Source organism: Parabacteroides acidifaciens (assembly GCF_003363715.1).
GTDB lineage: Bacteria > Bacteroidota > Bacteroidia > Bacteroidales > Tannerellaceae > Parabacteroides > Parabacteroides acidifaciens.
Genome location: NZ_QREV01000023.1, coordinates 1 through 57,671 on the forward strand (window position 1 = coordinate 1; position 57,671 = coordinate 57,671).

General features: G+C 46.1%; 33 protein-coding genes and 2 riboswitches (1 of these 35 running past the window's edge). Of the genes, 9 read left to right on the forward strand and 24 right to left on the reverse strand.

All coding sequences use genetic code 11. The annotated features are described in order from the left end of the window. Positions 1-315: 315 nt before the first annotated feature. Positions 316-2,754: a TonB-dependent receptor gene (locus DWU89_RS10905; protein WP_115499680.1), complete on the reverse strand. Its 2,439-nt coding sequence runs from the start codon at positions 2,752-2,754 to the stop codon at positions 316-318. Positions 2,755-2,970: 216 nt separating this feature from the next. Next, complete coding sequence (locus DWU89_RS10910) at positions 2,971-3,324, reverse strand: hypothetical protein (protein ID WP_115499681.1); 354 nt, start codon at positions 3,322-3,324, stop codon at positions 2,971-2,973. 154 nt (positions 3,325-3,478) lie between these two features. Beyond that, positions 3,479-3,682, forward strand: a riboswitch (cobalamin riboswitch). 126 nt (positions 3,683-3,808) lie between these two features. Between DWU89_RS10910 and DWU89_RS10915 the strand changes: the two genes are divergently transcribed. After that, positions 3,809-6,166 (forward strand): TonB-dependent receptor, encoded by a 2,358-nt coding sequence (locus tag DWU89_RS10915; protein WP_115499682.1) that lies wholly within the window; start codon positions 3,809-3,811, stop codon positions 6,164-6,166. A gap of 25 nt (positions 6,167-6,191) precedes the next feature. Then, positions 6,192-7,733 (forward strand): Ig-like domain-containing protein, encoded by a 1,542-nt coding sequence (locus DWU89_RS10920; RefSeq protein ID WP_115499683.1) that lies wholly within the window; start codon positions 6,192-6,194, stop codon positions 7,731-7,733. A gap of 5 nt (positions 7,734-7,738) precedes the next feature. Here DWU89_RS10920 and DWU89_RS10925 read toward each other — a convergent pair whose 3' ends face one another. After that, positions 7,739-8,518 (reverse strand): inositol monophosphatase family protein, encoded by a 780-nt coding sequence (locus DWU89_RS10925; protein WP_115499684.1) that lies wholly within the window; start codon positions 8,516-8,518, stop codon positions 7,739-7,741. A 140-nt stretch (positions 8,519-8,658) separates the two neighbouring features. On the opposite strand from DWU89_RS10925, the gene DWU89_RS10930 reads away from it, so the two are divergent. From DWU89_RS10930 to DWU89_RS10955, 6 genes are all read left to right on the forward strand, one after another. Then, entirely contained in the window at positions 8,659-13,272 is a 4,614-nt protein-coding gene (locus DWU89_RS10930; RefSeq protein ID WP_115499685.1) for a translocation/assembly module TamB domain-containing protein, read from the forward strand. 423 nt (positions 13,273-13,695) lie between these two features. Then, the gene (gene tnpA / locus DWU89_RS21275; RefSeq protein ID WP_115499686.1) at positions 13,696-14,145 is read left to right on the forward strand and encodes an IS200/IS605 family transposase; all 450 of its coding nucleotides are present in this window, start codon (positions 13,696-13,698) and stop codon (positions 14,143-14,145) included. A 115-nt stretch (positions 14,146-14,260) separates the two neighbouring features. Continuing rightward, on the forward strand, positions 14,261-16,543 hold the full coding sequence (gene tamL, locus DWU89_RS10940; protein WP_115499687.1) for a translocation and assembly module lipoprotein TamL: 2,283 nt from the start codon (positions 14,261-14,263) through the stop codon (positions 16,541-16,543). A 657-nt stretch (positions 16,544-17,200) separates the two neighbouring features. Further along, a riboswitch (cobalamin riboswitch) is annotated at positions 17,201-17,403 on the forward strand. 37 nt (positions 17,404-17,440) lie between these two features. Then, on the forward strand, positions 17,441-19,441 hold the full coding sequence (locus DWU89_RS10945) for a TonB-dependent receptor plug domain-containing protein (RefSeq protein WP_115499688.1): 2,001 nt from the start codon (positions 17,441-17,443) through the stop codon (positions 19,439-19,441). A 20-nt stretch (positions 19,442-19,461) separates the two neighbouring features. Beyond that, complete coding sequence (locus tag DWU89_RS10950) at positions 19,462-20,553, forward strand: YncE family protein (RefSeq protein ID WP_147292113.1); 1,092 nt, start codon at positions 19,462-19,464, stop codon at positions 20,551-20,553. An 11-nt stretch (positions 20,554-20,564) separates the two neighbouring features. Further along, positions 20,565-21,686 carry an ABC transporter substrate-binding protein gene (locus tag DWU89_RS10955; protein ID WP_115499690.1) on the forward strand — a complete coding sequence of 374 codons (1,122 nt, stop codon included), beginning with the start codon at positions 20,565-20,567 and terminating at the stop codon, positions 21,684-21,686. 10 nt (positions 21,687-21,696) lie between these two features. Here DWU89_RS10955 and DWU89_RS10960 read toward each other — a convergent pair whose 3' ends face one another. From DWU89_RS10960 to carB, 4 genes are all read right to left on the reverse strand, one after another. Continuing rightward, a complete protein-coding gene (locus DWU89_RS10960) occupies positions 21,697-23,655 on the reverse strand; it encodes an ATP-binding protein (protein WP_115499691.1) in 1,959 nt (652 codons plus the stop codon). Between the two features lie 283 nt (positions 23,656-23,938). Continuing rightward, a complete protein-coding gene (locus DWU89_RS10965; RefSeq protein WP_115499692.1) occupies positions 23,939-25,315 on the reverse strand; it encodes an NAD(P)/FAD-dependent oxidoreductase in 1,377 nt (458 codons plus the stop codon). 196 nt (positions 25,316-25,511) lie between these two features. Beyond that, positions 25,512-27,569, reverse strand: a complete 2,058-nt coding sequence (locus DWU89_RS10970) for a triple tyrosine motif-containing protein (RefSeq protein ID WP_115499693.1) — start codon at positions 27,567-27,569, stop codon at positions 25,512-25,514. Between the two features lie 110 nt (positions 27,570-27,679). Then, entirely contained in the window at positions 27,680-30,898 is a 3,219-nt protein-coding gene (carB, locus tag DWU89_RS10975; RefSeq protein ID WP_115499694.1) for a carbamoyl-phosphate synthase (glutamine-hydrolyzing) large subunit, read from the reverse strand. A 486-nt stretch (positions 30,899-31,384) separates the two neighbouring features. Between carB and DWU89_RS10985 the strand changes: the two genes are divergently transcribed. After that, positions 31,385-33,214 carry a heparinase II/III domain-containing protein gene (locus tag DWU89_RS10985; protein WP_115499696.1) on the forward strand — a complete coding sequence of 610 codons (1,830 nt, stop codon included), beginning with the start codon at positions 31,385-31,387 and terminating at the stop codon, positions 33,212-33,214. On the opposite strand, the gene DWU89_RS10990 is transcribed toward DWU89_RS10985, so the two are convergent. The 17 genes from DWU89_RS10990 to DWU89_RS11075 all read right to left on the reverse strand — a co-directional run. Further along, positions 33,204-35,033: an O-antigen ligase family protein gene (locus tag DWU89_RS10990; protein WP_115499697.1), complete on the reverse strand. Its 1,830-nt coding sequence runs from the start codon at positions 35,031-35,033 to the stop codon at positions 33,204-33,206. The genes DWU89_RS10985 and DWU89_RS10990 overlap by 11 nt on opposite strands. 316 nt (positions 35,034-35,349) lie before the next feature. Further along, positions 35,350-38,607, reverse strand: a complete 3,258-nt coding sequence (locus DWU89_RS11000) for an efflux RND transporter permease subunit (RefSeq protein ID WP_115499699.1) — start codon at positions 38,605-38,607, stop codon at positions 35,350-35,352. 13 nt (positions 38,608-38,620) lie between these two features. Next, the gene (locus DWU89_RS11005) at positions 38,621-40,114 is read right to left on the reverse strand and encodes a TolC family protein (protein ID WP_115499700.1); all 1,494 of its coding nucleotides are present in this window, start codon (positions 40,112-40,114) and stop codon (positions 38,621-38,623) included. Positions 40,115-40,133: 19 nt separating this feature from the next. After that, on the reverse strand, positions 40,134-43,214 hold the full coding sequence (locus DWU89_RS11010; RefSeq protein ID WP_115499701.1) for an efflux RND transporter permease subunit: 3,081 nt from the start codon (positions 43,212-43,214) through the stop codon (positions 40,134-40,136). 68 nt (positions 43,215-43,282) lie between these two features. Beyond that, a complete protein-coding gene (locus DWU89_RS11015; RefSeq protein WP_115499721.1) occupies positions 43,283-44,347 on the reverse strand; it encodes an efflux RND transporter periplasmic adaptor subunit in 1,065 nt (354 codons plus the stop codon). Between the two features lie 73 nt (positions 44,348-44,420). Next, the gene (locus tag DWU89_RS11020) at positions 44,421-46,250 is read right to left on the reverse strand and encodes an O-antigen ligase family protein (RefSeq protein ID WP_115499702.1); all 1,830 of its coding nucleotides are present in this window, start codon (positions 46,248-46,250) and stop codon (positions 44,421-44,423) included. A 13-nt stretch (positions 46,251-46,263) separates the two neighbouring features. Next, complete coding sequence (lepB, locus tag DWU89_RS11025) at positions 46,264-47,136, reverse strand: signal peptidase I (RefSeq protein WP_115499703.1); 873 nt, start codon at positions 47,134-47,136, stop codon at positions 46,264-46,266. A 25-nt stretch (positions 47,137-47,161) separates the two neighbouring features. Next, entirely contained in the window at positions 47,162-49,195 is a 2,034-nt protein-coding gene (locus DWU89_RS11030) for a discoidin domain-containing protein (protein ID WP_115499704.1), read from the reverse strand. Positions 49,196-49,202: 7 nt separating this feature from the next. Next, a complete protein-coding gene (locus tag DWU89_RS11035; RefSeq protein WP_115499705.1) occupies positions 49,203-50,207 on the reverse strand; it encodes a 6-bladed beta-propeller in 1,005 nt (334 codons plus the stop codon). A 132-nt stretch (positions 50,208-50,339) separates the two neighbouring features. Further along, positions 50,340-52,376 carry a hypothetical protein gene (locus DWU89_RS11040; RefSeq protein WP_115499706.1) on the reverse strand — a complete coding sequence of 679 codons (2,037 nt, stop codon included), beginning with the start codon at positions 52,374-52,376 and terminating at the stop codon, positions 50,340-50,342. Positions 52,377-52,515: 139 nt separating this feature from the next. Next, complete coding sequence (locus tag DWU89_RS11045; RefSeq protein WP_115499707.1) at positions 52,516-53,571, reverse strand: BF3164 family lipoprotein; 1,056 nt, start codon at positions 53,569-53,571, stop codon at positions 52,516-52,518. Then, on the reverse strand, positions 53,568-54,152 hold the full coding sequence (locus DWU89_RS11050; protein WP_115499708.1) for a hypothetical protein: 585 nt from the start codon (positions 54,150-54,152) through the stop codon (positions 53,568-53,570). The genes DWU89_RS11045 and DWU89_RS11050 overlap by 4 nt, the downstream gene beginning before the upstream one ends. A 63-nt stretch (positions 54,153-54,215) precedes the next feature. Further along, positions 54,216-54,458: an NVEALA domain-containing protein gene (locus tag DWU89_RS21075; protein WP_115499709.1), complete on the reverse strand. Its 243-nt coding sequence runs from the start codon at positions 54,456-54,458 to the stop codon at positions 54,216-54,218. A gap of 312 nt (positions 54,459-54,770) precedes the next feature. Further along, on the reverse strand, positions 54,771-55,928 hold the full coding sequence (locus DWU89_RS11060; RefSeq protein WP_115499710.1) for a 6-bladed beta-propeller: 1,158 nt from the start codon (positions 55,926-55,928) through the stop codon (positions 54,771-54,773). A gap of 106 nt (positions 55,929-56,034) precedes the next feature. After that, positions 56,035-56,271: an NVEALA domain-containing protein gene (locus DWU89_RS11065; protein WP_115499711.1), complete on the reverse strand. Its 237-nt coding sequence runs from the start codon at positions 56,269-56,271 to the stop codon at positions 56,035-56,037. Positions 56,272-56,494: 223 nt separating this feature from the next. Beyond that, a complete protein-coding gene (locus DWU89_RS11070) occupies positions 56,495-57,364 on the reverse strand; it encodes a DUF1573 domain-containing protein (RefSeq protein ID WP_115499712.1) in 870 nt (289 codons plus the stop codon). 6 nt (positions 57,365-57,370) lie between these two features. Further along, on the reverse strand, positions 57,371-57,671 hold the final stretch of the coding sequence (locus tag DWU89_RS11075) for a BF3164 family lipoprotein (RefSeq protein WP_115499713.1). 755 nt of this gene lie beyond the right edge of the window; 301 of the gene's 1,056 nt are visible here — the last part of the coding sequence; the start codon falls outside the window, past its right edge — the gene reads right to left on this strand; its stop codon occupies positions 57,371-57,373.

Sequence of the window (57,671 nt, forward strand, 5' to 3'; positions counted from 1 at the left end):
TTAATCTTTGTTATGTAAATTGAGTTTAGTTATAATTGTTTAATCTGTAAACTGATTTCAGGAAAGGTCAGTTACGGTTGTATTCTTTCCATCTCACAACTGTCTTCCTTCTATGTTACAGTTGGATTTCTTTTGTTTCACGGCTGTGACATGAATAGCGGGTAGGTACGGAGGGGGCACACATCCCGCATTGTTCATTCTATCTGCCGGGTTATTCATTCCTTTACGGCACTATAGCTTCATGAAGTACTGCACTTGTTGACACGGAGGGCGGTTCGCGAACCGCCCCTACGAGGTCTGTTTGTTTCGTATCTGTCAAAAACTGAATCGGGCACCGGCATAGTAAGTACGCGGACTTCCCGGGCCGTAAATATAGCCGGAATCACGTGTCGCTCCCCTGTCGAAATCGCTTTGATAGGAATTGAACATATTCTGTACGCCGGCATTTAACTGTAAGGTCATGTTAGCGGTCAGTTTGAAGTCGTAACTCAGTTTAGCTCCCAATTCAAAGAAATCCGGACTCTTTACCAAAACATCTGCCTTCCCGTCTACCTGCGACAACAGGTGGGGCACATACATCCGTCCGGTGTAATTCCCGTTCAGGGCAATCGTAAAGGGTTTTACCGGTGTATAGGAAGCTGTAAAATAACCATACAAATTGGGGGTACGCAGGATCTTGTCACTGTTGCGTTCGGCATCCGTCAGATGCGCTTTGTCGGCGCTCCACTCTTCCGGGTTGTCGTACAGGCTGCGTTGAACCGTGATACCGGCTTGTAGCTGTGCCTTGTTCCGGTAAGCGATCTTACCTTCCAGAGTCCCTCCATAGACTTTGGCGCCCGAACCGTTAGTGCGGGTCTGCACCAGTGATCCGTTGTCTGCCTCCACCGGGGCGGAAAGGACAAAAGGATCATTCAGTTTGGTGTAAAAGCCTTCAAATAAAAGGTTCAACTGGAAGTCCCCGAAGAAGTGATACCAATCCACCGAGCCGTTCACACTCCGCGAACGCTCTTCCTTCAGGTCCGGGGAGCGGACAATGGAAACGCGGTCGCCCCCGACGTTGCTGATATGCAGGTCTTCATCGAAAGCCTGCGGGGCGCGGAATCCTTCGGCATAGCTCAACCGCAGGTTTATGTCGTGTGTCGGATTATAACGCACATTGGCGCGCGGGCTGAAGATGGCTTTATCCATGATGCTGTTCTTATCGATACGTCCTCCGATCAGGAAACTCCACTTTTCGTTCTTCCATTCGTTCTGTGCATACGCACTCCAGATATTGATGATCTGGTGCAAGGGTACCGGCGTGTATTTATCGATCAGTTCCTGCAGGTGCTGTCCCGTTGCCGTCGGGTCTTCAGCCAGAGCGGCATCACGGTATTTCTGCATATCGGTCGCACGGTCGTCCAGATCGTCATGGCTGAACTCGATACCCCCGGTCAGATCGGCCGGCATGAACAGGCATTTGTCGGAGCTATAGATATATTGAGCCCCCAACACTCCGGTGAAATCCGTTGTCCGGCCATAGGCACTGTAATAGCTGTCGCGGTGGATGTGTTGCCCGGAAGCGTATAGGCTGATGTTGTGTTTCTGGTTCGGAGTGAAGATGTTATACTTCAAGCTTTCCGTATTGATGGAATGTTGCAGTTGTTCGACAAGGCCGGCTTCACCTGTCCCGTTCAGGCCGGCATCTTCAGCGATGTGCGGCGGCAAATCCATACCGCTGCCGCCCCGGCGGAATTCTTCCATGTGATGATATTCCAGATTGAGCTTGGAATAGGCGCTGGTTTTATAGAAACCGTTGAACCCGATTGTCTGGTTCTTCAACTTAGGCAGTTCGGAGAAGCCGTCCCCATTCGAATCCCAAGCCGAACGATAGCGGTTTTGCCCGTATATGTAAGCACCCATTTTGTTGTCGGAAGAGACCCACGACAAGTTGAGCGTCGTGTTATTGTCATAAGCCCCGGAACCGTCCATATTGGAGATCGTATGTCCGAAGGTGCCGGAGTTGCGGATCGGTTCCTTTGTGATAATATTGATCGTACCGGCAATGGCGGATGAGCCGAACAAGGCAGAACCGCCTCCACGTATCACTTCGACGCGCTCGATCATATTCGCTGGAATCTGTTCCAGCCCGTACACGCCTGCCAAAGCGGAAAAGATCGGACGGGAGTCGATCAGTATCTGTGTGTACTTCCCTTCCATACCGTTGATGCGAACCTGCGAGTAACCGCAATTTTGGCAATCGTTTTCAACACGTACGCCCGGTTGGAAGACCAGCCCTTGTGCTAATGTCGTGGAGTTCGTCTTCTCGAACATGGTCGGGCTGAGCACCTTGACCAAGGTGGGGGCGAGGCGGCGTTTCGTCTCGTTTCTGTTTGCCGAAACGACTACGCCTTCCAGCGAGATCAGGTCCTCTTCGAGTTCGAAGTTCAATTCCTGTGTTTTGCCTTTTTGTGTCTTCACTTTCTTCGTTACCGTCTTGAAGCCGATAAAGGAAACCTCGACTGTAAATTCGCCTTCCGGCAGGTTCTTCAACATATAATGTCCGGAATCATCGGTCGCCGTGCCGATGGTCGTTCCTTTCAATATGATCGTGATTCCCGGCATATGTTCACCGGTCGACTTATCGACCACATGCCCGAAAATATTGGCATCTGTCGGGTTCATCACTTCTTTATCAATCGCATAGCTGTTGTTTGGCATCACTGCCGAAACGGCACAGCAAAGGCATAAGAAAAGTATAATAATCTTATTCATTGAGTTGTCTTTTAAAATGATTTGTAGTAATAATAGAAAAGGATAAATGCAGATTTATCGGTAAGACGCTACGTTTGTATTACCGGACGCAGATTTCGCAGACGACGCAGAGGAACGCAGATCATTAATTGTTTTAAAAGAAAATAAATCTGCGTTCCTCTGCGTAATCTGCGCCCGTCTGCGTCCGGTAAATACGAGCAAACCACCGCTAAATCATCAAAAGACAAAAGGCGGCGCCCTCAACGAAACCCTCCCTAAGACAGGGCGGAGGTGAGCCGGATAGACCGGACGGTTGGTAAGAATACAATAGGCGGTCGGAAGTGCCGCAATCAGCACGTGGGCAAAGGCTGCCCCGCTGATCTGAATAGTCGAAAGCTGGTGCAATAACTGGAACTCGGCATAATTATGTTCTTCCTTGGGAGTTCCGTCGTCATTTTTCTGATAGGGATGGGAATGGACAATCGTTACCCCGTTCACAATATGGACGTGGGTAAAAGCGATCAGACACCCCAAGTACGAAATGAAAAGTACCGGAAGCGCAATCCTCAAATATGTCCTTAATTTATCCATGTATCGCCAACTATACGATATAACAACTATTCAGGTTGCAAAGTTCGTATATTAAGCGATGATATACAATCCCTATTTGTAGGTATATTATACTTCATTCTTACAACATATTTCCGTTTTAATCCCGCCTTCTTGCAAGAACAGACTTTTTTCGTACCTTTGCCGCAGTTTTGGTTTCACAGCTCCCAACTGTTACGGGAGCGTGATGAAAAGGGAATCAGGTGCAAATCCTGAACAGACCCGCTGCTGTAAGTTCCTTCCAAATCTTTGAATACGCTATAGCCACTGGCGAGAAATCGCTGGGAAGGCATTCAAAGACGGAACAAGTCAGAAGACCTGCCAATACAGATATAGTTTTAATGCTTTCGGGGAATAAAGCAGCAAAACATCGAGCCTGATCAGTCTTTATCCTGCGTAAAGAAATCGTTCTCTTTGTGTGCATTCTCCCCTGGGCAAGTCATGAATCACTATAACAAGGGGCTACATGAAAGTCTTTGTACACATTTTATTCCTGTTTCTCTGTCTCCCGCCATTCGTTTCGGCACAAAACGAAATCACTTTGTCGGGAAAAGTGACAGACACACAAGGGACATCACTGCCACTGGTCACAATCGCAGTCGAAAATACGACAAACGGTACTTATTCCGACGATAAAGGCCGTTACTCGCTGAAAGTCACACGCGGCAAGCAGACACTCGTTATCTCGTCTGTCGGCTACGAAACAATCCGGACAACTCTTAATGTACAGGTGAACCGGACGCTTGACTTCACATTAAAAGAAAGTGCTGTTGACCTCAACACCGTCGAAGTGTACGGGAAGACAAAGACACAACAACTGAAAGAAGGCGCTTTCGCAGTGAACGCACTTGACATTAAACCGATCGTCAACTCGCTGAACAACCTCAATAACCTGGTGAACCGGGCTGCAGGTATCAAAGTGCGCGAAGAGGGTGGTGTAGGTTCGGACTTCGACCTTTCCATCAACGGATTGTCCGGCAATTCCGTCCGCTACTTCATCGATGGCGTCCCGTTGGACAGCAAAGGAAATGACGTGACGCTTGCCAACCTGCCAGTCAACCTGGTCGACCGGGTGGAAATTTATAAAGGGGTGGTGCCGGCCTCGTTGGGAACGGATGCATTGGGCGGCGCTGTCAATATCATCACCAAGGCAGAAAAGACGAACTTTTTGGATGTTTCTTACAGTATCGGTTCTTTCCATACGCACCGCGCCGACCTGAACGCGCAGTTTGTGGAGCGGCATACGGGATTGATCGTGCGCCCTACTATCGGTGTCAACTATTCGAAGAACGACTACCGGATGAAGGACGTGGAGATGCGTGATGAAACAGGCGACCGGTTCATCACCGGCAACCCTAAACGTTTCCATGACGGCTATTTCTCGTTATTGACGCAGATAGAAGCTGGAATTGTCAATAAGTCGTGGGCAGACGAGTTCTTTGTTTCCGCCTCCTACTCCAAAACTGATAAAGAGTTGCAGACCGGGTCCGTACAGACCAAAGTCTACGGTATGGCAGAGCGTAATTCGGATGCCTGGAACGTGTCGGCGCGCTACGGCAAATGTAACTTCCTCACGGAAGGTATGACACTGAAGGCAACCTTGTCGCACACATGGGACCATTCCATCACCGTCGATACGGCCTATCGCAAATATTATTGGGACGGGGGCTACATCGTGAGCCAACGCAACGAAATCCGTGGCGGCGAACCCTCCATGCGCCATTATAAACGTCCGCTGACCATCGCGCGTGCCAATCTGGATTACCGCCTGAACGGACATCACAGTTTTAACCTGAACTACCATCTGAGCCGCACCGGGAATGACCGCTATGACGATTTGGACCAGAGCTTCGTCCCGTCGAACGACGCCGTGACCAAACACATCATCGGCCTGACCTACAGCCAGTCGTTTTTCGACGGGAGGATGCAGAACGTATTCTTCGCCAAAGACTACGTGAACCATCCCAATATCCGGCAGACCGACCAGTCCACCGTGACAGGCTCGAACAAGGTGCAAGGTTCTACAACCAAGAACTATTTCGGATACGGAACCGGACTGCGTTATATGTTCTTCGAACCGTTGGCCGTAAAGGTTTCATACGAGCATAGCGTGCGCCTGCCCATCGCCCGCGAACTGTTGGGCAACGGAACCACCATTTATGCCAACGTTGCGCTCGAACCGGAGAAAAGCAACAACGCCAACCTCGCCGTCTTCGGCACCTGGCGTCCGGCCGACAGGCATACCGTTTATTACGAAGCAAACGGTTTCCTGCGCTATGTAGACAACTACATACAAACCTCCGTTATCGAAAAGGAAGGCATGATGCAGTATGTCAACGATCCCGCCGTCCATATCAAGGGCGTGGAAGGCGAAGTGCGCTATGACTGGGACGGGCGGCTGCAACTCATGGCCAACGTCAGCTATCAGGATGCACGCGACCAGCAAGAGTTTAAAGAAGACGGAAAACCATCCGCCACCTATAAGAACCATGTCCCCAACCGCCCCTGGCTGTTCGGCAGTGCGGAGGCGAGCTATACTTTCCGCAATCTCCTGCAAAAGGACAGCAAGCTGCGTTTAGGTTGTACGCTTCAGTGGGTGCATTGGTATTTCCTGACCTGGGAAGCCTATGGAAACCGCGATACCAAGGCGCGCATCCCTTCGCAACACATCTGCAATGCCAATGTCACGTATTCATGGATGCACGACCGCTACAACATAGCATTGGAGTGTGATAATTTTCTCGACGAAACGGCCTACGACAACTATAAGCTGCAAAAGCCGGGACGCGCTTTCTTTGCCAAATTCAGAGTATTCATTCATTAATTATCCATATTTAAAAACAAGAAAAATGAAGAAGTTCAAATTCGCATTACTGGCCTTCATGACAGCCTTGGTCACTTTTGGTTTCACGGCTTGTTCAGATGATGACGACGAAGTAAAAGACGTTCCGGTAACCGGTATAACCGTAAGCCCTACTACGTTAGCACTGAAAACAGGAACGACCGGGACACTGACGGCAACCATCGTTCCGGGAGATGCAAGTAATACAACCGTTACATGGAGCAGTTCGGCTGAAAGCGTCGCAACAGTAGACAAAGGCGTTGTCACAGCTGTTGCCGAAGGTACGGCAACGATCACTGTAAAGACGGATGACGGAAGTTTTACGGCCACCTGTGATGTTACGGTGACAAGCGATGCACCTGCCTTCGACGAAAGCAAATACCATTTCGACCTCTTCCTCACAGTCGGGAAACATGGCGGCATGAGCAGCAAGAACACAACAATCGTCAACAGCATCAGCAAGCTGACAGCCGATATGGGAACCATCACCGTCAAAGGGGAAGGGACCGAACTGGGAGACTATTCTATGGAAAGCATCTCGAGGGGTAAATATTACTACCAGATTCCTTCAAGCAACGATGCTTTCGTGAAGTATCAGATTAAGGAAAATAAGGTCGTGGAGACAGCCAAAGTCCCGTTCAAGACAAATACCTATAAGGTACGTTCTTATACTCACGCTTGGATCGATGACAATACGCTCGTTATCATGGCTGCCAATGGCGATGCAAGCAAAGTCCTCTGGACAAAGCTGAACGCCGGTAATATGTCGATTATTGAAGAAGGTACATTAGATATCCTGCTGCCGGAATCCGAAGTAGAAGGTGAAGTGACAAAGAAGTTCACCACATCGGGCATCTTGACTTATAATGAAAAGGCAGGAAAGCTCTACTACTTCTATTTTGGTAAAAACGGCCTTTCGGGCAAGAGCGGTAAGACGACAACCGCTTTCTACACAGCCGTTCTCGATCCCTCCACGTTGGCTGTAGAAAGCAATAAACGTAACTCGCTTGTACAGGAAATGGCCGGAAGTGCCTACGGAGAGCTGATGCAAAACTGCATTATGTATGACGAAAACGGCAACCTCTACCTTGCCGCGTTCAGCGATAAAAATGATATCGAAGAAGGACACCTCTTGCGTATCAATAACGGCGAGACTGATTTCGACCCCACTTACGAAGGATACCCGAATGCAGACGGCAAACTGCTCACCCTTCAGTACCTGGGCAACGGTAAGGCTCTTGCTTATGCACGCAATGACGCATCCGGCACGGCGATCGACAGCTACAGCCATTATTACAGCATCATCGACCTTGCCACAGGCGAAAGGACACGCTTAAGTTATAACGGCAAAGAATTGGCATACAGTGGTGGTCGTTTCTCACAGCGTTCTGTTCTCTTCAACGAGAAGGCATACTTTGGTGTAAATACGGAAGCTGACGCCAATGCCGTCATCTACATCTACGACACCAAGACCGGAACCGTAGAGAAAGGTGCGGAAGTGGCCGGCGAATTTTACTTCGACATGATCCGTGTGATCGAAAACGATTGATCCGGTTACAATAATCCGAGGATTGTCTCATGTATCGCCCCGTTGCTTGCCACGACTTGTTCGGCGGAAGGCCAGGTGTCGCCGCCGGAGAAGTCGGTCAGTTTACCGCCGGCTTGCATCAGGATCAGACCGCCCGCAGCGACATCCCAAGGGCCGAGGTAGGCTTCGATGCGCGCTTCAAAACGGCCGCAGGCGACATAGCAGAGTTCTGCGGCGGCAGCTCCCATCAAGCGGGTCCCGCCGGCAAAGCCGTATAGCCTGTCTACCAGTTTAAGGGCGACCGGGCGGTAACGGTCCGAATCGTAGGGGAAACCGAGGGCGATGAACGCTTTGTCGAGCACGGCGATGTCGCTCACATGGATTTCTTCGCCATTGAGATAAGCTTTGCTTCCTTTCCAGGCGTAGAAACATTCGTCGCGGCAGACTTCATAGACGACACCCAGTAATAGTTCCTCCCTATTGCGTAAAGCGATGCTGACGCAATAGGGAGCGATATTATGAATATAATTGGAGGTCCCGTCCAGCGGGTCGACCAACCAGCAGTATTCTTCGCCGGCGAGGCTGCCCGTGCCTTCTTCTGCAATAAAACCGGAGCCGGGCAGCAGGGCGGAGAGCTGTTTGATCAGCCGGCGTTCCGATTCTTTATCCACATACGAGACGTAGTTATGCGCACTCTTTTCTTCCACCCGCCCGCGGTTGAATTTACGCCGCTCATCCCGCAGGAAAGCGCCGGCCGTGCGGGCTATTTGCTGTACTTCCGTACAAAGATTTTCCAGATTCAACATGACTTTATGTTTTATTCCGGGACAAATGTAAGACGTTTATTGGTTTTCCTTTATTTTTCTCCTATTTTTGTTAACGGAATGTCAAACAAAACATCCCTTTTAACCGTTATGAGTATAACGAAAACACACAAGAAAGATACATGAGACGCTGGATGAAACGGATAGGAATCGTATGTTTAATACCAGTTGTATTGGTCATACTGATTTCCGTTCTTTTATATATACCTCCTTTTCAGAATTTCGCTGTGCGGTTAGCTACCAAATATGCCAGCGAAGCTACCGGTATGGACATAGGTATCGGACAGATACGCCTTTCCTTCCCGTTGAACCTGACTGTACGGGATGTGCAGGTAGTGGCTTCGCCCGATACGTTATTATTGCTGGAAAGCTTTCAGGTCAATATCCGCCCGATGCCCCTGTTGAAGAAAGAAGTGTTGGTGGATGCCATCGACCTGCGGGGTGTGAAAGTGAACAGCGGCAAACTGATTGAAGGAATGGAGATCAAAGGTGTATTAGGCAAACTCTACGCAAAGGCCGACCGCATCGACCTCGGCAAAGAAACGGCGAGACTGAATAAAATAGACCTTTCGGACACGGCCATCACCTTGATGATGAACGATACGACAACGAAAGAAGATACCGCTTCGACCGCTGTCAACTGGAAACTGCTGTTGGACGAAATCAATCTCGATCGTGTAGCTTTCGCCATGCAGATGCCGGACGATTCGTTGCGCCTTTCCACCTATATCGATAAGGCGGGGCTGACCGAAGGGTTGGTAGACCTGGGTTTGGCGCGCTACAGTGCCGCCCGCTTCCTTCTGTCCGGTTCTTCCCTGGGGTATGACGGCAGCTACGGCGATCCGACACCGGGTTTTGATCCGTCGCACATAGCGCTTAGCGATGTGAATATAAAAATTGACTCTCTCCTGTATGGAGGGAGGGATATCAGCGCACAGATCAAAGAGTTTTCGGCTAACGACCGTTCCGGCCTGGTGCTCAGTTCGCTGACCGGTAATATTCACAGCGACAGCACGACGATACAGGTGCCGGGGCTTCTCCTTAAGACCCCTTATTCGGATGTCCGCCTGTTGGCAACTATCCCGTGGAGCACGTTTGACGAAAAGCCGGGTGGCAGCCTGCATACTATGCTGACGGCTTCTGTCGGGAAGGAGGATGTGTTTATCTTTGCCGGTCCACTGCCGGATGATTTCAAGCAAGCCTATCCGAAAGAAAGTATCAGCTTGACCGCCGGTGTGGAAGGAAACCTCGCAGCACTCCGCCTGCGCCAGCTGAAAGGGAAACTGCCGGGTGTGTTTGATCTGAATGCCACAGGCGAGGTGAAGGCCGTCACGGACAGTATCCGCCGGAACGGGAAACTACAGTTGAATGCGGAAACCGGCAATCTCGATTTTATCCTCACTATGCTGCCTGCCTCCGAACGCTCGCGTTATAACCTTCCCGTCATGAAACTGACAGGTGAGGCTGCCTTGCAGAACCAGGAGTACAAGGCCGACCTTTTACTGACACAGGATCAGGGAAAAGTGAAACTGGCGGCACGCTATAATCCGGTGCGCGAATCGTATGAAGCAGACCTTCAGGTCGACAGCTTGAAGCCGACCGATTTCCTGCCTAAGGACTCTCTTTATTATCTGGCCGCCACTATCCGGGCAGAGGGAAAAGGATATGATCCGTTCCTCGCGTCGACCTGGGCGAAAGTGGACGGGAAGATCAGCAATATAGAATACGGAACGTATGCCGTTTCGGATGTCAAGCTGGACGGTTCGTTGGAAAAGAACCTCCTGAAGTTCGACCTGCTCAGCCATTATCCGTTGGCCAAGATGGATATGTCGCTGAACGCCACGCTTCACAAGAAAAAGGTCGAAGCCATGCTGATCGCCGATGTACAAAACTTCGACTTGTACGGCATGCACCTGATGAACGATTCGCTTGCCACCTCCTTCCAGCTTTTTGCCGAAGCGGAAACGGATATGGGCAAGAATAACCTGCTGGATGTAACTCTCGGTAACTGGGAACTGGTCAGCCCGACTGGTAAATTCCATCCGAAGACACTGACGCTGCATGCCCGTAGCGATAAAGATACGACCCGTGTTTCTTTCCACGCCGGCGACCTTGGGATCATGTTGACCGGTAATGCGGATATCGAAACGATGGCGGATAAATTCACTAAGATAAACGAAGGGTTGACCCGGCAACTGGAGCGCGATTCGATGATCGACATCCCCGCTTTCCAGCCGCTCCTTCCGGATATGAACCTGAAGATAACGGCAGGCAAGGACAATCCGATCTACAATATCCTGCAACAATATACCATCAGTTTCGACGACCTGAACATCGAGGCCAGTACTTCGCCTGAACAGGGCTTCTTCCTCGATGCCGACCTCGCCAACTTGATGCAGGATACGACGCGCATCGACACGATTTGCTTGATCGTGCATCAGGATTCATTGGGCTTGCTCTATGACACCCGTGTCATCAAGACGAAGTACAGGAAGCAACAACCGTTTACCGCAGGTCTGAAGGGACAGATACGGAATACGTTCGCCGACGCCGAACTGCGCTATACGGACGGGCAGGGCAAGACCGGCATCCTCTTGGGGGCACGCATCGACAAGGAGCGCGAAGGCTTCCGCTTGCATCTCTTCCCCGAAGAGCCGATTCTGGCATTCCGCCCGTTCAAACTGAATGCGGACAACTATGTTCTGTACAGGAACATCAAGGATATTGCAGCCAACGTCCGGCTGACAGGAGAGAACAATGCTTCCCTCTGGATCCATTCGCTTGCCGGAGGAGACGGGATGCAAGAGATACATGCCGAACTGAGCCAGATCGATCTGGATGCCATTACCAAAGGTTTCCCGGACCTGCCCTCCATGCGGGGAATGCTAAGCGCCGACTTGCAATATGCACCGTCGGACAGCAGCTTTATGGTAGTGGCGGACGCCCACATCGACAGCCTGTTCTATGAAGACGGACGGGTCGGCGAACTGATGTTCAACACCGTTTACCTGCCGTTGAGCGACAAGGAGCATCAGGTCGATATACATCTTTTCCGCGACCGGGAGGAAATAGCGGCCATCAATGCTTATTACAGGATGGGAAAGACGGACTATTTAGACGGGAATATGGACATCACGGCATTGCCGTTGGATATGGTGAATCCGTTCATTCCGGAAAATATGGCGAAACTGACAGGAGACTTGCAGGGGGAACTGGCCATAACCGGAAGCACCTCTGCCCCTGAAGTCAATGGGTATATACGGATGGACAGCTCTTCCGTCTTTGTCACGGCTGTCGGTTCATCTTTCCGTTTCGACAAACAGGAGATCAAGATAAAGGATAACCTGATCAGTTTCAACCAGTATAATATCTATGCTTCGGGAACGAACCCGTTCGTTATCGACGGGACGATCGACATTCATAATCCTTCCCGGATGATGGCGAACCTGAAACTGTCGGCCCACGATATGCAATTGTTGAATGTGAAACGCAACAAAGAAAGCATGGTCTACGGCAAACTGCTCGTCAACCTCAACTCGACGGTTAAAGGGCCGCTCGACGCTTTGGTTATGCGGGGTGATTTGCAACTGTTGGGAGGGACAAACGTCACCTATGTGATGCAGGACTCTCCGCTTACGGCGCAGGACCGGTTGGCAGACCTTGTCACTTTCACTGACTTCTCCGATACGTTGATGATGCGCCGCCACCGGACGGAAGCGCCTCTTCCCATCGGTAGCCTGGATATGTTGATGACGATCCGTATCGACCAGGCCGTACGTCTGAACGCAGATATCACACCGGACCAGTCGAGCCGCGTAGAGCTGGAAGGCGGTGGCGACCTATCGTTCCAATATACGACACAGGGCGAAATGATCCTGAACGGACGCTATACGCTTTCGGGCGGTATGGTGAAATATGCCATGCCGATCATTCCGTTGAAAGAGTTCACGATACAGGACGGCAGCTATGTCCAATGGAGCGGCAACCCGATGGACCCGATGCTGAACCTGACAGCTACCGAACGGATGCGGGCTTCGGTCACACAGGACGACGGCAGTTCGCGCCTTGTCACCTTTAATGTCGGTGTGGCAATCAAGCAGACATTAGAGAATCTGCAACTGCAATTTATTCTCTCCGCCCCGGAAGACCAGTCCATGCAGCAGGAGTTGGATAAGATGGACGAAGGGCAACGGTCGCAGATCGCCGTCACGATGCTTGTCACAGGTATGTACCTCAATATGAGTGATGTCGGCGGCGGAGGCAAGAAGCCGAGCCTCGACATGGGAGCCGCGCTCAACAGTTTCCTGCAGAGCGAAATCAACAACATTGCCGGCAGCGCCCTCAAATCGGTCGATATCACATTGGGCATGGAGCAGTACGACCAGAATGGCACCGGAGCAGGCGGTGAACGTACGGACTTCTCTTTCCGCTTCGCGAAACGGTTCTATAACGACAGGATCAGCATCATACTGGGCGGACGCGTTTCCACCGGTCAGGATGTCAACGCCGGGCAGTCGCAGCAGTTCATCGACAATGTCTCGATCGAATACCGTCTCGACGGCAGCGGAACACGTTACATCAAGCTCTTCCACGACAAGAACTACGAGAGCCTGTTAGAGGGCGAGATCACGGAAACAGGCGCCGGTATCGTCCTCCGTAAAAAGATGCTTCACCTCCGTGAACTCTTCATCTTCAAAAAGAACAAACCCAAACCGGTAGCGGAAGAGAAACATTGAACCCTGTAAGGGCGGCAGATCATAGCCCGGGGTGTAAACCCCGGGTATAGTAAAGATATAATTAATTTAAGCCCTGTAAGGGCGACACAAAACGATAATGCATTCATGAGAAAAGATATTGTATGGATTAATAATTGGTATCGCCCTTGCAGGGCTCTATTTTATAGGGGAGGCCCCTTTTACCCAAGGCTTACGCCTTGGGCTGAGATCTGCCGCCCTTACAGGGCTTGGAAAATACGAGTTAATAACCCTGATAACAGTATTATAATGGAACGGTATTTCCCTTTTGCTTGGAAAATACAGGTTTGATAGCCCTGTAAGGGCGGCAGATCTCAGCCCAGGGTGTAAACCCTGGGTACATAAGAAAACATTTTTATTATTTAAGCCCTGTAAGGGCGATACCAGCATCAACTATAAATCGATATGTCACAATCGCTCACTAAAATATATATTCACTTGGTATTCTCGACCAAAGATCGGTTTCCTTTCATCACTCGTGAATGGAGAAACGGATTACATCGATACATAGGTGGAATTCTAAATCAGACAGATAACGCCCCGGTCTGCATAGGCGGAATCCATGACCATGTGCATATCTTGTTCATTCAGTCCAAATCATGCAGTCTGGCAGATATTATCCGGACAGTTAAAAGTAATTCAAGCAGTTGGATGCAAGAGCAAGGTTGCAGCAAGTTCTGTTGGCAAGGTGGATATGCTGCGTTTTCAGTCAGTTCTTCAAGAAAGGATGCAGTCGAGGAATATATATTAAATCAGGAAGAACATCATCGAAAGGTTACGTTTGCGGAAGAGATACAAGCTTTTTGCAAAGCCTATAATATAGATAATTATGAGGAAAGATATTTCATGGATTGATACGATGTTTCGCCCTTACAGGGCTCTGGATAAGGGGAGGACTACTTTTTACCCAGGGTTTACACCCTGGGCTGAGATCTGCCGCCCTTACAGGGCTTTGAGAGCGATTACTTTTATGGGGCTTTTGATGCTTTTACTGGCATCCTGTTCCACCACCAAGAACTTGCCGGAAGGGGAAGTGCTGTACACGGGGATTAAGAAGATCGAGGTGACGGACGAAGACAAGAGTAAGGAAGGGGAAGAGGCGCTGACGGAAGTGGAGGCTGCCTTGGCCTATCCGCCCAACAATGCGCTGCTGGGAAGTTCGTCTATCCGCGTCCCTTTCCCGTTCGGACTGTGGGTGTATAACGCGTTTGTCAACAAGAAAGGGAAGATCGGCAAGTGGATATTCAACAAACTCGCCGCCAAACCCGTTTTCATCAATACCGTGAATCCGGAAGTCCGGACAAAGGTGGCCTATAACCTGCTACGCGAATACGGCTACTTCAACGGGGCGACCGCTTATGAAGTGGAACCGGACCCCAAGAACCCTAAAAAGGCAAAGATCAACTACATGGTGACGATGAACAATGCCTATACATACGACAGTATCGCCTACGTCCGCCTGCGCCACCGGATCGATACGCTGATACAGCGGAACATCGGTGAACGGCTTTTGCACGACGGCGACAACTTTAATGTCACGCAACTCGAAGCCGAGCGGCAACGTATCTCTTCCTTGCTCCGCAACAACGGATATTATTATTTCCGTCCTGAGTTCATCAACTACCAGGCGGACACGATCATGAATCCCGGAAAGGTAGCGCTCCGCATCTCCACCCGGCCGGGACTGCCCCGTAACGTGCTGCGCCCCTGGAAGATCGGCGATATATCGGTCAACCTGAGCGGATATAACAACGAACCGCCGACAGACTCTGTCAAATATAAGGATATGACCATCTTTTACGAAGGGAAACTGCGCGTCCGCCCTGCCGTTTTATACAACCGGCTGAAATTCCGTCCCGGCGACATCTATTCGCAGCAACAGCAGGAAAAGACACAGACAAACTTCTCCCGCTTGGGTATCTTCCGCTATTCTGAAATGCAATATACGCCGCGCGACACATCCCGCCGTTGCGATACGCTGAACCTGCAAATTAACACAGTCTACGATCTGCCGCTGGACGGTGAACTGGAGCTGAATGTAACGACCAAAAGCAACGATCAGACAGGTCCCGGTGCAGTCTTCAGCGTCACAAAACGAAACGTGTTCGGAGGAGGGGAGACATTCGGCGTCAGTATGCGCGGTTCTTACGAGTGGCAGACCGGTAAGCGGGTGGCGGGCAACAGCTCGACCATCAACAGCTGGGAGTTCGGCGTCAGCGGGACATTGACTTTCCCGCAGGTACTCTTCCCCAGCCTGTTCAAGGATGACATGAAATATCCGTCCAGCACCTCTTTCCGTATTTATGCGGACCAGCTGAACCGTGCCAAGTTCTTCAAAATGTTAGCCTTCGGAGGAAGCGCCTCGTATGACTTCCAGCCCTCGGCTACCAGCCATCACTCGGTGACGCCGTTCAAGCTGACTTATTCGCTGCTGCAACGAAGAACAGCCGAGTTTGACACCATAACCCAGGACAACCCGGCCTTGGGACGAAGCCTTGAGAACCAGTTTGTCCCCTCTATGGGATATACTTATACCTATGACGATGCATCCATCACGACTAAGCGGAACCATCTCTGGTGGCAATCGTCCGTCACGCAGGCCGGTCTTATCATTGATGCCGCCTATGCCATCGCCGGAAAGAATTTCAACGAGCGGGAAAAGCATTTATTAGGAAACAAGTTCGCCCAGTTTGTCAAGGTCACCAGCGAGATACGCTACAACTACGACTTGGGGCATAGGCAACACCTCGTCGGCCGCTTGATGGGAGGAGTCGCCTATAGTTACGGAAACGCAATCACGACTCCTTATAGCGAACAGTTCTATATCGGCGGCGCCAACAGTATCCGCGCTTTCACGATCCGTAGCATCGGGCCGGGCAGTTACCACCCGACGGACTCGAAATACGGCTACCTGGATCAGACGGGGGACATCAAGTTCGAAGCCAACCTGGAATACCGTTTCCCGATCTTGGGCGACCTGCACGGGGCTACCTTCCTGGATGCCGGTAACGTATGGCTGCTCCGCTACGACGAGAGCCGCCCCGGTGGACAGTTGAAATGGGGCCGCTTCCTGAAGGACCTGGCTTTGGGCACAGGTGTCGGGTTGCGCTACGACCTGACTTTCCTCGTTATCCGCCTGGATTGGGGTATCGGCTTGCACGTTCCGTATGATACCGGCAAAAAAGGTTACTACAACATCACAAACTTTAAGGATGGCATGGGTGTCCATCTGGCAATCGGCTATCCGTTCTAAGGAATCCTCCAGTTCGTGGGCGATGCCGACTTTACACCCCTTTCTTGCCGATTTCTCTTGGCTCTCGGAAGGGGTGTACTACTGAAAAATTATACAATATCCCCCCTTTTGGACCGTTTTTCTATTTCGTCCGAAATCTTGATCGATTTTGGATTGACTCTTTTCACGGTTTAAACTCCTCTTTCTGACAATAGGAAAAATGAGGTGCGCAGTCCGTTTCGAAAAGCGTGCAAATTGATTACCGAAAGATGGAAACACCGACAAAGTGATAAAGCTTAACTTCCGGAGAATCGAATATTTGAAAATAAAACGGACGGTGTCCCAAATATCCCAAGGAAATTCAGGTGCTTTTTTGCCCTTATGACGGTCCTCTTTCTAATTACGACCGTCCAAATCGCCATTACGACCGTGCTAATCTTCGCGAGGTGCCGAGTGCACTACACATTAGCACGGTCGTAATGGCAAAGAGGACGGTCGTAATGGCTGGAAACACTCAAAAAAGCGGAAAAAGTCCCTTTTTGAGGCTCAAAAATCGGATTAACATTTGTTTTGTTTCGGATGCCTTTCGAGCCTAAAAAATGCGTTTTATACAATAAGCCCTCCCGAAATAGTTGAAAGTTAAGAGTCGAAAATTGAAAATTAGGTTTGTTTTTGCTACCTTTGCGCCCGGATAATGGTGTAACCGCGTTTGCTTCCGCAGGCGGTTAGTAAAAGGGAATCCGGTGTAAGTCCGGAGCTGTACCCGTAGCTGTAAGTTCTGTAAAACCCTGGCAAATCTTGTTGCCACTGATTAAATTCGGGAAGGTAGCCGTAAAAAGGGGAGAACAAGCCAGAAAACCTGCCACTATTCAATATATTCGAGCCCTCGGGTAAAGGGTGCGATGAACCGATTAAGATATGCAGAATTCATTTACCAAACGCTTTTTAGAGCTGTTATGTGTTTGTCTGTTTCCGTTTGCCGTTTTGCATGCGCAAGTGGACACGACGACTTTTCACCAACTTTCGGGTGTTGAAATATTGGGAAAGGTGCGCCCTTCCACCACGCGCGAGAGCACACCGCTCCAGGTGATGGACAAAGCCGGCATCGAGCGTCTCGGCGTGCAAGACCTGTCGGAAGCCGTGAAACGCTTTTCGGGTGTGACCGTGCAGGACTACGGGGGGATAGGCGGTTTGAAAACAGTCTCCGTCCGCAGCCTCGGCGCCAAACATACGGCTGTCAGCTACGACGGCGTGACGATTACAGATGCACAGAGCGGACAGGTGGATATCAGCCGCTTTACACTGGACAACGTCGATATGATCTCCCTGTCGATCGGGCAGGCGGACGATATCTTCCAGACGGCGCGGATGTATGCGTCGGCGGGGGCGTTGAACATAAAGACGGCTCGACCGGTGTTTGCCGACCGGCCGTTCCATGTGAAAGCACAGGTCAAGGTCGGTTCGTTTGGTATGGTGAATCCTTATTTGCGCTATGAGCAGAAGTTGGGTAAACACTTCGCGGCGACGGGTCAGGTCGATTGGTTGCGCGCAGACGGGAATTACCCTTATGTTATTCAGAACGAGCAGCAAGAAGAATCGGGGAAGCGGAAGAACAGCGATATCCGGACTTTACGCACTGAATTGAATCTGTTTGGCGATCTTGGCAAAGGTAGCGAACTTGCAGTGAAAGGTTATTATTTCGATTCGGAACGGGGATTGCCCGGTTCAGTGATCCTCTATAACGATTATGCAAAGGAAAGGCTTTGGGACAAGAATTATTTCGTACAGGGACATTATAAGAAACAATTCGATACCCGCTTTTCTTTAAAGGCGCAGGGTAAGTATAATTACTCCTGGAATAAGTACATCGACTTTAATAACAACTATGAGACAGGAAAGCAGGAGGACCGGCATACGCAACGGGAGTATTATTTCTCTGCCGGAGGTTTATATACACCGGCCGAATACCTGTCGTTTTCTCTGACAACAGACTTTTCTGTTAATACATTAAAGAACAACCTGCCGGATTGTCCTTTCCCAACCCGCTACACCTCCTTGTCGGTACTGGCGGCTCAATATAAAGACAGCCGGTTGACGGCAACCGCCAGTTTGCTGAATACGTTTATTTCCGAGAAGGTGGAAAAAGGAGATAAACCGTCCGACCGGAAACGACTGTCGCCGAGCATAAGTGCTTCGTGGCGGATTTTGCCGGAGCAGAATGTACGGGTGCGTGCTTCTTTCAAGGATATATTCAGGGTGCCGACTTTTAATGATATGTATTATTTGAGGATAGGCAACACGAACCTGAAGCCGGAGCGGGCGACTCAATACAATCTTGGGGTGACATGGGGCGAACAGCCTTCTTCTTTCCTCTCTTATTTGAATTTGTCGGTCGATGGTTATTATAACCGGGTACGGGATAAGATTGTCGCTCTTCCTACCCTTTATATCTGGAAAATGATGAATATGGGAGAAGTGGCGATCAGTGGAATCGACGCGAATGCGTCTGCCGAAATTACCTGTTCGGAATCATTCAGCTTCTTGCTGCAAGGCAATTATACCTGGCAGAAAGCGATTGACATAACCAAAGAAACGGCAAAGAATTACCGGGATCAAATACCCTACACACCCAGACATTCCGGTACGGCATCCTTGTCTGTACAAAATAAATGGTTAAACGTCTCTTATCTGCTGACGTGTGCCGGCGACCGCTATTCCTTGCCCCAGAATATAAAGGAGAATAGGATCGACCGGTATGTGGAACAGACTGTTTCTGTAAACCGGGAGTTTCAACTGCATAATTGTAGACTTCGTTTGCAAGGCGAAGTGCTGAATGTAGGAAATCTTAATTATGAGATTATAAAGTATTATCCGATGCCCGGGCGTTCATTCCGGGTGTCAGTCTCTTGTTCTTTCTAAATAATTAATATATAAGTGGAATGAAAAAGAAGTATTTATTATTTGCATTATGCTCTTTGATGGCAGTGCCGTTTGTTTCTTGTGATAACGATGATGATCCGAAGCCGGATGTCCCGGCTGAAACTTCTACGACTGGCGTTTATCTTTTGAATGCCGGTAAGATGAATAGTAATAATGCTACTCTGGATTATTATAATCCGGAGACAAAAGAACTGACGACTAAAGTCTTTGCTGCAGCGAATGGGCGTGGCCTTGGCGATACGGCTAACGATATGCTTATTTACGGTTCTAAGATGTATATCGCAGTGAACACCTCTGCAACAATTGAAGTTACAGATTTGTCCGGCAAGTCTTTAAAAACAATCAGCCCGAAGGATGAGTCTAACCAGCCGCAGCAGCCCCGTATGCTTACTGCTGCCGGCGGAAAGGTCTATGTAACATTGTTCGACGGGCATCTGGCTTGTATCGATACTACTTCTATGGAGATCGTGAAGAAAGTGAAAGTCGGTCCTAACCCGGAAGGTGTTTGCGAATTGAATGGAAAGTTGTATGTCGCAAATTCAGGAGGATATAATGAGGTGCAGGATTCTACTTTATCTGTAGTAGACGCAAATACATTTGAAGTAACAGGTTCTATTGTTGTTACAATCAATCCGAAGACTGTACAGAAGGATGACGAAGGCAATTTATATGTTCTTTCTTTAGGTAACTATGGAAATATCGGTAATGAATTGCAGCGTCTGAATGTGGCAACCGGTGACTCGAAGGTGATCGAAAAGAATAGTCAGCTTGTTTCTACCGTATGTGGTGATAAAATCTATATTTATAGTGCCAAACAGGAGAACTGGGTGGTGACAGATTATGATTTTAAAGTGTATGACATTAAAAAGGGCAACCTGGAAGATAAAAGCTTTATCACAGACGGGACAAAATTGGACAATACATATTGTATGAGCTCTGATCCTGTGACCGGTAATGTTTATATTGGAACTTCTGATTATACCAGTACAGGAGATATGTTTATCTTTTCTTCTGAAGGAAAGTTGATCAATCAATTGGCTTTGTCTGGCTTGAACCCGATGGGAGCTTACTTTTTAACTGAACAGAAATAAGATATTTTCCAATGAGGAATCTTGTTTGCTTCTTATTGACTTTTTGGGTTGTGGCTTGTTCGCAACCCAAAAAGCCTCACACGGAAGAATCCCTTTCCTCCGACACCATCCGCTACGCCCAGGGCTTTACCGTTCATCATTTCAACGATTATACCTCGGTTGATGTGCGTGATCCTTGGGACAGTACACGCCTGTTGCAGCGTTACCTGCTGGTAGACCGGGAGAAACCTGTTCCCGGGAATCTTCCGAAAGGAACAGTCGTGCAAGTACCGGTGCAGAATATAGTGGTCTACACATCCGTGCATGCTGCGGTTATCGACCAGTTGGGAGAAACCGGGCGGATTATCGGTGTCTGTGAACCCCGCTATATGGATACGCCCTCTATCCAGGAAGGGTTGAAAGTGGGACGGATTGCCGACATGGGAGAGGCGACGGCACCGAATGTTGAGCTGATGATCGATAAAGGAGCGGAGCTTGTCCTTGTTTCCCCTTTCCAGAATAGCGGTTATGGTCCTGTCGAGAAGTTGGGTATTCCCATTATCGAAGGCGCCGATTATATGGAATCACTGCCGTTGGGACGTACCGAGTGGATTCGTTTCTACGGAATGTTGTTCGGTAAGGAGGCAAAGGCGGATTCTATCTTCCGGGTTACCGAGAAAAGTTATCTCGACCTGAAAGAGCTGGTGACGGCGGATATGCCTCGTCCAAGCGTTATCTCCGAAAAGAAATTCGGCTCTTCCTGGTTTATGCCTTCCGGGGAAAGCTATGTTGCCAATTTGTATAAGGACGCCGGAGCCGATTATATATTTACCGATCTTCCCGGAGCCGGAAGCACGCCGTTAGCTTTCGAGACGGTGCTCGACCGGGCGATACATGCCGATCTATGGTTGATTAAATATAACCAGTCCAAAGATATGACCTATGGGGACTTGCGTTCCGAATATACGCCTTACGAGAACTTTGATGCGTTTAAGAACCGCCGGATTTATGCTTGCAATACAGGTGTAGTGCCTTATTACGAAGAGTTTCCCCTACATCCCGATTATTTGCTGAAAGACTTGATTTGGGTGTTTCATCCGGAACTGTTGCCGGACTATACGCCCCGGTATTATCATAAGATGCAGGAAGAATAAACGCTTTTGTTTATTCTTCCTGTATATTTGTTTCACAAGGTACCCATGCCCAGAATGTAGAGCCGGTACCGGGAGTCGAACTGAAACTGATTGAACCTCCCGCCGTTTCGACAATTGCTTTGGAAATAGCCAATCCGAGCCCTGTCCCCTGCACAAATTCATTGATCTTCTCAAACCGGGCAAACACTTTGTCGTGCGATTCCTGCGGAATGCCGATGCCGGTGTCTTCAACATATATCCGGACACCATTCCCTTCAATGGAATATCCCATCTTGATATGTCCGGACTTCGTGTATTTTATCGCATTGGTGAGGAAGTTCATCCATACTTGGATGAGGCGGTTCCTGTCTAATGTAACCCAGCAACTTGCCTCGGCTTTATCCTGGCAGAGCTTAACACCCGGATTTGTTATTTTCGGCAGAACACAGGCATATAGTTCGTCTGAAACGGTTGCCAGGTTGAACCTTTCGATTTTACGTTCGAGTATTCCTGCTTCTATTTTGGAAAGGTCAAGGATATCATTGATCAATCTCAACAATAACTCGTTGTTGGACTTTATGATGTTTATGTACATGTTTTTTTCTTCCGGATCGTTGCATGATGTCATCAGCTCGGAAAAACCGACGATCGCATTCAGCGGAGTGCGTATCTCATGGCTCATGTTGGCAAGGAAAGCAGACTTAAGCCGGTCGGAAAGTTCCGCCTTTTCTTTCAGCTCTTTCAGCTCTTTGATCATTTCTTGCTGTTCCCTGTTCAACTTCTGAAGTTGCGGGATGTTTTGCCGGAAGCCGGTGAAATGTGTGATATAGCCATTCTCGTCTTTCTCGAAAGGAACTGCGGTAAAGTCGCAGTATTGCCATGACTTGTCGTATTTGGTCTGCATACGGCATGTGAAATAGACTGTCAGGTCTTTCCCTTCCAACATAGGCGCTATTGCGTCACTAAAAGAGGTACGGTCTTCCGGATGTATGACATCCAGATATTCCGACAGGGTTAATAGTCTGTTGGAAGTATAATCGTTTATGGGATCATTGTAAGATTCGAATTTTTGGGTTTTTACGTCGAAGTCCCAATGGACGATATTACTGACTTTCATGGTCAGCTCACGCTTGGCAATCAGATCCTGTGTCTTTTTTGCCATTCGTACCTTCTCTGTTACATCTAACTGTGTGCCGACAACCTGCAGTTTCCCCCAATGCTCGGTGGACAATCGCATCATGCTCTCGTAATAGCGGTATTGCTGTTCCTGTGCGTTGTAAAAACGTACCGTTATCTGCTGCCGTTCGATTTTCTTGTTGATTAGCAGCGTAAGGCTTTGCATTAACAGCTGATGATCCTGAGGATGTAGTATCAATAAAAGTTCTTCGATTGGTGTTGTGCCTTTTATTACCGTATCGCCGTATAATGGCTCGAATACCTTTTTGTGCACATCATATACCCAGGAAGACATATTGGCCGTATTCATGGCCAGCTCTAAGTCTTTTTTAGTCTCTTCCGTATGGAATTCCGCGTCTTTTATAGCTGTGACATCGTTGGATAAGAGTATATGCCCGATAACCGCCCCGTTCTTACTTAGGATGGGAATTATCCGGACATCGTAAATCATCGTGTCCTGGTTGTTGGTGGCAAAGTAGGCATTGTTCTTTATCCGTTCGAAATCATATTCGAACTCGAGCCTGACAATTTCTTTGCCGCTTTGTATCTTAGCTCTTAGCTGGTCATCGACATAGGGACTCTTGAAAAGATTGACAAAGTTAACAACCGTGTTCCGGTCCTCGACTCCATACATATGTAACGCATGGTCGTTTATGCTGCGTAAAACACCGTTGGCATCATAAACCTCAATGCTTATAGGCAGTCTGTTGTATATGCTTTCCGTGAACAGGAGCTGCTCTTGTATGAGTTTGGATATCTCTTCCTCAAAGGATGCATTATCTTCATTAGAGGAGGTCTCCTTATCTTGTTCCATGATTCCCTATTTTTATTGACAATAAAATTACTTATGTAATAGCTATCGGATGTATTTGCCCAAAGCGTTTAAATATTACATATATTTAAATCTTTCGACAAATGTATGCAAAAAAAAGAAACAATGATCGGCTTTGTGACTTTGAAACTAAAGGGATTGTCTATTAATTATTGATTTTTAATGAAAAAACAAGACAGGGTATTATAAAATTCCCCCGGACTCTTACAAGCGAGCCGGGGGACTTTCAGTTTGGCATTTTATTATAGGGAGTTGTTTTTGGTTGTCAAGCCCATCCGTTCAACATTCCATAGAAATACATGGGTTTCAGGAAATAAACTTTCAACAGCCATGCTGCCCAAAGTTCTTTTGACGGATTCATCATGGAGAACGGGAATGAACTTTCCTGTTCTTTTTTATAGTTGAACTCGCAGAGCAGGACGTGTCCGTAGTCTGTTACGATCGGGCAAGCTGCGTAGCCGTCGTACTTTTCTACGGGTTCCTTGCCTTCCATCAGCGAGATCAGGTTCTTGGCTGCAATAGGCACTTGCTTGCGGACTGCGGCGGATGTCTTACTGGTCGGGATTCCGGCTACGTCTCCGAGGGAAACGATATTCGGATATGTCTTGTGTACCAGCGTCTCTTTGTCCACCATGACCCAACCGTCGGCAGCTAATTTGCCTTCTGTCCATCCCAAGCCGGCTTCTTTTACGAAATCCGGGGCTGACATTGGCGGTGTGAAATGCAGGAAATCGTAGTCTTCAACAAACGGTGTGTAGACCTTCTGGTCGCCAACCGTCTCTATCTTCTCGAAATGGACCTGTTTAGCGGATGTATCCACCCCTTTTACACGTACGTTCAGGTTGATAGGGACATTGCGTTCCTTATAAATTTCCAGCAGGCGGGGGGTGAAGTAGGGAATATCATATAACTCTTTGGAAGCTGTATAATAGTTCAAATCCACTTTATCGCGTGTTCCCTGCTTGCGGTTATAGTGTTCTGTCAACAGACAAATCTTTTTCGGAGCGCCTCCGCATTTATGTTTCGTATAAGTGTCTGTAAAGATACCGCGTCCGCCGGTCTTGGAGAATTCCTGCAGACCTTTCCATGTTTTCTGTGCACCTTCGAAGTCGTAAATGCTATATGCGTTGCCTTGTCCTAACGTATCGTGCGTGATACCTTCCACCTTTTCCCAGTTTGTCTGGATTCCGGGGGTCAGGACCAGAAAGTCGTAGGCGATCTTTCCGTTATTTTGAGTTGTTACCTGGTTCCATACCGGATCGACGGCGGTAACAGAGTCTTTAATCCATTTGATATCGCTGGGCATACAGTCTTCCTGCTTTTTCCAGACATCGTTAGGTTGGTAAACGCCTGATGCGATCAGGGTGAAACCCGGCTGATAAAACTGACGGTCACTGGGATCGATCAATGTGATATCCGGCTTGTCCAGCCAGCTCTTTAAACGGGCAGCCATGCTGATACCGGCAGCACCGCCACCGATAATAACAATTTTACCTTTCGCATTGCTTGAGAATGCTTTTGCTTTTTGTGTACTTGCAGCAGTCAGTAATCCGGCCATTGCCATTAGTTTGAAAAAATGCCGGCGGTCGATACCTTTTTTCTCAAACGCCTTTAGTTGATCTTCCAGTTCGTGTTTCATCATGTCTAAAAAATTAGATTTTGGATGCAAAGGAAAGATAATTATATAAGCGCGTACAAAAAAGGGCTACTACACTGCTTGCGCAAGCTTTTTGAGAGGGGTGAAATAGTACTACAACACTTTCTCATTACCTTTCTTGTCATGCTTAATTATTTAATATATAATTAAATACGGGAAAGGCTTTTCTGAGATTATATTTTTAGAAATTCATTAGAAAATCAACGAGATTCGTGTCTCCTTCCAATCCTAAACGCTTTCTGAGGCGATAACGCCGCAGTTCAATCGCCCGTATGGACACATTCATAAGGGAGGCGATCTCCTTTGTGGAAAGATTCATGCGAAGCAGGCAGCAGATACGGAGGTCGCCGACCGTGATGTCTGCATATTGTTGGCGCAGGCGGTCCATGAAGTTTTGGTGTGCGCTGTTGAAATAGCTTTCAAACAGGACCCAGTCCGCCTGGTCGTTCAGCGTTTCTTCCATTAAGGTTTTCATCCGGCTGTAGAGTTTGTTTGGATAGCGTTCGCCTAATACCTCCTTTTGTTTCTCGAGTTCTTCCAGCAGGGTTTGGACAGCCTGGTTGCGTTTGACAAGGGCTGTTGTCTGCAACGTCAGTTCGTAGTTTTTGTTCTGAAGTTCGGCCTCGAGCATCCGGTTTTTCATTTCCTGCATCCTTTGCTGCTCGGCCTGGCGTTCGGCTTCGACTTTTTCCTGTTCTTCCTTGTGCAGGTTCTTCAGGTTGTAACGGAGCGCAGTTTGCACGATAGCCCAGACTAAAGCAATATAGAGCAGCCATGCCCATACCGTATTGTACCAGGGAGGGCGGACTTCTATCGACAGGGATAGCTCCGGATACGGACCTTTGATGACATACTTACGCACTTTCAGTTGGTAATGCCCTTCCGGCAGCTGCAAGAAAGAGATTCTTCCGTCGTGTTGCCAGGCCGACCAATCGGACGATACGCCTTCGATCTTGTAGCTGATCTGGTGGTTGGAAGTGAATATGGTAGTCCCGATCCAGACATTAAGTTCCTGGAAGTTATACGGGAGTGATATCTTTTGGGAAGAGAGCGGCAAATTATGGCTCCCGGACGAATCGATATATTCCAGTTGGGAAACAGACAGGGGCGCACTGCTGAGACTGTTCCCGATCAGTTCCCGGATGTTAATGAGCAAAGTCCCTTGCATGGCGGAAACCAATACCAGCGAATCATTCAAGGGGATGATCCGCCTGCCTCGTGTGACAAGGTTCATGTTGTAGTTGTCGAAGAGAAGGCGGCATTTTAGTGTGCCGATGCCGTCCGCCACATGGAACAGCGCGGCTTCGTTGTCAATCGATAACCAGTAAAGATCGTCGCCAGCCGGATAGACATGTTCGGCCTGTGCAAATATGCCCAACGCTTCCGTATCGCGGAATAGCTGTTTGATCGTGGGAATGGGCGCCTTTTCTGTTTTGAGATAAGGCAGTGCTTCTGTTTCGCTGATCGGGGTGAATACATTTCCCGCTATCAGCGGACGTTTGAAGTAGCCGAGATTGGTTTGGATATACAGCTCTTCCCCGTCGAGACCGGCGTTGGTCAGTTTGCCTATCGAACTTCTTTTACCCAACAACGCGATTGGGGGCTCGAAGGTGATTTGGGTCAATCCGTTATCTAAGGCTACCCAGATTTGCCGGGAATCCTGTACACAGATAAAACGGACGATATTGTCTTGCAACTGGTTCTGCAAAGATAAATGTTGGAGAATTGTCCCGTCGGGCGAGGTGATAAACAGCCCTTGCGTCAGGGTGCCGATAAAGAAGTATGTTCCGTTCGTCGCAAAAGCACTGGGATGTGCGTCCTCGATTTCTTTCGGTAACGTAAAAGGTATTTCGACTGGCGGAGGGTCGAACCGGATTTCCGGCGGAACGGTGGTCAGCAGATGATAATGAAGGATACCGTCCGTGTCGCGTGTCCAGCCGCCTAACATGGTCGCATTGCGTGTATAGATCGTATCGTTGTAATAGGTTACACCGGTCACCTCTTCCTGCCCGGGCAAGGAATACAGTTTCCATGTATTTCCGTCGAACGCAAGCAATCCGGAGTTATTGGCAGCATACAGCATACCGTCCGGCGTCAGCGAAAAGCCCCAGTTCTGGCAGCTTGCCTTATAATCGTCGACCGTATAGTTCTTGACAAAAACATAGGGAATAGCTACTGAAGCGCACACGGCATGAGCCGTGAACAGCATAACAATAAGGATGTTCAGTAGTCTATACATTGCAGTCTAAACGAGTTTTATATTTTGTAGAGAATTAAAAGGGCTGTAAGCACGATCGCATACAGCCCTTTGTATCCGCTTTTCAGCGGCAAATATAGTTAAAATCTCTATTATTTGTATTCCTGCCAGCTCTTAATCTGGATGTCTTTTTCTCCCATATTGCAGAAAGCTCCGATGAAGGCGCTTGCCAGGCGGGCGTTGGTGATCAACGGGATGTTATGATCGATCGCTGCACGACGGATCTTATAGCCATTGGTCAGCTCGCGCTTGCTGTGGTCTTTCGGGATATTTACAACCAGTTCGAACACGTGCTGGCTGAACATATCCATGATGTTCAGGTCGCCCTGTTCGTCCGGCCAGCAGACTGCAGTTGCAGGGATGCCGTTTTCGTTCAGGAATTTAGCTGTTCCGTCTGTTCCGTAGATATGATAACCTTTGGCGGCCAGCATATGGCACGGTTCCAGCAGTTCGGCTTTGCTCTTGGCAGCCCCTGAAGAAACGAGTACGTTCTTTTGCGGGATCTTGTTGCCGACAGCCATCATGGCGGAAAGCAATGCTTCGTCGAAATCGTCGCCGATGCAACCGACTTCACCGGTAGAACTCATATCCACGCCCAATACAGGGTCAGCCTTGTGCAGACGGGCGAATGAGAACTGGGATGCTTTGACGCCGATCCAGTCGATGTCGAACGCGCTCTTGTCCGGTTTGGTATATGGAGCGTCCAGCATGATACGGGTTGCCGTTTCGATAAAGTTGCGTTTCAGCACCTTCGATACGAACGGGAAGCTGCGGGATGCACGCAGGTTACATTCGATAACCTTCACATCGTTGTTCTTTGCTAAGAACTGGATGTTGAACGGTCCGCTGATGTTCAACTCTTTTGCGATCATCTTGCTGACCTTCTTGATACGGCGGGCTGTCTCGAAGTAAATCTTCTGGGCCGGGAATACCAGTGTAGCATCACCGGAGTGGACACCGGCAAACTCGATATGTTCGGAGATTGCATATTCGACCACTTCGCCGTTCATGGCTACCGCGTCGAATTCGATTTCTTTTGCTCCCTGCAGGAATTCGGAAACGACAACCGGATATTCTTTCGATACCTTGGCTGCCAGATCCAGGAATTCGATCATCTGTTCCTTGCTGTGACATACGTTCATGGCAGCGCCTGACAATACGTAAGACGGACGGATCAGGATCGGGAAGCCCACCTTTTCGATGAACCCGTCGATCTCTTCCATACTCGTCAGCTCGGCCCAACGCGGCTGGTCGATACCTAACGTATCGAGCATAGCGGAGAACTTGTGGCGGTTTTCAGCACGGTCGATCGACAGCGGGGAAGTTCCCAAGATAGGCACGTTCTGACGGTGCAGCTTCATGGCAAGGTTGTTCGGAATCTGGCCGCCAACCGATACGATTACGCCTTTCGGAAGTTCCAGGTCCATCACGTCGAGTACGCGTTCGAACGAGAGTTCGTCGAAGTACAGGCGGTCGCACATGTCGTAGTCCGTTGAAACCGTTTCCGGGTTATAGTTGATCATGATAGACTTGTAACCCAACTTGCGGGCCGTCTGTGCCGCATTAACCGAACACCAGTCGAACTCTACGGACGAACCGATACGGTATGCACCCGAACCTAAGATAACGACGCTCTTGTCGTTCGGATAGTAAGCGATGTCGTGTTCGCTGCCGTCGTATGTCATATACAGGTAGTTGGTCAGTTCCGGATGTTCGGAAGCGATCGTGTTGATACGTTTCACGCTCGGCAGGATGCCCATCTTCTTACGCAGGTTGCGCACGCGGATGTTTTCTTTTTCCATATTGCCTTCCGGATGCTCCACATAACGGGCGATCTGGAAGTCGGAGAAGCCCAGGCGTTTTGCTTCTTTCAGTACCTCTTCGGGCAGGTCTTCGATCTTATTATAGGAAGACAGTACTTTCGTATAGTCTACGATATTCTTCAAGCCGTTCAGGAACCACATCGTGATCTTGGACAGTTCGTGGATGCGTTCTACCGTGTAACCTTCTTCCAGTGCCTTGGCAACGGCGAAGATACGCAGGTCGGTCGGGTTGGCCAGTGCATCGTCCAGGTTGTCGAATGTGATGTCGTTGTTGCCCACGAAACCGTGCATTCCCTGTCCGATCATACGCAGACCCTTCTGCATGATCTCTTCGAAGCTCTTTCCGATCGACATGATTTCGCCTACCGATTTCATGCTCGAACCGATCTGGCGGCTGACACCTACGAACTTCGTCAAGTCCCAACGCGGGATCTTCACGATCATATAATCGACTTCCGGTGCTTTATAGGCAGAGTTCGGTGTACCCATTTCGCCGATTTCGTCAAGGCTGTAGCCCAATGCCAACTTGGCAGCTACGAACGCCAACGGATAACCGCTTGCCTTGGATGCCAATGCCGAAGAGCGGCTCAGACGGGCGTTCACCTCGATCACACGATAGTCGAATGTATCGGAGTTGAAAGCATATTGGATGTTACATTCGCCGACGATACCCAAGTGGCGGATCGTCTTCGTCGAAAGTTCTTTCAGCAGGTCCAGTTCCTTCTCAGTCAGTGAGCAAGTCGGAGCGACCACGATACTTTCACCGGTATGTACACCTAACGGATCGACGTTTTCCATGCTTACCACCGTGAAGCAATGGTCGTTCTTGTCGCGGATCACTTCGAACTCGATTTCCTTCCAGCCCTTCAGTGATTCTTCGACCAATACCTGCGGAGAGTAGGCGAAGGCGCTTTCTGCAAGCGCGCGCAGTTCAGCTTCGTCTTTACAGATACCGCTACCCATGCCGCCTAAAGCATAAGCCGAACGGATCATGACCGGAAAACCAATCTTGTAGGCCGCTTTTACTACGTCTTCCAGGTTTTCGCAAGCCTGGCTGATAGGAGTCTTTACTTCTATCTCGTTAAGTTTCTTTACAAACAGGTCGCGGTCTTCCGTGTACATAATCGCTTCTACGGAAGTACCTAATACTTTTACTCCGTATTTGGCCAGCGTTCCGCTGGTGTACAGTTCAGTTCCGCAGTTCAGGGCAGTCTGTCCGCCGAAAGCCAGCAGGATACCGTCCGGTTGTTCTTTTTTGATAACTTCTTCAACAAAGTAAGGAGTGATAGGCAGGAAATATACCTTATCGGCCACCCCTTCCGATGTTTGAATAGTTGCAATGTTCGGATTGAGCAATACTGTGCTGATTCCTTCTTCCTTCAGCGCTTTCAATGCTTGTGAACCGGAGTAGTCAAACTCGCCGGCCTGTCCGATTTTCAGGGCACCCGAGCCCAGAACAATCACCTTTTTGATACCACTTTTCGACATAGTAATTTGGGTTGTTTAATTTATTGATTTTATAGAATGTTATACCGCCTTATCAGATTATGAGGCACAAAAAAAATGCGTTAGTAAAAATAACTAACGCATCTTATATTACCAAACGATAATCCTTAGAAATGAAGAAATGAGCTTCATTGTCCGACATATAACCGGAAAAGTACGCTGGATTGTCCTTATGTGCTTTCTGTGCCATGAACCTCTGTCTTCAAAATTTCGGCAAAGATAAGTCTTATATTTCAAACGTGCAAGATAATGATTGGTTCTTTTTGGTTATTGACCGCCAGGCTCCTGTTAAACATAAAATAGCTTCCTCGGTGATGCGTTGCTTTTACCCTCTTTTTTTGCTCCCGTCCGAAAAAAAACCGCCCTTGTCCGAAAAAATATGGGACAGGAGCGGAAAAATACGGGACGGGAGCCCGAGGTGATTCGTTTTTATTTTTATTTTTGTTTCCTATAATAACATTTAAGACCATGAACAAAACATTATTTCTTCTTGCAACCTGCCTGCTTTTGTGCCTGGGTATGCATTCCGTTGCTCAAACGTTCGATTACAGTCGCGTGGAGAGTCATCCCCGCCTGTTGATGAAACAAGGCGAGGAGCAGGATATACGGAAAAGCCTGGAGGGGAATCCCGAAATGCAGCGTGTCTATAACCAGATTGTCGGAGAAGCCGACCGGTTGATGATCAAACCGACACTTACCTATAAGAAGGAAGGCCGCCGCCTGCTGGCCGTTTCCCGGGAAGCCTTGAAACGTATTTTCGATCTTTCGTTTGTGTACAGGATGACAGGCGAGGACAAATACCGGCTGCGTGCCGAACAGGAGATCGTTTCCGTTTGCTCGTTCGACGACTGGAACCCGTCGCACTTTTTGGATGTAGGCGAGATGACGATGGCCGTTGCAATCGGTTACGACTGGCTGTATGACCGGTTGTCGCCCGAGACGAAGAAACTGGCGCGGGAAGCGATCCTGCAGAAAGGTTTCGCCCCGTCGAACGACGAACAATATAACTGGTTCCTGAAAGCCGAGAACAACTGGAACCAGGTTTGCAATACCGGATTGGTCTATGGCGCCCTTGCTCTTTTGGAGTCGGACTCAAAGGTGGCGACGGGGATTATCGAACGGGCCATGTCGTCTGTTCCTCTGTCAATGAAGGTGTATGCTCCCGACGGCAATTATCCGGAAGGATATAATTATTGGGGATATGGGACGAGCTTCAATGCCATGCTGATTGCCGCGTTGGAGTCGGCGCTCGGTTCGGACGGCGGATTGTGTGCGACCGAAGGTTTTATGCCTTCCGCCCGTTTTATGCAGTATATGGCGGGTACGACGGGGCTCGCTTTCAATTTCAGCGATGCGCGTGAGACGACTCAGTCTTTTCCGGCGATGTTCTGGTATGCTTCCAAGCTGAACGACCCTTCTTTGCTGTGGAACGAAAAGATATTCCTGACGCGTGGAGATACTCATTTTACGGCTGAGGAAGAACGTTTCCTGCCTATCATCCTGATCTACGGATCGCATTTCAATATGGAAGAGGTGACGCCACCGGTATCGAAAATATGGGTCGGACACGGAAAGGTGCCTGTTGCCCTGATCCGTACCGGATGGAATGAGGGAGAAGGTTTTTATGTCGGGATCAAGGGGGGTACGGCTTCTGCCAACCATGCCCATATGGACGCCGGTTCTTTCGTGTTCGAGGCTTTGGGCGTACGCTGGGCGCAGGATTTGGGGATGCAGGAATACTATTCGCTTGAAAAGGAGAATGTGCGCCTCTGGAATAGCAATCAGGACGGACAGCGCTGGGATGTGTTCCGCTATAACAACTTTGTCCACAACACGCTGACGGTAAACGGTGAGAAGCATCAGGTGAAAGGGACGGTCCCTATCCTGGCAACCTACACGAAGGATGCCAAGTTAGGAGCCAGCCTGGATATGACTTCCCTGTTCGGGGATGATCTGAAAAAGGCAACCCGCGAGGTGGCCCTAATCAAAGAGCAATATTTGCAGGTGACGGACCGTGTACAGGCTGCCGGTAAGCCGGCCTCTGTCCGGTGGACGATGGTGACATCCGCCACTCCGAAACAGATCGATGCCCATACGATGGAACTGACGAAAGAAGGGAAAAAGCTGCATTTGGTTCTTGACAGTCCTTCTTCCGCTTCTTTCTCGGTGATCGATAATGTACCGTCACACAGCTACGACGCCCCGAATCCCGGTTCCGTCCGCATCATTTTCGATGCCGACCTGAAAGCCGGTCAGAAGGAGACGCTGAAAGTACGGTTCGTTCCGGTTACTCGATAGAGGTATTTTCGTGTTTCAGGATTTGGATGATTTCCTCTTTCATCTCTTTTGTGATATTGTTTTGCGCACTTGGCTGGATGGTTAGGACCCTTTTGGCTGCTATCCGGAATTTATCCGGATGGCAGAAAGAAGGTTCTGCGTATAGTTTTGCCAGCAGGAAATAGGTATATCCCTGTTCGGGCAGGATCCGGTTGACATCCAGTAAGTATTGCTCGGCAGACTCATATTGTTGGAGCGCTTCTTTGTTTTGGGCGATCGCGTAATATAGCTGTGGTTCTGCACTTAGCTGCAAGGCTCTTTTTAACCAGATGATGGCAATGTCATGGCGCCCTGTCTGGCTGAAACATTCCGCTCCTTCATACAAAAAGTCGACTTGGTGATACAGCTGCTGGTATAGGTTGGCATATTGATCGGCCGCTTGCTCGTACGCTTTGTTTTGATATAGCTCTTTAAGCGTTTTCCATTCTTTATAGGTATAGTAGCAATCTTTCTGCCCATAAAAAAGGACGCAGGCAATGATGGCAGCAAGAGCTCCGATATAAGGGGTGTTTCTTTGCTCGCGTTGTTCGTTCTGTTTCGGGTTGGTTGCGCAGATCACTGCCAGGAACATGAGTAAGACCCAGTATGCAGGCAGTTGGAGCGGATAGGAAAATAACGCAAATATTCCGAGTGCCAATACGCCTCCGGATGCTCCTATTTGCCGGTGCTTGATGCCGTAATACAGGGAGAAAGCCAGCCAAAGGGCAAACAGGAGCAATCCCGTTATTCCCAGCTCAACACCGATTTGCAAGTATTCGTTATAAGCATACCGGGGACAGATTGCCGTTTGTTTTTCTATAGGGGAAGCGATTTCCGTGTCGAAGTAATTTGCCTGGGCATGGGCGAACGTTGTCGGGAAGCCTCCTATTCCTGTTCCGCTCATCGGATGCTCCATAATTGCTTTGGTCGTGATGTTCCAGATCAGAAGCCGGCGATCGCCAGTCTGGGACTTTTGAATGTTGCCGGCCAGTATGATTGCTGTGATGATTACGAACAGAACGATAGAAAAGATGGCGAAAAGTTTGTTATGTAGTTGTATGGTCTCTTTTGTCTGTCTCCACCCGATCATTCTCATCCAGCAAACCCAGATGCCCGAAAGAATAGCGACTATCCATGCCGGGTGATTCGTGTTGGAGAATAAGGCTATTGTGATAAAGATTGCCCCAAAGGCGGAAAAGTAGAACAGAAATGTGCGGGATTCCCACCAGGCGAACTTATCACAGTCTTTAAACCGGAGTACAGTGCTCAGGCAGATAGGGAAGATGACTGCGATATAACCGAAAAACGGTTCCGCCTTTAAAGATATCTGGAGTAGCCTGAAAACAGGGTGTGTGGAGGGTTCGTTGTTCCCGAAACTACAGATTCCCCATATGGCCGGAACGATCCCCGTAAATATGATGATTGTGATGAAAAAGGGACGGAGTTCCTGATGTGCCAGCAACGTACTCCTGAGCATAAACCAGAGTGTAATGAGCTGGGCTATAAAAAGGAAACGTTCCGGTTGCAGGTTCCTGTCTTTGTCGTAAGTGATTAAGACAATACCGAACAGAAGTAATAGCAGCGCATCCGGTAAAGAGAATATAAAACGGCTTTTTCGGGTGGTAAACTCCATAAGTAGTACACTTCCGGCCAATAATAATGCGGTAAAATGAAACCAGCATATCCTTCCGGAGAAAGTCCCGTTGGCCAGTTCAGGATTAATTGCAAAAATTGTGCATAAAAGCAACATTCCGCTCGTCGCGAGCAGAAATAACCGAAGGTAGTAAAGTGAATTGTTCATGTTCTTTTTTATATTTAAATTGGTAACAAACTATCCGCAATCTATGGGTAAAACGGGCAGGAATTTTCTCATAGTCAATCTGTCAGGCTATTGCCAGGCAGATAACAGGAAGTGGAGTGAACAAATATACCCTATAAAACAAAAAGGGGAGCTTGTGAGTTTCCCTTTTGAAAAAAAAGATTAATCGAAGTGGCAAAAGTAGGTTTTACTTTGTTCCAATGCGGAGGTCTGGATGTGACATTTTGTTGACAATTTATAAATAATAGGAACACAAATATTTGGAGGATAAACCACTGTTGTTTTTTTTAAATGGAAGTCAAGGCTTCGGTTGTTTTTTCAAAGTGAAGATCGGCAAGTAGAGGAAAATGCCCAGAATAGACATGATAAGTCCCCCGATTGTCCCGGCGGCCAACGGAAACCAGAAGGCTTCTTTGCCTTCACCTAACATGAACGGTATAAAGCCTAAAATGGTGGAAACGACTGTCAGGAAGATCGGAGTGATCTTCGCATTCCATGCTTTCAGATAGGCTTTATAAGGTGACATCAACGGCTTGCGCAGTTGTATCTGGTTGTATTCGTTCAGGATATAGATACTGGCATTCACTGTAATACCGCATAGCAGGACGAAGGAGGCAAATCCTCCCTGGTCGAAATTCAGCTTGAACCAGTAGAATGTGAGGAACACGCCGATATAAGAGATCGGTATCACGAAGATAACGGCCAACGGTTGTTTCAGCGAGTTGAACAGGATACTGGTCGTGAAAAAGATAATGACGATGATAAGCAGCAGCAACAGGTATTGCTTGTTGTCTTTCTTGTCCCAGTACCAGTAAGCGCTATCCGATTTAGCCGTGTAGCCCATTGGCAGGATGGCATTGAACTCTTTCAATTCCCGTTCCTGTATCTTATTCCCTTGGTTTCCGGCACCGATATACTCGTATTGCAGGCAAAGGCGGTATTGTTGGTTTACCTTGGCAACCTTTTGCGGCATCTGTCCTTTTTCGACGGTTGCCAGTTCGGCCAGCTTGTAAGGCTTGCCTTTGATGCTTTGCGGGACGTTCTGCATACTCCATACATCGTATTCCTGCGACTGGCGGGAGGTGAGTTTCAGCTTTTCCGTTTCATCTTTCATCACGATCGTCCCGCTATAAATGTCTTTCCCGAAGACCGGGTTCAAAGAGGCGAACAACTCGATCGGCTGTATGTTTTCCTGCGCCAGGCGGGCTTTGTCCAGATTGAAGTAGAACTCTTGGTAATCGTCTTTCCACCAGGAAAATTCCGAATTGATCAGGACTTCCTTGATACGGCGGTAGGTGAGCAATCTGGCCTTCAACTGTTCGGCCCATTCGTAAAGCTCATCGTAGTTGTAGCCGTACATCTCGATGCGGAAAGAACCGGCCCCTTCCCGTACGTCGTTGCTGAATCCCTGGTCTTGCAATCCCCATACATTCCAACTACCGCCACCCAATTCGAGGGCCTTGCTGATAATCTTACTTTTCAGGGTATAGGGGAAGCCGCTCCGTTCGCTTTCTTTCGTAAAGTAGATGCTGATGCCGCCTTGGCGGGCGCTGTAGACGCTTGTCTGGAACTGGCGTATCTCTTTGAACGTACTCAGGTAGGCTTCCATACGGCTCATCAGGTTATTCATCTGGGCCAGAGTCGTTCCGTTCGGAAGCGAGGCGCTGACGCTCAATACAGTCTCTTCGTTCCGCGTAAAATAGCTTCCCTCATATACTTTTTGGACAAACAGGCGCAAGGTTCCTCCTAATGCTTTGTCGATAATCGGTTTGACTTTTTCTTTATAGGTTTCGTTAGCCGCGAACTTGTTGTAGTTCTCGATCATCATGGAATCGGTCGCTGTGTACACTTTCTTTTTATCTTTCGTGTCGTATTCTATTTTCTCCGGCAGCAGGAAGACCGGAAGACCGAATGCCAACAGCAGGACGAAACAGGCGAGCTTCTTCCAGTTGCAAAGAAAATTGATTAGCCATTGGTAGCAGCGGTTGTAATAGACCGGGAAGCGTTTGAGGAAACGGTTTGTCCCTTTTCTGAGTCGGTGCATAAAGCTGTTTGGGGAACCGGAAGTCCTTGTTTGAATCTCCTTATGCTGGCTTCCTTTTTTCCATTCCAGGTTCATCTTGTCGATCAGGGCGGGAACCAGGAACAGGGCAATCGACAAAGAAACACCCAGATTAATGATAACAACCGCTGCGAAATCCTGCAGGTTAAGACGTATCTTTTCATCCAGGAAGAAGATGATAACCAGTGCCCCCATCGTTGTCAGCGTAGCGGTCAGAATGGACAGGATTGCTTTCCGGTTATGCCGGTTCCGGATATGTTCCGTCATAACGATCGTGTTGTCTATCACAAGGCTGAGCGAGATCGTGACGCCGGCCAACGAATAGAGCTGCATTTCCAACCCCAGCAAGTAGTAGAGGATAACGGCGATACAAAGGTTGATCGAAAGGCTGATCACGATCAATAGCAAATATTTAAGTTCTCGTGTGATCAGCAGGACAAAGATCAGCAGGATCAAGACCGTAAGTCCCGTACGGATATAAATTTTGTTCAACTCGTCCTGGATAAATTCGGTTGCGTCATAGCTGGTATGTATTTCATATCCGGGAGGCAGCAGGGCGCGGATGTGCTCCATTTCCGCTTTGACCTGTTTGGCCAGTTCGAGCTGATTGGCCGTCTCTTCGGCCCGGATGGACAGGTAGATGGAGTTTAGCCCGTTAATACGATAGTATCTTTGTGGAGCCTCTTCCTGGCGGGTTACTTTCAGGAGTTGGTCCAGACGGATCAGTTTGCCGTCTTTATTCATGACGGTGATAAGCGACGGCTCGAACCCGTCCTTTTCGCTCTCCGGGATCAGGGCGAGGCGAATCCATGAGGTCATCAATTCGGTTTTTACGTTGCCGGTCCCTAAGAATTCCTTTTGGTAATATTGGCTGATAGCCCTTTGTATATCTGCAATACTGATGCCTAATGTTGCCAGCTGGCGACTGTCATATTCAAGTCTCCATTCCATGGGCGTAGCCCCGCTGACATCTATCCGGTAAATACCGGGAATACCGCTGAGGCGGGGTTTTATCTGGTCTTCCGCAAAACGCTGGATGAAAATAGGAGTGGCAGCGGCGTTTAGCGTATAGCTCATAAACGGGCGCACTTCCTTATCGTCCGGGCGACTCATCTCCAAGACCGGATAGCTCAATCCGTCCGGCAGGCTGGGCCATGTCTGGCGGATGATGGTCGACGCTTCGAAACGGGCGGCGTCTATATTGGTGTGTTTGTCCAGTTCGAGCGTGACATATCCCCAACCGTTTCCGGATGTGGAATTGATCTCCTTGATCCCTTTGATACGCGCCAGCATGGCTTCCAGACGCGAAGTCACCTCCATCTCTATCACGCGTGCCGAGTTTCCCGGCATATTATAGCTGATGGTCAATTGCGGCAAGGTGCGCGATGGCGACAGCTTGATCGGCAATAGTGGTATAAAGGCAATCCCCGCCATTGCCACACAAAGGAAGGTGACGATGATGGTAAAAGAGGATATTTTAGGAGATGCGCTCATTCTTTTCTTTTATTTACAACCCATTCTTATAGTCGAACTCGTTCGCAAGTGAAATGCCCGTCTCAAAATCATGCAAGGTCAGCTTCCTGATCTTATAATAGCTCAACCAGTAGTTTTGCAAAGCTGAAATGTAATTGCGCTGTGCTTCCTGCTGGCGGTTCAGTGAAAGGGTGAGGCTGTTTATATCCGCCTTCCCGATCATAAAACGCTGTTTGGTTTCGCTATAAGCCGTTTCGGCCAGATCCACCGCTTCTTCGGCGCTTGCGATCAGGGCTTGCTGGATATTGAAGTCGCCGACGGTCATGATCACATCTTCCTCGACGGTCAGTTCCTGCTGCTTGGCGGAGGTTTCTGTCACAAGCAGGTTGTTTTTGGCAACATTATGTTTCCCTTTCCTGACACCCCAGTCCACGAGAGGAATCGAAACAGACAGGGAGACTATCTCCTGTTGTTGCAGGTTCTTATAAGCATCCTGGATCTTACTGGAGACCTGGTTGAAGCCGACACTGGCGTTGATCTGGGCGTTGAACATCGCTTCTTTCTTGGTCTTGTCGACCTGTTGCTGTGCTTCCAGTATCTGTTGGCGGAGGTCCAGGAAAGTCGGGTTGTTCTCGCGTGCCAGTTCAAGTGCCTTGTCTACCGATATTTCCATATCGCGCGGGCGGCTCGGCAGGCGCAGGCGTATTTCCGTGTTTTTGTCGAAGTTCAGATAAGACGCCAGGCTGAACATGGCGCGCTTCAATGCAATTTCAGCATTTTTCAAGGTATTGCGGGCATTTACGGCATCGAGTTTCAATGTCAGCAGGTCCGCCTGGCTGATGGAAGCGATTTTGTGGCGTTCCTGCCCTGTCCGGTACAGCGTATCCGTAGTGGCAACGTTCTCTTTGGCCAGGTCGTATTCTACTTGCGCCATCGCTAAGGCGAAGAAATAGGTTGTAGCCTGCTCGCTCATCTGTTCCACGTTATAAAGAAGTTCTTTCTTTACTTTCTCGTATTTCAGCGGCTCGATTTTCCGTTCCCACTTGAAGGCGTTGTAGCCTAACAAGTCTTGCTGGTAACCTAAGCGTACGGGGACAGTCGAGAACTGGTTGTAGGTTTCGTTACCGAAATAACGCATATAATCCAGATCCGTATCCAGGTAGAACGTACCGCCCAGGAGGTCGAAGTTCTGTTGAACCTCCAATTGGCCGCCGGCATAGAGCGATTGCTGTTTTCTATACACGTCGATATCGTTTTCCGAATCGTATCGTTGTGTAAAATACCGCCGGTACTGTGCCGGTGTCAGGTTCAGAGTTAGACTCGGCAAACGTCCCGCCTTATAGGTCCGGTATTGCCAGTACCCTGCCAGATACATGTTCTTATAGCGGAAAGCATCCAGCGAACTGTCTGCCGCTAACGTTATTGTCCGTTCCAGTGTCAGCGTAAGCTGTGCCTTTCCCGGAAGCATACATAAAAGCATTAACAATGTGATTATGTATTTATACCTGTGTACAAACTTGTTGTTCATAACTTTTAATTTTCAATTTTCAACTTTCAACTGTTCTCACATCGTGTTTGCGGTAAATGAACCAATAGATTAACGGGATAACGAAAAGGCTGACTGCCGTACCGATGAACATGGCCGAGATCATGGCAATGGAGAGCGGTTTTTGCAGTTCGCTACCCATGTCGAAGGTGAAGAGCAGCGGTACCATTCCGAATATGGTTGTTAATGATGTCATGATGATGGGACGCAAACGTCGACGCCCGGCCTCATGTATGGCCTCCATGAGCGGAACCCCGCCTTTCCTGAGCTCGTTGATGGCATCCAGTTTCAGGATGGAGTCGTTGATGATGATACCGCAGGTAACAACGATACCGATGGCACTCATCAGGTTCATGGTATGCCCGCATATCCAGAGCACCAGCAAGGATGCGGCCACGTCGATCGGGATTTCCAGCAATACGATCAGTGGTTGCAGGAAACTTTCGAACTGCGCCGCCAAGATAAAATACATCAGGAGGATCGAGATGAAAAGGATTACCACCAACTCGTTCAACATCTGCTGGTTGGAGAAGAAACTTCCGGAGAAGTCTATATCCCAGTTTTTCTCAACTTCTTTCTTGACACCGTCCATCAGTTGGTCTGCCTTATTGACATCATAGAAACTGAACGGAATATATTCCCCGTTCTTTCCGGCAGTGATTGTTTTCAAATCTTCACCAGGAGTGACGTGTACCAATGATTGCAACGGTACGTATCTTACATTTCCATCCGCATCGGGAACCGTGTGGACCAGTGTTTTTTGCAAAACCTCGTTTACCGTCTGTCCCTCTCCGGCGAGTGCGATCGGCAGATATTGCTGGTAGGAGCGGAGCGTCGCCACCTCATTCTCTTTGAATGCCGTCTTCAATAACCGGTACACCTCATTATAGTCGACATTGTAAAGCAAGAGTTTTTGTCTGTCTATCGTGATGTTCAGCTGGTTGTCGAAAGCAATACCGACAGGAGCGTATCCGGTTCTCGCCTCTATCTGCCGTTCTATCTTACGGAGCACGGATGCGTCCGGAGCCTCAGTCTTGTTGTGTGAATAAAGCTCGGCAACAATATCCGCCTCCCCGGTGACAAATAGCTTTTCAAAGACCGTGACAGGCGGGGAGAACGAGATTACCGCCATCGGATAATGCGTCTTGATCCATTGTTCGACGGATTTCTGCAAGGGAGCGATCCCTTCCGGTTTTTCCGTCTTGAAATACATTTCGCTTTCCGAAGCCGACATTTCCTGGTCACGGTTCAACAGGAACTGCTGTTGTCCCACGTAGGCTGTATGTTCTGTCACCCTGTCATTGACGGATGACGTCAACTGGTTTATCCGGCTCCTGTTTTCGTCAATATGGATGTTTTCGTTCCATTCCACATGGGCGATCAATTCGTTCTGGTCGATCTCCGGCATACGGCTTTTGGGAATTTCGTAGAACAGGAGGCCGCAAAGCGGTATTGTAATGGCAGTAAGAATCAGGGCAACCTTCTTGTGGCGGAATATGAAATCGACTCCGCCGTCATAGAAGCGGTCCAATGTATGTTCTTTGACCAGGTTGTTGATCCGCATATTGAATCCCTTGTGTTTGATATCCGGGATACTATATACCAGTTTGTAAAGCACCGGCAACAACATGATTCCCGTAAAATAGGAAACCATCAGTCCGACTGTTACGGCAAAAGCCTGGTCGAAGAAGATCGCTCCGGCTATTCCGCTCATAAAAACCAACGGGACGAATACGGCGATTGTCGTAAAGGTCGAACTCAGCATCGGCGTGATCACTTCGGTTGTTCCTTTTTGGCAAGCCTCTTCTAATGAATCTCCGCGTGCCCTGTACTGCATGATGTTTTCGGTTACAATAATCGAACTGTCGATCATCATACCCAAAGCCAGGATCAGACCGGAAATGGAGATGATATTCAGGGACATCTTGCACAGATAGAAGAACAGGAAACTGATAATCAAACTCACGACCATACTCAACCCGATTACCGCCGGACTCTTGATGTCCCCCAGGAACAGGATTGCCACGATACAAATGAACAGGAAACCTAATGATAAGTTCTGCTTCAGGTTCGAGATGGTATAGTCCAACAGTTCCGTCTGGTTACGGCTCACATTGAATTCGATATCCGGATAGACCGTAGCAAAATAATCCGTCACCTCTTTCAGCGCCTCTTTCATATTGTCCATATTCTCGTCCGCCTGTTTGATCACAGCCAGCGTAACCGCCCGTTTCCCGTTGGAAAGGGATGCGCCGGTCTCTTTCTCCGGAACGACAGATATGCGTGCCAGGTCTTTTAACTGGTAAATATGGTTGTTCTTGCGTATATAGATGTTTTCCACATCTTCGGGTGTACGCAGCAGGGTCGAGAATTTAATGTTGTATTCGTAATACCCGTCACGTACGGTCATGCTGCCCGGTTCGATATTATTGGAAGTCAACGCAGTCTCCAGGTCGTCAAGTGTGATCTCTGACATTTTCAGCAGCTTCATATCCGGAACGATCTGCAACTGCCGTTTCAGGATACCGGTCACATCGACCATCGCCACTTCGGGCAACTGCTCGATCCGCCGTTTGATAACCGTTTCAGCAAACTGGCAGAGATCGAGGAAAGCTTGTTCATTTTCACCTTTCACCTTTCCACTTTCCCCTTTTAAAGTCAGGTTCAGGCAGAACACCGGAATATCGGTTGCACTTGCCTTGATTACCCGCGGACGTTCCACTTCACGCGGCAGGTAGTTCATGGCAGCGTCTATCTTTTCGTTTACCTCGATAAAAGCCAGATCCGTATTGGTCCCGAAATCGAAGTTGAGGCGTATGATGGCAGCTCCGTCGCGTGTCTCACTGTGGATATCGCGCAGGCTGGCAACCTGCATCAACTGTTGGCGGATGGTTTTTACTACTGTGTTTTCCAACTCGCGTGCCGATGTATTCTGTCCGGATACCTGTACGGTAATTTCCGGGATTGCAATATCAGGCAACAACGACACCGGAATGGTGAAGTAGGTAACCAACCCCACGATAAAGCAAGCCGTGAAAGCCATCAGTACCGCGATAGGACGTTGTAGTAGAAACTTTATCATGTATTAGAATTATGAATTGTAGATTATGAACTTTCAACTCTCAACTTTCAACTCTCAATTTTCAACTCTCAATTGTCGACCACCTTCACCGGTGCCTCGTGTGCCAAGTTGATATTTCCGCTTGTGATTACGATATCGCCCTCTTTCAGCCCGTCAACTATCGTGTAGCTGTCAGCATTTTCCAAACCGGTATGTACATAATTCCAATACGCCTTGTTGTCAGTCAATGTGAATACGACCTGTTTTCCGGAGCGGAGTACTACGGCGCTTTTCGGAACAACCAGCTGTTTTCCTAACGAGCGATGAATGCTTACCCGTACATTCATTCCTTCGAACAGTTTACCTTTGTCGCTTACGGCAGCTTTCACCTGTACCATTCCGTCTTTATCCACCAACGGATTTATCTCGGAAATACGTCCTTCCGCCATGATTTCGGACAGGGCAAAAGGTACGACTTCCACCCGGTCGCCCGCTTTGATAAGCGGCAGTTCGCTTTCCAGAACGGTGAAGGCCGCTTCCAGTGTGCGGGTGTCTATAATGGAGCAGAAAACATCGGATGTCGAAGCCGTATTGAATTGTTTAGCGAACAGATTGGCCACAATGCCGTCGAACGGAGCAGTCAAGACAGCATTGCGCTGTTCATATTCGGCAAGCTGATAGCTGATCAAGGCCTGGTCATATCCGCTTTTCACCCTGACCAGTTGCATGGTTGCAGGCGGCACTTTGGTTGAATCTTCCAACTTGTATCCCTGCCCGATCAATACGTCCTGCAGTTCCAGTTTGGCACGTTCGAGCGCGTCTTTGGCCTGTGCCGTTTTGTTTGCGAGACGGAAGGTCGACAGTTCCGCTAACTTTTGCCCTTTGGTCACGCGGTCGCCATTCTTCACATAGATGGCAGCGATCGGTTCCGCCGATTCGAATTTCACGTCGACAAAGCCGCGTGCGGACAGTTTGCCGTTACTGATCAGCTCGTGGTTGAAATCGGTCGTTTTCAGCGGCATCACGGTTACTTCGTTCGGCTCGTCCGGCAAAACCGTTTCCACGTTTTCTCCGGCATCCTTTTCTTTCTTTTCACCGGAGCAAGCCATCATTCCGGCCAGAATCAGTATCGCAAACAATTTGTAGTATTTCATATATCTTCTCGTTTTTATCAAAGTTGTCGTTTCGCAAATATACAAACATATTTTAATTACGAGCGATTCGTAATTACTTTTTTTCTAATATCTTTTTTATTTCTTCTCTCATCTCCATAATTGCCCTGCTTTCGACCTTCGGTTCTTTGGTCAGAACGGCGTAGGCGGCAGCCTGAAGTTTGTCCGGCTGATAGAAATCCGGTTCTGCATATAACTTGGCCAGCAGATAGTATGGATACAGCCTTTCGGGCAGTATTTCGATTGCGTGCAACAGCTCTTTTTCAGCCTCTTGGAACTCTTTGGCCGCCTGCCTGTTTTTCGCGATCATATAGCGGATCATCGGATCTCCGCTGAGTCGTTTCGCCCGTTCCAACACCTGTACGGCAGCTGCATATTGCCCCGTCTTATTCAGGCATTGCGCCTCCTCAAACAGAAATTCCGGCTTATGCTTCAGTCTGTCATGCAAGGCCGCATAATCTTCCGCCACCGATTCGTAGGCTCTATTATTGTAAAGCATCTGCATCCGTCCCCATTGTTTGTAAACCTCGTATTGTCCCTTTTGTATGGAGAAAATAATGATACCCGCCAATGCTATAATCACGATTCCCGCTTTTATCAATAGTATTTGGTAGTATCTTTTTCCCTCTCGAGAAGGAGCAGGGCGTGTGTTATTTTTCGTCGCACATATCGCCCCCAAGAACACCGCAACCACCCAAAACGACGGTAACTGCAACGGATACGACGACACCGCAAATACCGCCAGTGCGAGTATCCCGCCGACCGCCCCGTTTTGTCCGCTTTTTATCCCGCAATAGCAAATACTCCCCAGCAATAACACAAACACGATCAATCCCTCGATCCCCTGTTCCAGTCCGATCTGCAAATACTCGTTGAACGCATATTCCGGACATCCGGCCACCAGTCTCTCTTTGTCTGTCGCCGCTCCCGTTCCGAAATATTCCGCCTGTGTCCCGGCATAAGCCGCCGGGAAGCTGCCCAATCCCGTGCCGCCCGGATGTTCGGCTATCGCTTTTCCTGTTATTTTCCACATCAATAACCGCCCGTCCGCCGAGTCCTGTTTCATCCCGTAAACGCCGATCACAGCACTGCCGGCCAGGATGGCAACAATTATAATAAATGGAACAGCAGCCTTTCGATACGTTATATATACGGCTTTTGTCTTTTCCCATCCGATCCGTTCCACCCAATAAACCCATCCGCACGCCACAATTGCCGCCATCCACGCCGACCGGCTCATCCCGGCAGGTAAAACAATCAAGATCGCTCCGACACATATCCAGGCAAAATAGTGTATCAGCCGTTGAAACCGCAATGCCGCCCACAGGCAAACCGGCAATACGACCGTGATATATCCGGAGTAGGGACCCGGATTAAAGAAAGAACCTGTCAGCCGGAAAAGCGAATGGTTGGAATAGCTGTAACCGTGCAATTGCTGCATTCCCCAGACCGCTTCGGTCAATCCGGTAAGCATCAGCACAAACAGAAAATAGAATTTCAGGGAAGGATATTCCGTCAGAAAATAACGCAGCAGGAACCACAAGACCAATAACTGCCCACCGAAGAACAGCTTTTCCGGTTCGGGATTCAGCTGCCAGTCGTATGTCGCTAACGTTATTCCCGCAAAAACGATCAGCAGTCCGTCCGGCAATGAGAACGAAAGCGCTTTTTTGCTTTTTATCCAAACCGTCCCGATCGTACAAACCGCCATAAACAGCATAACAAGATGAAACCAAAACACTTTTCCCATCACCAACCCGTTTGCCAGTCCGCCGTCGGCAACCAATGGCGTACACAACAGCATCGCCCCACAAACGGATGCCAGTGCAATCGGAATTTCATGCCTATGGAATTTCAGTTTCATGCTCATGTATTTTATTTTCATGCAAGTCCGTTTTTTATTCGATCTTTTTCAGAAAACGGTCCCATCTGAACTTATTTGTATAGGGGTCGACAGACTTCCAGATGAGGCTGGCTTTTCCTACGATATACTCTTCCGGCAACAAACCCCAGTAGCGTGAATCTTGCGAATTTGCACTTTTATCCCCTGCCATAAAGTAATAGTTCTTTTGGAAACGATATGATTCAATCGTTTTCCCGTTTAGAAAGACAGCCGAATCCCGGTATTTAAGCGAACCTTTCTGTTCCCATTCGATCAGTTTGCGATATAAGAGATAGTTTGTCCGGTTCATCGGCAACTCGTCACCCGCTTTCGGGATATAGAGCGGACCGAAGTTTTGAATGTTCCAGCCGATAATGGAGTCGAACGGAAAACTTTTATACACTCCGTCGGGAAATTCTCCCGGCAAAGTCTGTCCGACTCTTCGTTGCGAGTCGATATTTCCTAATGGCGTATCGACCCCGCAGACTTGGAACATCCCGTTCCGGATCGACAAAGTGTCTCCCGGTAATCCGATGCACCGTTTAATATAATATTTCATGATGTGCATCTCGATCTTATCCCATCCGTTAGGATGAGGAAAATTGAAAACCAGCACATCATTCCTATTAACTTTCCGGAATCCGGGCACACGGTGAATATCGACCTGTTTAAGCTGCATGGTCGCTTGCAGGTTAAAAAGCCGTGCCCCCAATACCGGTTTCCAGATCAATATGGCATCTCCTTCTATCAGTTCCGGTTCCATCGAATCGCTGGGGATGCGGAAGGAGGTGAAGAGGAAGACTTGGCAAAAAAGCCAAAGGGCGGCAAGAGTGAAACTTATCAATAATAAGTTTATTCCCCAGTTGAATATGTTCTTTATAAATGTCATTGCTACGATTTATCTTTATTCTCTATTACCACCAAACCTGTTTCCCGTTTTCATAAGTAAACGGTCTGTGCTCCTTTCCTCTGGTGTGGTTATGTATGCGGAATAAAGCATTTTTTCGTATGTCGTGGTATGTCAGCTTGTTTTCTTTTGCATATTGCTGTCCTAATGAAATCCATTTCTTGTCCCAATAGAATAATTCATATAATTCTCCCGTAACAATTCTATTATCGTCGCTTCTTGGGTAAAACTCTACTTTTTCGATTTTGCGGGGTTCTCCAAAATCGAAAACGATGTACTGTTGTTTCTCGAATTTGTTAGGCTGATAGAACGAAACTCTGTCTCTGTCTATTGCGTTTTCAAGTTTGTTTTCACTTATTCCTTTTGTCCCGGTCAATTTTCCTTCTATTAATTGTTGGTTTTCTCCCCAAACTTTTATTTCCGCAATGGAATAAGGGTCTTGAAAGGTTGGCGTGTTTTGAAAGTCACACACTAAGTAACGGTACTTAGTGTGTGTCGGGATTTTGAAACTATCTTCATAGAATGGAAGTTTATCAATTGTATAAACGCGTAGGCTGTCAGACAAATCTTTTCTGTTACAGACTGAAAAACAAGTTCCCAATGTCCCGGCTGCTTGTAAGGCTGTATGCAGGCGGTATGGCGTTTTTGAGTAGAATGTCATTGACGGCTCTATCTCATTAGTGTTATGTGGAAAATGTTTTATTTCGCCTTCTGCTGTCAGGATAAAAGCATCTCCTGCCGGTATAATTGTTCCGTTTTCATAATAGGCAGGTAAGTAAAGGACATTGACGCCGACTTTTGGAAATAAAGCCCGTTTTTTTCTTGGAAGGCTCCAGCATACCGGAATCCAATTGTTATCATCATAACAGCATAAATAAACATATTTTTTTTTGTGCTTGCCTTCCCAAAGAGGCACTTCAATGTCTCTGCATACAATATATTTGTCTGTAATATCTTCTACTCCCGGATTCTTGAAGAAATCAGGAATTTCCTCTTTCGCCTGAAGCGCTAAACTGTTTTGTTGTATCTCATAATTGATCCTGTACACTTTAGGAATAGTTCTGCAATACTGTATCGAAGCGTATGGAGGTATGTCTTTTAAGGTTGGACTGTAGGTGTTTTTCCAAAATATATTATCTACTAAGATATCACTTTTTGAAATGTATGGCCTTTGTGTGTTGTCATACAGCTTGTCTATATGTTCGTCTCCAATTATTTCAGTCCAGAAATGGGAGGAATTAGCATTGCCCCAATTGGGAAAAGTATTCAATGCAGCTGGAATGCCATTTGCCCGCAATGCAGCAATTTTATAAATGTTTGCTTCTAAACAGGTTCCAATCTGTGCTGTTGCTAAATTCTTGAAAGTTGTAGGAAGCAGTCCTTTATGTTTTTGAGAAAAAAGGACCCAGTTTTGAACAAATGTTTTGTCTATATCTTCAGAGATAATCTCACCAATTTCTTTGTATGATTTATGAGAGACCGTATCTCTTAGTGTTGCATATTTCTGTTCAAAAAAGTCTGAAGCCTGTTCCCAATAACAGTTGCTGGTGGTGTAAGGAAGAATATATTTACAGAATGTATCAAAGTCAATGTCTTTACACCACGGATATTCTTGCCATACATGGAAACAATAGTCGATGTGATGGATAAGAAAGTCGGAAGATATGTGCTGAAGGTCCAACAGATATAGAGGACGTGACTCTGCATCGGGATATAATTGTTTGATGCTATCGCAAATTATATATTGGATATCGTTTTTGTATCGTCCTTGGTTATTAAAGTATATGGTAAAAGCATCAAAATATAGTTGAGATTTATTTATAGAACCATTGTCTATCTTTTGCTTGCCAATCATATTTTGAATTAGAAATTTGGTGGCTGTTAGTTTTGGTGACTGATTAATATTGTGCAATAAAGTTTGTTTCAAATTTTGCTTATTCTTATCTGATAGTTTGAGGGCATATTCTATTTGCCTGTCGTCATTGTTATATGAACAGGCGGAAAATGAAATTGCTATCAAAATTAAAAGTATAGTGTTCATTTAGAATTTATATTAAATCATTTAATTCAAAATAAGCAAATTGAATGTCATCATTTAAACACATAATTACTCTATTATTATCCTTGTCGTAACAAAAATCTTCTATTTTGTAACCTGTTTCCAGTGTTTTGATATAATCTCCATTTTTATTGAATATAATAAGGCTTGTAGGATAAAATTCTTTAGAGAAATTATCCCTTCCAAAGGATGATGATGCTATTATATTATCTTTACAAAAGACAATATTACTGTAATATAAAACCTTGTTTGTTTTCTTGCTATTCCATTGAGGACCATATATGTTATATAATAGGTCTCCATTGAAATCACATATCGTTATTAGGTCATGGTGGTAATAGGATTCAGCGTAAATTTTATTTTCAGAAGAAATAGCTATGCAAATACGCTTTTTTTCGATCTCTGGATGACTATAGTTCATTAGGTCGATTTTGCCTGTTGTTATATTCCATTTGGCAACATATTGATCGTATCCTGAATGTCCAGTTGGTTTAATTACAGAACCTATAGATAATGTATCATTTATATAATGATATTCATTAGGAAATAATTCTATATTAATATTTGCTTTTATATGGGGTTGGTATGATTGGTTAATTAATATGCTGTCGATATTATAACTGAATATTTTCTGTTTCCCATGATCCGTGATGTAGAGGTTGTGATTGTCTTCATTAATAGCAATATGTCCCATATTTGTGATTTCATTAGGTCCTTCCCCTTTATGAATGCAACTGGCTATATATTTGAAATTACTTTTGTCAAATATATGTATGAGATTATCAAATGATTTATAATCTCGTATGATTAAGTAATTATTAATTGTACTTAAACGTGTTCTTCCTCCGATAAGGACGCTTTCAACGTTAATCTCTTTTATTTTGTTCTTGATGTTGATTATATTATCTCTTTTCTGCTGAAACTTTTCAGTAGTGTTATTGTTTGTGCAACTTAGCAAGAATATGAAGAATATAAAATATGATAGTTTATTCATGATGTGAGATTGTTGAATTATAACGAGTTACATTTGATGTTTTCTTATTAATTTATGGCTCTTCGTTCAGGATGTTTTCCTGGATTCTGGTGATTCCCAACCTTTTTTGCTTTAAATTTACTACTTTTCCCATTACCACCAAACCTGTTTCCCGTTTTCATAAGTAAACGGTCTGTGTTCTTTTCCTCTGGTGTGATTATGTATGCGGAATAAAGCATTTTTTCGTATGTCGTGGTATGTCAGCTTGTTTTCTTTTGCATATTGCTGTCCTAATGAAATCCATTTCTTGTCCCAATAGAATAATTCATATAATTCTCCTGTGACAATTCTGTTGTCGTCACTTCTCGGATAGAATTCGACTTTTTCGATTTTGCAGGGTTGCTTCATTTCAAATATGATTTGTTGCTGCTTTTCTTGCGTGTCTGGTTGATAATATGAGACTCTGTCTTCATCCGTAATCATATCAAGCGTGCAATTAGGAGCGTTTTTTGTTCCGCTCCACTCGCCTGCAACTAATTTATTATTGTTTTCATATACTTTTATTTCAGCTATGCCAAAAGGATGTCCCATCGATTTCACATTTTTGAAATCGCATATTAAATAGCGGTATTTTTTATTGTCGGGAATGTTGAAACTATCCACATAAAAAGGTATTTTATTTATTGTATGAACAAGCGCACTATCTGATAAATCTTTTCTGTTGCAGACATAAAAACGAGTGCCTACTGCGTTGGCAGCCTGAAGTACTGTACGTATGCGATAGGGCGTTTTGGTATAAAATGTAGCAGAAGGCTCGGTTCCGTTTTCTTGCGATGAGAAAAATTTTAACTCTCCATTTGCAGTCAGAATAAAAGCCTCTCCTGCCGGTATAATTGTTCCGTTTTCATAATAGGCGGGTAAATAAAGCATATTGACACCCATTTTTTCAAAGAATACCCGTTTCCCTTTCGGACAGCTCCAACTTACCGGAATCCAATTGTCAGCATCGTAGCTGCATAAATAAATATGCTTTTTCGGATGTCGGTCGCTCCACAAGGGAACTTCAATATTTTTACATACTATGTATTTGTCTGTAATATCCTCAATACCTGGATTTTTAAAGAAATCCGGTATTTCCTCTTCTGTCGAGAGAGCTAAACTATTTTTTATCAATTCATAGTTGATTCGATATACTTTGGGGACAGTCCTACAATGTTGAATAGAAATAAATGGCACTATATCCTCTTTTACCAATGGGTTGTAAGCATTTACCCAGAACATATTAGTAATTAACGCATCTTTCTCGGAAAAATAAGGTCTTTGTGTGTTATCATATAATTTTTCAATTTGTTTATCTCCAATGATTTCAGTCCAAAAGTGAGGAAAATCTGAATTACCCCATCCCGGATGCATATTCAATACAGCAGGTATCCCATTCATTCGTAATGCGGCTATTTTATATATATTTTCTTCTAAGCAAGTTCCTATTTGTGAGGATGCTATATTTTTGAATGTTGTAGGAAGCAATCCTTTATATTTGTCTCTGAAAATAGTCCATTCTCGAAGAAAATTTCTATCGATATCGTTGGATATGAGTTCCCCTACTTCCTTATAGGATTTATCCCTGACTGTATCTCTCAACAATGCGTATTTTTCGGAAAAGAAATCGAATGCCTGTTCCCAATAGCTATTGTTAGTCGTATAAGGAAGAATGTATTTTTGGAAAGTTTCAGTATCAATATTCTTACACCAAGGATATTCGTTCCATATATGAAAACAATTATCAATGTGATGTATTAGGAAGTTGGAAGATAATATTTGTAGATCCTGAAGATATAGAGGGTGTGATCCTATATTTGGATATTGTTGATTGATGCTATCGTAAATGATGTATTGTATGTCGTTTTTATATGAACCATGTTGTTTAATATAATTACTAAAAGCATCAAAGAATGGCTGCTTTTTACTGATTGAATTACTGTCAAGAACCTGTTTGCCAATCATATTTCGGATAAGAAAATGAGTGGCAAATATTTTTTCAGGATCATCTTGATAATATTCCAATACTTTATTTAACTCCTGTCTGTTCTCTTTGGCAAATTCAAGAGCATATTCTAATTGCTTGTCTTCGTATGTGGAACAAGATAAAAGTGTGACAAATATTAAAAAAGAAAGAATTTTATATCTCATATTGTTGTTCTCTTAGAGTGATTAAGGCCATTCATATATTACTGAGACTAAGTTTGGATTGACAGTGATGGCAGATATCGTATTGCTTTTGTGTCTGTTACGATTCGTAAAATCTTTTTATGAGATTATTATTTACAATTTAATATTGAAACCTGATAATCACCGGGTCCGGTTGTTCGGAAAGCCCATAAATACACTTTTCTACTGGATCTACAGAAAAGAAAGTAATCGGTGTATCCAATTCGTAGTGTCGTAGCGGTGTTCCCTGATAGTCAAAAACGAATAGAGTACGCTGCATTTCTTCTCCTTTTTGGGGGGATATGCCATAATATAAAGCCCAGATTTCAGAATCAGTCAATACGCCGAATAGATATGAAAATTTGGTCTGTTCAGGAATAATGTATGCGAAATCATGATCATCTACTTTTCGGTTTCCTAAAACAGGGATAAAATTATCAGGTCCTTGTATACGCTGTATAAGCTGCATATCAGAATTGTATATTTCAATGAGATCGGAATAAGTATAAAAAATAACGATTTTATCATTGTGAGGGTTATAATATATCCTGTTTTCCCAAAAACGTTTTTTTAGATTATCCGGTATATTGTTTGTCGACACTTCCGGGAATTTCGTTTGTAATTGATTGTCTTTATTTCCAGAGGCATCAAAACGTGTCACCAAATTATTTGAATCGCTTAAATCCGAGCATAAAAAAGATCCATCGGGCAATACGGCAACACTGGTTGGCGCACCATTCTTAAATTTAACCGATTGAATTGGTGAAATATGTTTTCTATTGAGGAAATCGGGAATACTATATGCCTCCATTTTAGCCTGTTGCATATCGAACGCCCAAACCTTATCCGGATAAAATTGTAAAGACCAACAATTTAGTAATTCCCCTGGGCCGATTCCTCGTGGAATGTTTTCAGTTGTTTTACGACCACTCTTCTTATCATAGATTTGTGCAAAATAGTCACAATACATATCAACACTCACTAAAGAGGAATCGCATACCCAAATTCGAATGGGTTTCCAAAGAGTATCTATACTCAATATTTCACCTTTCAAAGAAGTCGTTTGCTTAAAATCATCTTTCGTGAAGAGGACTGTTTCCTTGACTGTTCCGGACTCTTTTTTGCAAGAGCATATTAATAAGATCGGAAGAATTGCTATATAGAATCTTATTCTCATTTCTCTTTTAATTGGTAAGTTAGTATTTTGAAAGAAGTTGTTTGGGATAATAATTCTTTCAGAATCGCCTCTTCTTTTTTTATGTCAAATTCTTGTAGAGTTGTTATTTTATCCAATGTCTTTTGTCCTATATAATCTTCTTTTGGTGCAAATAATATGATGGGAGCAACTTTCTCCTTCATTTTGGGAAGGGATTTAATTATATAGGGGGCGATTTGAGTATTTGATTTTAAAGGATGAACTGAAAAAAACTTTCCAATGAAATTGCAACATATCTCTATCTGGTTATTCTTATTATATTTGATTATAAGATCGACCCTCGGATTTTCTTTTATATCCAATGACTCATGAAAAATAACAGTCTTATTTATATTTTCAATGTTATCTTGAAAGCTCCATAACGTAACTTCCAAAGTCGTACTCTTAGAGAAGTGACTAAATTCAAAATGAGCAATATTTTCTTTCTCAGTCGGTTGAAACGGAAAGCTTGACATGGAACCATATCCGGCAACTTTGATACTGTCTTGAGCACTACAATAGAAAGATAAAAATAAGAATAATGAATAAATAAGACTTTTCATATGATTAATTTTGTGGAGGTGCCAGTCTATATGCACCTCCGTGTTTTGAATATAATATTTTTATTATCGAGGAAATTTCTCCATACAATAGATATACGATGTAGAGGTTTCCAAAACGCAGTATGTACTTGGCCAATAATAACAAAGCCTTTCACAATGTGAACTACTTTCATTGTCAGCTAATGCATTTATGTTTGCTAAAGCCAAATCTGACAGTTCAACTTCTTGTTTATTTTGCTGGTAATTCCAGCCAGCCGCTACGGCGATTGCAGCAAAAGCGATAGCGCCGATAATTTTCTTTCCCATTTCCGTATTATTTTAATGGAATTATTGAATCTTATTAATTTGTGGATCTTTGTTCAGGATGTTTTCCTGATATCAGGTGATACCAAACCCTTTTTTGTTTGCTTCAAATTTACTACTTTTGCTGTCACCTCCTTCTTTATTTGTTATTGAATGAGGAAAAGTCCGGGAGTTTCTGCTGAAGTTTGTAAGGCTATGCGCAGAAACTCCTTTCTTTTTTCCGTTCAGCAGTTCCGACAAAATCGTTCTTGAAGCTTTTGAATCGTTTTAAACGACAAGTACATTTGTGGCAACAATAACATTTGACGGTTGGTTCTACTGTTTAAAATCGAAAATCAAAAGCAATGGATTATCATCTTCTCGGGTTGTATTGATTATACTTTCAAATGGCTTAGATGGTGTGTGTGTATTCCGCCATTCAACTACAGAATAGGCTTCCACCGGAACAACGATAGAACCGCTCTTATTTGCATGATAAATAAATTGAGAAATAGGGATCGTTAAACCTTTGAAACAAACATCATCTTTAATTGTACCGAAAGTATTAGATGATTTATTTTTATGATCGAACAAGGTTAATTTTTTCTTTTGCTGATAAAAGCTACCAAACATCGTGAATCGTTCATCTCTTATAAAACTATAAATACCATAAGCATAAGACTTCTTATGCAAATTGTCGAAAAAATCTTTAACATTTTCATATTTCTTATCACTGAAAAAAGAGGCTGGTATATTTTTTCCTTTAAAATCGATGTAGAGAAGCGGATTCATACTTCCGCCGTCAACAGACTTGTAAATAGTATCATTGATCGGTTGAAAGAAATAAATAGAGTCATGATCTTGATAAAAATTGTGATGAGCAAATATGAACAAATATCCTGTCTGGTTCTTATCGACTTCCAAAAATACGGAATCTTCTTTCCAATTTCTAATCCGATGCAATTTGTGACCAGCGTCAAATCCGTTATATAAAAAAAATGTATTATTCACTATCGGTGAAATAGCTTGTGCATAGTATTCGAGATGAAATGTTGAAATATTGTTTCCTGAATGATCATACGTTATTGTTTTTTGTTGATTCCTATCCAATATAATAATATCTTCACCGTTTATCACGAAATCCGAAATCCCAGAATATTCATCTGGTGCTTCACCTCTTTTCTCAAAGCAAGAGACTAATTTTCCTTCTTCGGAGAAAACAAAAAGAGTTAGTCCATCAGAAATATAAATTTTATTATTTTCACACTTTACATTTCTTATTTCCCCCATAAGGGTATCTGTCGGAAGCTTAAGCATTCGAAAATTTTCAAAGTATTCTGACAATTTCAACTCTGCATCTGATGCTATGTCTACTTCTATGGCAGGAATGGATGCAAGTCTCTGTCCCTTCGGATGGCAACCGAATGCGATAAAGATCCAACAAACAAGAAGCCAAACTCTTTGTTGATTATGAAAAAAAATATACTTTCCCATTTGAAATAAATTGATGATTAGAGGTATTCTAAAAGATATGCCAAAATTATATCTTATAAGACATTTCTTGCGAATTAAATTTTGACATATCTCCTATATTTACTTTCTAACAAGCCGGTGATTGAGTACAGTTATTACCGTCTAAAGGTGTACAACAATATTCTCCATTCGACTTTTGAGCCAATGCCTTATTGTTCTTCCCGCTTTCATCTCTTGCCAAAGCCTCGACATTAGCCAAAGCCAAATCTGACAGTTCAACTTCCTGTTTATTTTGTTGGTAATTCCAACCAGCCGCTACGGCGATTGCAGCAAAAGCGATAACGCCGATAATTTTCTTTCCCATTGTTGTATTGTTTTAATGGAATTATTGAATCTTATTAATTTGTGGATCTTTGTTTAGAATGTTTTCCTGATATCAGGTGATACCAAACCTTTTTTGTTTGCTTCAAATTTACTACATTTGTGCGGTTACCTCCTTCTTTATTTATTATTGAATGAGGAAAAGTCGGGGAGTTTCTGCTAAAGTTTGTGAGGCTGTGTGCAGGAACTCCTTTCTTTTCCCGTTATTATTTCTCGATCACTGTCCCGATAAAATTCAGAGTCAGTGATTTATTTGGTATATTCCCATAAATATCGACTGTCCGTAGAAAATCTCCCGGTTGCTCTGCTTTGTAGCTAACTGTAATTATTCCGTTTTCTCCCGGTTGCAACTCTTTCCATTCGCAAGTTGCTTCGGTGCAATCACAAGAGGTGGTAAAATCTTTCAGTTTAAAAACGTTTGTTCCCACATTCCGTATTGTGACCGTTTGTTCTTTGGTTGTCCCGTTTAGAACTGTTCCTAAATCATATTCGGTCTTTTCCGGCTCAAGAGTTGTTACCGTTAATGTTTCTTTGTTTTGTATTCCCGTGATCTGTTTTAGGTAAAGGTCCTTTACCGCTAAATTGTGTATTGGATTTCCAATTACCACTACTCTGTTGTCCTTATCTAACAGGAATGTCTGGAAAGTGATATTTTGAGGAAAGTGATTTAGCTTGTCCAACTCATTATTTCGATCAATGCATACCGGACGGTTAAAATTATCCCGTTTCAGAATATAACGCAATTCTTTGTCGTCTTTTGACTGGAAAAAGAATAAGAATGGAATATTATTTCCTGTAACCGAATCTGTATAAGCAATCAATTCTTTCCATTTTGGGAGTTGTAGCTTACAACTGGTACAGCCAGTGGAATCGACATAAATTAGAACTTTGTAATCGGATTGCGGGATCTGATAATCTACAGTATCAGTTACAAACTGGGTGAAAGTGATATTTTTCGGAAAAACAATCTCTTTCCCTTGCCATTCCTGTACCAGTCGGGCAACTTCTTCTTTTTTGTTTTCTTTGCAAGAGGTTAACAAAAAGAGTATAGATAATAGGTATAACAGTGATTTCATCTATCGTTATATTTTAAATTCCATGATTGGTTCATCGCTTTCTACACAAGTGGCGATGATCGTTTTTGTTTTTTCGTCTACATCAATACCGTATATGGGTTTATCTAATATATATTTTTGTATAGGATTTCCTTTTAGGTCGAATACATATATGTAACGCCCTCCGTCTTCCGGTTTTTTGCCTTGTTGGTAAGATGCTAATTTGTCTTTGAACCGGACGCCCTGGAATACGCTGTAGATATGTTCGTCGGTGATAACGATGTCGCTGAATCCCATAATTCCGGTGGGAAAACCTTCTCCTTTGACA

Excerpts from the sequence above, each read along its gene's own strand:
- DWU89_RS10905 (WP_115499680.1), bottom strand. The coding sequence starts at position 2,754 with ATGAATAAGATTATTATACTTTTCTTATGCCTTTGCTGTGCCGTTTCG.
- DWU89_RS10910 (WP_115499681.1), bottom strand. The coding sequence starts at position 3,324 with ATGGATAAATTAAGGACATATTTGAGGATTGCGCTTCCGGTACTTTTC.
- DWU89_RS10915 (WP_115499682.1), top strand. The coding sequence starts at position 3,809 with ATGAAAGTCTTTGTACACATTTTATTCCTGTTTCTCTGTCTCCCGCCA.
- DWU89_RS10920 (WP_115499683.1), top strand. The coding sequence starts at position 6,192 with ATGAAGAAGTTCAAATTCGCATTACTGGCCTTCATGACAGCCTTGGTC.
- DWU89_RS10925 (WP_115499684.1), bottom strand. The coding sequence starts at position 8,518 with ATGTTGAATCTGGAAAATCTTTGTACGGAAGTACAGCAAATAGCCCGC.
- DWU89_RS10930 (WP_115499685.1), top strand. The coding sequence starts at position 8,659 with ATGAGACGCTGGATGAAACGGATAGGAATCGTATGTTTAATACCAGTT.
- tnpA (WP_115499686.1), top strand. The coding sequence starts at position 13,696 with ATGTCACAATCGCTCACTAAAATATATATTCACTTGGTATTCTCGACC.
- tamL (WP_115499687.1), top strand. The coding sequence starts at position 14,261 with ATGGGGCTTTTGATGCTTTTACTGGCATCCTGTTCCACCACCAAGAAC.
- DWU89_RS10945 (WP_115499688.1), top strand. The coding sequence starts at position 17,441 with ATGCAGAATTCATTTACCAAACGCTTTTTAGAGCTGTTATGTGTTTGT.
- DWU89_RS10950 (WP_147292113.1), top strand. The coding sequence starts at position 19,462 with ATGAAAAAGAAGTATTTATTATTTGCATTATGCTCTTTGATGGCAGTG.
- DWU89_RS10955 (WP_115499690.1), top strand. The coding sequence starts at position 20,565 with ATGAGGAATCTTGTTTGCTTCTTATTGACTTTTTGGGTTGTGGCTTGT.
- DWU89_RS10960 (WP_115499691.1), bottom strand. The coding sequence starts at position 23,655 with ATGGAACAAGATAAGGAGACCTCCTCTAATGAAGATAATGCATCCTTT.
- DWU89_RS10965 (WP_115499692.1), bottom strand. The coding sequence starts at position 25,315 with ATGATGAAACACGAACTGGAAGATCAACTAAAGGCGTTTGAGAAAAAA.
- DWU89_RS10970 (WP_115499693.1), bottom strand. The coding sequence starts at position 27,569 with ATGTATAGACTACTGAACATCCTTATTGTTATGCTGTTCACGGCTCAT.
- carB (WP_115499694.1), bottom strand. The coding sequence starts at position 30,898 with ATGTCGAAAAGTGGTATCAAAAAGGTGATTGTTCTGGGCTCGGGTGCC.
- DWU89_RS10985 (WP_115499696.1), top strand. The coding sequence starts at position 31,385 with ATGAACAAAACATTATTTCTTCTTGCAACCTGCCTGCTTTTGTGCCTG.
- DWU89_RS10990 (WP_115499697.1), bottom strand. The coding sequence starts at position 35,033 with ATGAACAATTCACTTTACTACCTTCGGTTATTTCTGCTCGCGACGAGC.
- DWU89_RS11000 (WP_115499699.1), bottom strand. The coding sequence starts at position 38,607 with ATGAGCGCATCTCCTAAAATATCCTCTTTTACCATCATCGTCACCTTC.
- DWU89_RS11005 (WP_115499700.1), bottom strand. The coding sequence starts at position 40,114 with ATGAACAACAAGTTTGTACACAGGTATAAATACATAATCACATTGTTA.
- DWU89_RS11010 (WP_115499701.1), bottom strand. The coding sequence starts at position 43,214 with ATGATAAAGTTTCTACTACAACGTCCTATCGCGGTACTGATGGCTTTC.
- DWU89_RS11015 (WP_115499721.1), bottom strand. The coding sequence starts at position 44,347 with ATGAAATACTACAAATTGTTTGCGATACTGATTCTGGCCGGAATGATG.
- DWU89_RS11020 (WP_115499702.1), bottom strand. The coding sequence starts at position 46,250 with ATGAAAATAAAATACATGAGCATGAAACTGAAATTCCATAGGCATGAA.
- lepB (WP_115499703.1), bottom strand. The coding sequence starts at position 47,136 with ATGACATTTATAAAGAACATATTCAACTGGGGAATAAACTTATTATTG.
- DWU89_RS11030 (WP_115499704.1), bottom strand. The coding sequence starts at position 49,195 with ATGAACACTATACTTTTAATTTTGATAGCAATTTCATTTTCCGCCTGT.
- DWU89_RS11035 (WP_115499705.1), bottom strand. The coding sequence starts at position 50,207 with ATGAATAAACTATCATATTTTATATTCTTCATATTCTTGCTAAGTTGC.
- DWU89_RS11040 (WP_115499706.1), bottom strand. The coding sequence starts at position 52,376 with ATGAGATATAAAATTCTTTCTTTTTTAATATTTGTCACACTTTTATCT.
- DWU89_RS11045 (WP_115499707.1), bottom strand. The coding sequence starts at position 53,571 with ATGAGAATAAGATTCTATATAGCAATTCTTCCGATCTTATTAATATGC.
- DWU89_RS11050 (WP_115499708.1), bottom strand. The coding sequence starts at position 54,152 with ATGAAAAGTCTTATTTATTCATTATTCTTATTTTTATCTTTCTATTGT.
- DWU89_RS21075 (WP_115499709.1), bottom strand. The coding sequence starts at position 54,458 with ATGGGAAAGAAAATTATCGGCGCTATCGCTTTTGCTGCAATCGCCGTA.
- DWU89_RS11060 (WP_115499710.1), bottom strand. The coding sequence starts at position 55,928 with ATGGGAAAGTATATTTTTTTTCATAATCAACAAAGAGTTTGGCTTCTT.
- DWU89_RS11065 (WP_115499711.1), bottom strand. The coding sequence starts at position 56,271 with ATGGGAAAGAAAATTATCGGCGTTATCGCTTTTGCTGCAATCGCCGTA.
- DWU89_RS11070 (WP_115499712.1), bottom strand. The coding sequence starts at position 57,364 with ATGAAATCACTGTTATACCTATTATCTATACTCTTTTTGTTAACCTCT.